The organism is Herpetosiphonaceae bacterium, assembly GCA_036374795.1.
Taxonomy (GTDB): Bacteria; Chloroflexota; Chloroflexia; order Chloroflexales; family Kallotenuaceae; genus LB3-1.
The window spans coordinates 1-57,671 of the sequence record DASUTC010000155.1; the positions used below are offsets into that span (position 1 = coordinate 1).

Below are 57,671 nucleotides of genomic sequence, written 5' to 3' on the forward strand. Positions count from 1 at the left end.
GCGTCCCGTACGTCGCTAAGGGACTGATCGCGACTTGCCGCGAGTGTTGCCGCGTTGAGCCGATCGATCGCAACATCCCAGTCCTCGCCGGGCTGGAGCAGCGCCGGTGCCTTTTCGCCGCGTGCTGCCGCCTGGAGCAACTGAAGCATTCGCTGCTCCCACCACGTGATATGCGCCAGCAGATCCTTGACGGACCAGCCTTCATCGAGGGCGGGCTGAATCATCTGATCGTCGCTGAGCCTGGCTAGCATCGCTTCGAGGCGGGTATGCTCGGATCTGATCCGTGCCAGGAGATCGGCCCTGGCATTCGGCGCGTTCATGGTCTGCTCCTTTACCAACTGGCGAGAGATCGGCGGTTATCAGGCGACAAAGCCGGGATCTTCATAAGGTTGCCCGTACATGGTAGCACAAAGCGTCAGATCCGCCCATCCATTCCTGCCGATAGATTCGCCCGCCTCCACAGCCGACCCGCGACTCCGTCGCTGATCCGAGGAGTGAGATGCATGCTTGAACTGGTTGACTATCGTGAGATTATTCACTATGCTACGTTGAGGCACGAGCACCGAATTACGCGCCGTGACGAATCTTGTATCTATCTGACGATTAGCGTTATACTACACGCTGCTACACAGCGGCGGCGTCTCGCCTGGGAAAAAAGGTTTTGGTAAGGAACAACAACGGATATGCACGCAGTTCTCACGGGGCTGGCACCCGAATGGAGCATGTTGTCAAGCGGTCGGCGCGGCACGCGCGAAGATGTACGTACCGTCGGGGAGGCTAGATGAACAGCACCGCATTGGGCTGGCGCGGCGTCGTCAAAGATTATGTAACGCTCACCAAACCACGGATTATTTCGCTGCTGCTGCTGACGACACTGGTACCGATGCTGATCGCCTATCAGGGCCAGCAATCGACGCTGGCGTTTATCAACCTGATCGTCTGGACGCTGGTTGGCGGCGCGCTCGCGGCGGGCGGCGCCGGCGCGATCAACATGTACATGGATCGCGATGTCGACGCGATTATGTCACGCACGAAGCAGCGGCCCATTCCAAACGACCGGATGCAGGCGAGAAACGCGCTGCTGTTTGGCCTGGCGCTCAACGCGCTGGCGTTTCTCGTGCTCGCCCTGGCCGCGAATCTGCTCGCGGCGATCCTGGCGATATTCGGCACGGTCTACTATGTGCTGATCTACACTCGCTGGCTCAAACGGACCTCGCACCAGAACATCGTCATCGGCGGCGCTGCGGGCGCGATCCCGCCGCTGGTCGGCTGGGCCGCCGTGCGCGGCAGCGTGGACCTGGAGGCGCTGCTGCTCTTTGCGATCATCTTCTACTGGACACCGCCGCACTTCTGGGCGCTGGCGCTGCTGCGCAGGACGGAGTATGCCCGCGCTGGCATCCCGATGCTGCCTGTGGTGCGCGGCGAGGCCGAGACAAAATGGCAGATTCTGCTCTACACGCTGCTGATGATCGCGCTGACGCTCGTGCTCACGCCGCTGGGACTGGCCGGCCCGGTCTACCTTGTCTTCGCAGCGGTGCTCGGCGCGATCTTCCTGCGCGATGCGTACATCCTGTTCCGCGATCCCGGAACAGGCTCGGCCTGGAAGCTCTACAAATATTCGCTGCTGTACCTGGCCTTGCTCTTCGGCGCGATGGTCCTCGATCGCGTCGTGATGCAGTTGCTCTGAGCGGCTCGCGGCAACGAAGCGCCCCTGCCAGCGGCAGGGGCTTTGTTATACGCTCGGCCCGCTCGCTCCAGGTGTGTGATAGACGTCCCAGGGCAGACGGCAGCACACCCCTGCGATCCTGATGATACCGCCGCCGGCATCGCGCCGCCGACTACTGATCGCGGAGCGTCTGCTCGACCGTCTCGCGGTCGCCCTCGGCCTGGCTGGGCTTGCCGCCGGGCGTCTCGGTCTGCTCCTGCTTCGCGCCGGGGTCACGCTCGCCCTCGGCCTGGCTGGGCTTGCCAGCCGGAGCCCTGGTTTCCTCGTGCTTATCACTCTGTGTCATCGACGGTCCTCCTTGCTTGTGCTCCACGCTGCTACCGCAAGGCGCGTGCCGCTATCGGAGGAACAAGGAAACCAGGAAACCAGGGAGCAAGCGCGTTAAGCCCTTGTGCTTTGTCCTGTTGTGCTTTGTTCTGTTGTTCTTTGTTCTTCGTCCTCCCTACCTTCCGCCCATGCCCGTGAGCGTCACACCCTCGATGAAATAGCGCTGGAACAGCAAGAAGATGATCACCACCGGCAGCATCACCACCAGACTCGCCGCCATCAGCCAGTTCCAGGCGGGAGCGCCGCCATACGCAAACTCGAACTGGCGCAGGCCAAGCTGCAAGGTGTACAGCTCCTCGCTCTGGAGATAGAGCAGCGGCCCGACAAAATCTTCCCAGGTAAATTGAAAGGTGAAAATCGCAATCGCCGCCAGCGCGGGCTTTGTCAGCGGCATCACGATATTCCACCAGATACGCATCTCGGAAGCGCCGTCGATGCGCGCGGCCTCGGATAGCTCCATCGGGATACCGCGCATAAATTGCCGCAGCAGGAAGATATAAAACGCATTGCCGGTAAAGGCTGGCACCGTCAGCGGCAGAAACGTATTCACCCAGTAGGTCGAGCCCTGGAGGCCGAACGCGGGCAGCTTCGAGAACAGAATAAACTGCGGGATCATCGTCACGATGCCGGGCAGCATCATCGTCGCCAGCACCAGCGAGAAGAGCGTATCGCGGCCCGGCCAGCGCAGCCGCGCAAACGCATACGCCACCAGCGAGGTCGAGAGCAACGTGCCGAACATCGCCACCGCCGTGATGATGATCGTGTTCAGCGTCCAGCGCCGCCACATGCCAAAGCTAAAGGCATCGCGATAATTTTCCCAGGCGATGCGCTGCGGTATCCAGCGCGTGTCCATCAGATCGCGAATATCTTTCAGCGAGGTTGAGAGCATCCAGAAGAACGGCACCAGGAACAGAATGCTCAGGCTTGCCAGGAGCAGCCAGGCCAGCAATGCGCCGATCGAGAACGATGGCCGCCGCCGCTCGTTGCGCAGCGCCTCGGCGCGTGGGGGTTGTTCAACTGCAACTGCCATAGCGTCCTCCTACTGCCCTTCCGACTCGTAGTAGACCCAGCGGCGGGCCAGCCACAACTGAAGCAGCGTAATCGCCAAAATAATCAGAAAGAGAATCCAGGCCATCGCCGAGGCATAGCCCATCTGGAAGCCGCCCGGCCCCGACTTACCGAAGGCCCGGTTGTAGAGGTACAGCACATAGAACAGCAATGACTGGCTGGGACCGCCCTTGCCCACATCCTCGCTGCCCTGACCGGCGATGATATAGGCTGTCGTAAAGATCTGGAACGCGCCGATGATCCCGGTGACAACCTGAAAGAAGATCGTCGGCGACAGCATCGGCAGCGTGATGTAGCGCGTTTTGGTCCAGCCCGTCGCGCCATCGATCGCCGCCGCCTCGTAGAGCTGAGCGGGAATGCCTTTGAGACTGGCGAGATAGATCAGAATATTGCCGCCGATCCACCACATGCCCATCACGACAATCCCCGGCTTGGTCCAGAGCGGATCATAGAACCACGCGGGGCCGGAGATACCGAACACCGCCAGCGCGCGATTGAACAAGCCGTCAGGTGCCAGAATCCAGCGCCACAGAAAGATCGCCGCGACGCCCGCCAGCACGTTCGGCAGGTAGAAGATCGCGCGAAACGCCCGCGCGCCGGGCAGGTCCAGGTTCAGCAGGAGCGCGATACAGATCGACGCGATGACGACCACCGGGATTTTGACGGCAACCAGCCAGAACGTATTGCGCAGGCTAATGTAGAAGCGCGGATCGTCGAACAGCGCCTGGTAGTTTTCCATGCCTATCCAGACCGGAGCCGTCGTGATATTGTAGCGGGTAAAACTGGTATAGAGCGAGAAGATCATCGGCCCCAGCGTAAACACAATAAATCCGATGATCCAGGGCATCGCAAAGAGCCAGCCGGTGATCGCCTCGCGGGTCGCCGGGCGCAAGATCCACTTGCGGCGCGCTACATCCTGTTGCTGGATTGCCTGAGCCATCGAAGCCTCCTTTCGGATCTTGGGGTCGGGTGAGACGCGACCGCCTCGCGACCGTCGGCCTCACCCTAGACGGCCACGCCTACTTCTTCATCTGTGCTTCGACCGCCTGCTGAGCCTCGTCTAAGGCGGCCTTCGCCTCAAGCTCGCCCGTCCAGATCTTTTCGTAGCGCTGCTCAAGCTGCTCCTTCCAGTTGGGATATTGCGGCAGATAGTTGCCGCCTGAGGTATGATTCATCGCCTCGACAAAGAACTGCCAGCGCGGATCGGACAGCAAGACGGGGTCTTTGGCGGCGGCTTGATTCGCGGGCATCGCGTACGTATCGCGTGCCCAGGACGCCTGCGCCTCAGGGCTGGTTGCGCACTTGATGAACTCCCAGGCCGCGTCTTTGTTCGGAGCGCCGCGCGGGATCGACAGCGCAAAACCGCCGCTGGTCGAGCTGCGCTCTTTGCTGTAGGGCAGGAACGAGACGCCCCAGCTCAGCTCTTCTTGCTTGCCCTCGGCATTGGTTAGACGAGGGCGATAGAAGTCGAGCTGCGAGGTGTAGCCGTTGATATCCGTGACCATCGCCACGCGGCCAGACATGAACTCGTCCTGCGGCGGAGCCGCGAAGCTGCCTCGGAACTTCTGCAGCTCCGACCAGCCGCTGTAGCGGTCGACCCACTTCTTGACCCACTCGACGGTTTCGACGGCCTCCGGCGTGTTAAGCTGCGGCTTGCTGTCGTCGCTGATCCAGTTCACGCCGTTGGTGTAGCCGAAGGTATCGGTGCCCGCCTTGATTAGCGGGTGGAAGGCAATCCGCTCGTACGAGCCGTCTTCTTTCTTCTTGTCCAGCTTGTCGGCGTACTGCTCGACCTCTTCCCAGGTCGTCGGCGGCTTCTCAGGATCGAGGCCGGCCTCTTTGAAGGCGTTCTTGTTCCAGAAGAGCACGCGCACATCCGTCTCGTAGGGAATGCCGTAGGTATTGCCCTCGTAGAGCGTCTGCTTCCACGTGAAGGGCCAGAACGCGCTGCCGTCGATGCCGTCGCGCGCCGCCAACTCCTGCAAGTTCTCGTCGACCTGATCGCGGGCACGCTGCGGAAGCTGCGGACGATCCTCGACGATCACGTCGGGCATGCCTGAGCCTGCCGCAACCGCCGCGATATTAGCGGTCCAGATGTCGCCGAAGGGCTTGAAGGTTTCGCTGACTTTGATGTTCGGAAGCTGCTGATTGCAGATCGCGATTACCCGCCGGATTGCGTTCCGGCGCACCGGAGAGCCCCAGAAGTGCCAGAAGGTGATTTCGCCGGAGACATCTTTGTTGAGCTTCGGGCCGTTGCCTGCCGCGCCCTGTTCGCCGCCTGCGGGTGTCGTCGCCGCGCCCGACGCCGCCGGGCTTCCTTCGCCGCCTGCGGGTGTCGTCGCCGCGCCCGACGCCGCCGGGCTTCCGCCGGGCTGTCCCGTATCCGCGCCGCAGGCGGCCAGCACCAGGCTCAGCAGCGTCAACAGCGCCACAAACTGCCACCAGCGACCATAGGTAGACGCCTTCATCGTCGCATCCTTTCGTAGCTCATCCTACAGGTTTGTTAACAGCGTCGATCAGCGCCTCGCCAGGACTACGTCTGGGTGAGCGCTGCGGTAAAATGGCGGTATGGATCATGCGTCTGTCGGGCGATCCCTCCTCTCCGTACACGAACCACGTCCGAGCGTATCACAGCGATACGCGAGCCAGACAGCCTGCCGCCCGAATGCACCGGCGACGACGCTATGATCTCGCAAACAAGAGGACTTGCGTCGATACATAGTGCGCGGAATAGTTGGCAGATACGAGGTTGACGCCTCGCTACATCGGGGCGAGACGGCAGCCCAAACGTATGTGCTTCTGCCGATACCGCAAACGGCGTGCCAGCGAACATCTGGCATCAGGGGAGTAGTGTTGTCGGCGATCTGCAACATCGTGGGGGGGAACGGTGCAGATGTCGATGTGTCGCCGCAAGGTCCGCTGCTACCAGATTGTTAGCGTGCAACTACGGACAAGCGCTACGGTGATTAAGTGGTACTGAGGCTATCACAAAACCTGTTTAGCCGCAAGCGCACGATGTTGCCAAGAACAAGCGCCGGGCATGGAGCGTAGAAGATCACACACGGATCGATTCAGGAGCGGTACACAGCGCTGTGCTGCTCTGCATGAGGTGGATGATGGGCGTGGAAATTGGGCGCTGGATGATTGCAGCGGGGATCGTGCTGGTGGTGGCAGGGCTGATCGTCGTGGCGGTCGGGCGGCTGCCGGGCGATCTCGTCTATCGGCGCGGTGGCGTCACCGTCTTTATCCCGATCGGCACGATGATCCTGATCAGCCTGGTGCTGACGATCGTCGCGAATGTGATCGTCCGCTTCTGGCGACGGTGAGCCGCATCGGGCCGTACCCAGTCGACGCGCAGCCGCCGACATGGCATCGGCGGCTGCGACGTTCGAGCCGCTCAGGAGGCGACATCGCTCTTCGGCGCTTCGCGTAGCGGGCGGCGTTCGGTCAGATCGAAGTGATCGCCGTTGCTCAAGACATGCAGCCTCACATTGTCGATGCTGATCACGCTGTCGCGATTCTCTTCCGACAGGCTCGAATAGCTCACGTCCATCCCGTCGAGCACATAGATCGCGCCGGAGCCGATCACGCGGAAGCAATCGTTGCTCTCGACGATGATCGCGGTGTCCTCGTCGATGCCGATGCCAAGATTACGCGGATTCTGCGCGACCACGCCCAGCAAGCGACCGATGCGCCCGCGCTCGGCAAAGTGCGAGTCGATCACCACGCCGCTGATAAACGCGAGGCCGGGAGCCATCACCAGCGACGAGAGCCGAGGCGACTCGTCGCTCGGCCCGCCGTTGAGCATCGTCTCTGGCATCGCGGCTGCTCCCGCCGAGGTGCCGACGATCGTGCTGCCCTTGAGATAGATCTCGCGCATGCACCGAAATACCTTCGAGTCGCCGATCTGGCTGGTGATGCGCAGTTGATCGCCGCCGGTAAAGAAGACCACCGGAGCGCCCGCCAGCTTCTCGATGTTGCGCTCGTCGCAGGCGTCGTCGCGGGTGCGAATATCCAGCACATCGACGCGCTTAACGCCCAGCTCCGAGAAGACCGCGCGATACTCATCCGCCAGCTCCTGCGGCTCCTGCGAGGCGACCGTCACCACCACGATGCGGCCCGAAGCACGCCGCGCCCGCCGCGCGACTTCCTTCAATATCTCCTGATCGCCTTCTTTATCCTCATGCCCGCCGATGATGATCAGCGCGCCCTTGGGTTTATTGTGCATCGGTATGCTCCTTGCTTGAAACGTGCTACTCCGTCGCCGGATCATCGGTCTGGCTCGGCGCGGCGGGCTGCCCATCCCGCACCATCTGGCGTCCGAGCGCGAACAGGTGAACCACCTCCAGCGTTTTCCGCCGCATGACCAGCACATCCGCGTCCAGGCCCACGTCCAGGCAGCCCTTGCGCTTGAGGTGCAGCGCGCGGGCGGGGTTGCGTGTCAGCAGCGGCAAGATCTCGCCCAGCGACCAGCCGTGCTCGCGCACTGCGGCCACCACATTGCGATAGAGCTTCTGCGGGCTGCCCTTAGCCGTATGCGCGTCGGAGGAGAGCGTAAGCTGGCTCAGCGGGCCGTCGTGGTCGCGGTAGTAGCCCAGCCACGTGCCGAGGTCGTCATCAACCGTATCCAGATCGACGAACGCGCCGCGCCGCGCCAGGGCAATCGCCTCGTCCATCAGCGCCTCACTGCGGTTGATATGCGTCGGATAAAGGTACTGCGGCGGCGTCTCATGCTGATCGAGCAGCTCCGTCAGCAGCGACAGGCGCTTCTTGCCCGGCCCGATGTGGAAGTGCGTCACGCCCGCCTTACCGCCGATCATCCCGCCCGTAATGCCCTGCGACACCAGCCGCGCCAGCTCAGGCAGCGTCGGCTCCGAGCAGCGCGGATCGGAGATTGCCAGCTCGCCGATGCCCACCACATTCGCGATCATGATGATGTCGTTGGTCACGGTGCCGGTAAGCGTTACGGGCGGCACGGCATAGCCGCCGGTGTACATATAGGCGCTGATGCCCTCGACCGCTAGCTGGTGCGTCTTCGCCAGCAGCGAGCTAAGATGCCGCGTGGTCATGTCGGTGCCCAGGCAGCCGACGACTGTGGTGATGCCGGAGCAGACGATCTCATGCAGCGAGACTTCCGGCATGCGGCTGCCGAAGCCTTCCTCGCCGCCAGCGCCGAGCAGGTGCTCGTGCGGATCGATCAGGCCGGGCGTTACGGCACAGCCGGCGGCGTCGATCACCGTGATCGGCACGTCCAGCGCGCACAGCGCCGCTCGGTCGACCTCGCCGATCTTAAGGATCGTGTCGCCCGCCAGCAGGATCGACTGGACGCCGATCGGCTCAGGCGTATAAACTTCGCCGCCTTGGATCAGGGTCAGCATGAAACAGCCTTTCTTGTGTGTCGCGCTACGCCCCGACTTCCGCACTGATCGGCGCGGAGCAGGCCGCATCCGCCGCCACCGACTCGGCCAGCGATTGGATCAGCGGCAGCGCCGTCTCGACCTCGTCGATGATGAAGACCAGCCGATCGCCGGGCTGGAGCTGCTGCCACGCGACGAGCAGCGCCTCCTGCTGATCCGCCGCGATGGTACACACCGCGTCGGCGGGCAGATGGCTGTGCATCAGCTCAAGCACCTCGCGCTCGGCCCGCCCGCGCCGGTCGCGCAGCTCGTAGAGTACATAGTGATCGGTAAACGGCAGCGTCGCCTCGACCGATGCCAGAATGTCCTCGTCGCGCCGGTCGCCGGGCAGCGCCAGGGCAAGCACGGTTTTGCGCTGGCCCAGCGCTGTCACCGCCGCGCCCAGCGCGCGGATCGCCGCCGGATTATGGCCGTAGTCCATGATCACCTGCACGCCATGCACGTCGCTGATGTTGAAGCGCCCAGGCACCATGCCGCTATCGGTGGTGAAGGTCGAGAGCGCCCGCGCGATCAGCGCCGGATTAAGCCCCGCCGCCCAGGCCGCCGCCGTTGCCGCCAGCGCGTTTTGCACCTGGAAGCAGATCGCGCCGCCTGCCGTGAAGGCTACCCGCTCCAGCTCCATCAGCTCGATCCGCTCAGCGCCGGTCGCCAGCACGATCGTCTGCTGATCGACGAATACCGCGCGTCCGCCCTCGGCCAGATGCGCCGCGACCACATGCTGCTGCGGATTGGCGCTGAAGTAGATCACCTCGGCATCGGTCGCCGCCGCCATCTCGGCTACCAGCGGATCGTCGGCGTTGAGCACGGCAGCGCCATCGTTGCGCACCGCCTCGACCACCACCTGCTTGACTCGCGCAAGCTCTTCGATCGTGTTGATGCCGCCAAGGCCCAGGTGATCCGCGCTTACGTTGGTGACAACGCCTACGCTGCACGCATCGAAGGCCAGGCCCTCACGCAAAATGCCGCCGCGCGCCGTTTCGAGGACCGCAACCTCAACCCGTGGGTGGAGCAGCACGGCTCTGGCGCTCTTCGGCCCTGAGCAATCGCCCTGGATGATGCGCTCTTTGTCGATGAACGTACCCTCCGTGCAGGTCATGCCGACGATCCAGCGCGCCGTCTCGTACATGTGGCTGATCAGCCGCGTGACGGTGGTTTTGCCGTTGGTGCCCGTCACCGCGATGATCGGGATGCGCGACGGGGCGTTGTTGGGGTAGAGCATCTCGACGATCGGACGGCCTACGTCGCGGGGCTGTCCCTGCGCCGGGTGGAGGTGCATGCGCAGGCCGGGAGCGGCGTTGACCTCGACGATCGCACCGTCTTGCTCGGCCAGCGGACGGCCAATATCGCGGCACAGCGCGTCGATCCCGGCTACGTCCAGGCCCATGATCTGCGCGGCCAGCCGCGCCAGGCGCGCGTTGCTCGGATGCACCTCGTCGGTGACATCCGTGGCGGTGCCGCCGGTCGAGAGGTTGCAGTTGGTGCGCAGCTTGACGAGCTGCCCCGGCTCCGGCACCGACGCGCTGGTGAGGCCCTGCTGCGCCAGCACCAGATCGGTCGATGAGTCGAGCGTGATGCACGTGAGCGTGCTGCTATGGCCCGGACGGCGGCGCGGGTCCTGATTGACCTGCTCGACAAGCTGCGCGATCGTGTGGTGCCCATCGCCAACCACCTCGGCGGGATCGCGCCGCGCCGCCGCCACCAGCTCGCCGTTGACCACCAGCAGGCGGTAGTCGTCGCCGACGATCATGCGCTCGACCAGGACCTCGTGGCTATACCGGCGAGCAATCGCATAGGCCGCGCCAACCTCCGCTTCCGTCGTCAGGTGGACGCTCACGCCCTTGCCCTGGTTGCCGCCTGCGGGCTTGACCACCACCGGCAGCCCGATCTCGGCTGCGGCAGCCCAGGCGTCATCCGCCGACGTTACGATACGGCCCTCAGGCACGGGCACGCCCACCGCGCGCAACATCTGATTGGTCAGCGCCTTATCCTGGCACATATCCACGGCGATCGAGCTGGTAACGGATGTTTCCGAGGCTTGAATGCGCTTCTGATAGACGCCGTAGCCAAGCTGCACCAGGCTGCGGGTTGGCGTTACGCGCAGCACCGGAATATCACGCGCCTGCGCCGCCGCGACGATCGCGGCGGTGCTTGGGCCGTAACGATACACATCGGCCAGCGCCAGCAGGCTCTCCAGCTCGGATTCCACATCAAACGGCTCGTCGTGCATCGCGGCCAGCGTCAGGCGCAGCGCAGTTTCAAAGGCTGCGCGGGCGGGCGCTTCTTCCTTGTAGGCGATCACCACCGCGTACACGCCGCGCTCGCCCGTGCAGCGCGCGCGGCCAAACGCGACGTTAAAGCCCATCAGGTTTTGCAATTCCAGCGTGATATGCTCGCAGATATGCGCCAGGTACGTCCCACATCGCAGGCGCTCGACAAAGCCGCCTGGCCGACCCACGCTGCACTCGTGCTTGTGTAGTCCGGGTAGCCAATCGGTGAGGCGCTCGACAAACCCTGCAAACGATGTGCTCGGACGATCTTCATACGGCCCGATGTCTAAGGTGATCTGGAGGACCGGCATGTATGCGTGCAGGTTCGGCCCGCGCAGGGCACGAATGGATCGAATGATAATGCCGTGCGTTTCCATAATCGAAGCCTTTCATGGTCAGCAACGCTGCCGCCCAACTTGCCGTGGCTCATCGACGGCGGCTGTTTAAGCAAAACCTGGGCCAGCATTCGAACGGCATGGGGAGCGGGCTTGTGGCGACACGCATAGCAACCAAAGCGGTCGAGACGCGGAGCATCTCGACCGCTACGAGGAGGGGTAATTGTCCAACTATGCGTCAGGAACTCGGTCGTGTCGTCGAGCGCCCGGTTGATCATCGCACGCGCCGAGGATCTTCACGCGCTGCTGCTTACGGCGAAGCCGAGGGCGACGCGCCTGTATCACCGCCGGTCGTGCCGGTGCCGCCCGTGCCGGTTGTGTCGCCGCTATTCGTGTCGGTGCCGGTACCCGTGTCGGTCGTAGCCTCGCCACAGGCTGTCAGCGCGCCCAGCGCCAGGACGCCACACAGCAGCCACGTGATAAACTTTCGTCGCATAAGATCCTTCCTCTCAGACTTAACTTCGCGCCGCCAATGGATGCAGCGCACAAGGTTCGCCTTAACAGCAAGGAGCGTGCCAGCTCGGACACTTGTTTACCAAGCCCTGCCATCAGCCAGCGCTAGCGCGTGCGCTGCACATCGTCGCCCAGATCGGTCATGCGCGGATCGATCCCGCCTTCCAATCCCGTATTCGAGCCGCCGCTCAAGCCGCTCCCGCGATTCGTCGGCGTGCGCTCGACATCATCGCCCAGATCGGTGGTGCCCGCGTCGATGCCGCCTTCCAGACCGCTGTAGCGCCCCTTGCGCAAGCCGCTCCCGCGATTCGTCGGCGTCCGCTCGACATCGTCGCCCAGGTCAGCCCTGCCCGCCTGGGACCTGCCTTTCAGCCCGCTATGGCGGTCGCGGCTCAGCATGCTCTCGCCGCTCGTCGGCGCGTGCGGCGCGGCTCCGCCTCGCAGCCCACTATGGCGGTCACGGTTCAACATACTCTCGCCGCTCGTCGGCGCGTGCGGCGCGGCTCCGCCTCGCAGCCCGGTGTGACGGTCGCCCCTCAACATGCTTCCGCCGCTCGTCGGCGTGCGCTGCACATCGTTGCCCTGGCCGGTTGCCGGGCTGGGCGTTTCTGAGCACTGCTTGTCGGTCATAGATACCTCCCTCTTGTGATGCGATGACCGGCGTCTCCGATCCTCACACTTGCCACCATCCTGGCGCAGCAGCCTGTATGCCACGGGCAACGACGCCGGGCGGCTCTGGCACTCAAACTACTATTTAGCGCTTTCTAGAGAGCAGAAGCGAAGCAGTGGGCACCATCGGTGCATCGTTTATTGCCTACCAGCGGCCTCTACAACACTCCTGATGACCCTGCACGGATTCAACACGACCGTGAAGCAGGCATCGTCATACATTGCCGTAGGAGCGTGCCATGTCAAATTGGCAACAGGTCGGAGATCTGCAAATAGAGCAGGATCTTCAGTATCAGCAGCGCATGTGGACCGTCGAGCGGATTGGCTGGTTGCTGCTGCTGCTGGGCGGCGGGCCGCTCAGCATGGCAACCGCAGGCGACCAGGGAGCGCCGCTGCAAGCGCAGTACGGTCGGTTTGTACGCCACGGCGGACAGGCCCAGCTAGAGATCCGGCTTCAGCCGGGTGCGGCGCAGGGCACCGAGGCGCGCGTATGGATCGACCGCGCGTATCTGGATGGTATTCGGATCGAACACATCACGCCTGAGCCGGAGAGCATCGAAGCTGCCTCGGATCGGATGATCTACGTTTTCAAGCTGAGCCAGCCGGGCCAGCCCACATCCTTAAATGTTCAATATCATGCCTGAAAAGGTTGGAGCGCGAGCAGCCAAGCCAGGGCTAACGAAAGAACCAGGAATCAAGGGGAGAACAAAGAACAAAGGCTTAAACCCTTGTTCGCTTGCTCCTTTGATCCCTGGTTCCCTTGCTCCCCCTTGGGCCGACCGATCAGCGTCCATGCAGCGCGCGGATCTCGCGGATCTCCGCAATATGCTCAAGCGCGTGGCTCGTCTTGATATCGACCATGCGGCGCACCGTCCACTCCTGCCCGTCCGCCCCATGCACCGCTCGCCCCCAGGCATCTGGCGTGTACTCGATCAGTTGACGGATATGCGCGCGCATCGCCCGAAACAGCTCGATCGTCGGAGCGATGGGTCGGTGCGCGTAGTAATCGGGAGCGACATACGCCTCGTTACTGCCCGGCCAGTTGTGGACAAAAGCGCGGCCCGGCTCGGCCAGCGCCGCTTTAATCGCATGCAAGAAGATGATCTCGCCGTCCGCGATATGCTGCACGGTCTGGCGGATCGTCCATGTTGCGGGCGTGAGCGACAGCTCAAGATCTACCTCGCCGAGGCCCGCAAGCGCGCTGCTCAGATTATCCGGGCCTTGCACAAACATCGCCAGCACTTCCTCATCCGTGTGCTGAGCCGGAGTCAAGAAGGTCAGCAGCACGCCGTCGGGATCGGCGATCGTCAGCAGCCGCTCGCCCCAGGTCGTCTCGACGATCTGCGGCGCGTCCAAGCCGCGCTGCTGCAACGCCCGCCGCCGTGTATCGAGATCGGCCTCGGAAAATCGGATCGTCTCGCCCGCCTTGATGATCCGCTGCTGATCGTCGAGATAGACCCCTACATCACCAGCGCGCGGCCCTGCCAGCAAGAAAGCATCGCCGTCAGGATCGATCACGTGCGCCAGATCGGCATCAGGCGCATGCGTCGCCAGCTTAAATCCAAGCTGCTCGATATAAAATGTAAGACTCGTCGCGAGATCGGCGACAGGCAGCGCTAACGTCGCTCGTTTGGTCATCATCTCAGGCTCCAAGCTCATAGTAGCCGTAGGTCGTCGCCTCGCGAAAGCCGCACGACTGGTACAGCTTCAAGGCGTTGCGATTCTCGGTGACAACGTCGATTGCGATCTGCGGCCAGCGCTCGGCTAGCAGAATATCGAGCGCTTCCAGCAGCATGTGCCGCCCGTAGCCCCGGCCCTGATGCTGCGGCAGCACGCCGAAGGCGGTCACGTCGGCCTCGTCGCAGTACCTGCCGAGCCGCAGACTCCCGATCGGCTGCCCGTCGAGCAGCCCAAGGTAGTACTGCCGATTCGCCAGCGTCAGCCCATGGCTGACCTGCGTGCGCACCTCGTCCTCGGCATCGCCAAAGGCAGCCGCCTGAATGCGGCTCAGCGTCTCGGCGTCTGCGTCGGTAGCCGGTTGCAGCCGTAGGTTGGCGTGGCGCGGCTGTGAGCGGTCGATCGCAGCCGGATCGAGCAGCATCCGATACTCAGCGTAGCGAAAGGCCGCGCCGACGGCTGCCGCAAACGCTTTGCCAGACTCTAGCATCTCATCGCATACCAGCAGCAGAAGCGCCGCGCCGTGTCGGCGGCACTCGCTTCGGGCGGCATCCAGCAGCGCCCTGCCCACTCCTCTGCGCCGGTAGTCGGGATGAACCACGCCGTACAGCTCCGGCTCCGCCGAGCGCTCCACGCGCATCAGGCCGATCAGCGTGCCGTGCTCGTAGGCCAGAAATTGATCGAGCGGCGGCGCTACCCCTGGCATCGGACCAGCCTCCGCCGCTTCAAGGCTCAGCGGAAAATCCGAGCCGTCATACCGACGGCACACGGCCAGCAGGTGCTCTGCCGCGGCGCGCTCGTCTGCGCTCAGCGCGGCCACCCCGATCACGCCATGCATGTTATTTCGCTGCATTCTCTCGTTGCTCCATCAACACCAAAAGCACAGGGCGTCCAGACCCCTATTGTACGGCATTTCGTGGATCGATTCATACAGGCCAGGCGATCGTCATGAGCAGATAATCGGTTGGCATCAATGGCTTCCGCTAATCTTTCGTGGTTTCTAGGACATAATACGCTCACTATTGAGAGCACGTGCTGCTTCTCTTTCGGGCATAGGCAGCAAAGTTACAATACGAGCGGCTGGCTTTTTCCGATCGCCAGTGCGTCGATCGGAAAAGGTTAGAGCTTACCGAGGTGACGACTCGCTGCGCAGGTGGTGGATATTCTGAGCAGCATCCCGCTTCGAGGCTTTACACTCGATCGATTCTTTCGGTGCTGAAGGCGTTGTTTGTCTGCTCCGTGCGGCGGCTGCGCGTGATTAAGAATATCCGAGCGGCGCGATCGCGACCGGACGACACGCAATCCTGTTAAAAACGTGCTGTTGTATTCAGGACCAAACGATCTATAATTCATGACAACACAAACAGCAGCGCGCTTTAGTGGAGAAAGCACTAAAGCGCGCATCAGATCAGAACAGGAGGTGCCTGTTATGACCGTAGATCGAATTCTACCACACACGCATCCCCCGGCAGCCGCCAACCTCCGCAGCCTGTCAGCCAGGAGTGCATGCAGATGCACGATCTGAGGGGTGTCTCGCGCTACCAGTCATCTCAAGCACAAAGGAAGCTCTGCGTATGTGGATTCGTGGCTACCGCGCGCCTATTCGCCATGAGGTAGGCGCGTTTACCTTTGAGCTGCGCTTCGACACCCGCGTAGTCCACGTGACAGCCGATGGTGAGACAATCATCCTTTCATTCGACCTGATACGCGCGCTGCGGGATTTTCTCGACGTACACGGCGTGGCCCGTGCCATCAATCAGGTGCTGCCGCCAACCAATCGACGGGCACATGCCCGCATGCGTGTGCTGCGCGTGCTGACGGAGTGGAGCGATGCCCATGCGGGCCAGCCGCCGACGATGGACGAGCTGCGCGATATGACCGACGTGCAAAATCTGGGCAAGCTGCGCGAGATCCTGAGAACCCTGGATCGTTTCGGCTTTGTCCGTATGTGCGGCTACGACGAGCCGTGCAGCGCGTATGTCACCAGCCTGGGCCGCACCGCGCTACAGGAGTACATCGCCTACCTGGAGACGGAGCGCCAGCGCGACGCAGCGCAGGCGATCTACACGCCCGCTCAGGTTGCCGAGCTGTTGAATCTGAAGCTCAGCGCGGTCTATTACCTGCTGCGCACCGGGGCGCTGCGTGGGTTTAAGCAGCATGGCAAGTGGTATATCATGCGGACGGCGATCGAGGATTTTCGCAAGGCCAGAGATCGCTAGCCGGGGGCCGGAGCAAAGAACCAAGAACAAAGGAGCAAGCGAACAAACCTTGAACTCGAAACCTGAAACTTTGAACTTTGAACTCGGAACTGGAGGAAGCCTACACTGGCTCCATGTTAAACGCACGGCAGCACAATGCAGGCTTCCTGTGTTGGGGGGAGGCGAGTGTTCCGGGGGGAGCCGTAGTATAGCACGACGACCGGCGATCGATCCAATGCCGATCGCTGTTTGCGCTGTCCAAAACTACGCCCTATCGTAGGCATCCTGGGTCAGGCCGAACCGGTACTTTTGGATGTCCGTGCCGCGTCGGCGGCGATCGATCCGCTCAGACGGTGCCAACCGCGAGCATATAGATCGCCGCCTCCTCCGTGCCATCCACGCCAAGCATCGCATTGATCGCGTCGTCCATGAACGCGCCGACCGCGCACGCGCCGAGGCCCATCGACGTTGCCGCGAGATACACGTTCTGCCCCAGATGCCCGGCTTCGATCAGGCCGTAGCGATAGGTCCGATCCTGGTACTTCCAGCGCATCCGCTGGAAAATAACCGTGAAAAAAAGCACCACGCTGGCCTGTCCCAGGAACTCCTGCATCAACCCCTGGCGCACCACCAGCTCGCGCAGATCGACGCTCTGCAACTGCTCCAGGCTATGCGCCTGCACGCCGTAATGATACAGCCCCGCGCTCAGCCCCTCTACCTGATGCACCACGGCATAGATCTCGATCGGGTAGAGCGCGCCCGACGACGGCGTGGCCCGCAGCCGGTGGCCCCAGCGCTCGCTGGTCAGGCCGCCGGTCAAAAACAGCAGCCGCGAGAGCTGATCCAGCGTCATCGGCGCGGCAGCGTAGGAGCGGGTCGAGCGACGGCGACGCATCGCGTCCTCGGTGGCGAGGCCGCCCTCGAAGCTCGGCGGCGGCAGCGCGATCGTCTGAGCGTCGGGATAGGTTTTATACAACGGCGGCTGCTGGCCCCAGTTCGCAACCGTGCCCAGCACATCGATCACGCCCGGCTTGCTCCACTCGTGATAGACCACGCCGAGATCGGAGCCTTGCGCAATCACCGGCGGAGGACGTAGCCCGCGCCCGACGATCCATCCACCGATCGCGCCCAGCGCCAGGCTCAGGAAGCCACGCCGCGAGACAAGCAGCTGGCGTGTCGTCTGGAGCATACGTGCGCGCGTGGGCGCTCCCGCAGGCACAGGCTGCGGCCCGCCGGCGCGCAGCGCATGTCTGCGGTCCCGCCGTGACAGCCGAAACCGCGCATAGCCGATCAGCCGCTCCCAGGTGAGCCACACATGCGCCAGCGCCAGGGCGGTCATGACGTATCCGGCATACGTGTGATACACAAAATCGTTGAGATCCCACAGTTGCGCGACCAGACCCGTGACGATCACGACGACCACCACGATCAGCAGCCCGGCGCTGACCGCATAGTTCAAATCATGGCGCAATCGCTTCATACGCGCCCCCATCGTAATGGATGCCTCGTGCAGAATCGAGGACCCTGTTCGGGAAAGCCCTCCAGGCGATTCTGCACCAGAAGGGGAATGTCTGGGGAACTCCCCCAACTTCCCAGCCATTTGTTTTTGTGCCGTTATCGTGTTGTTCTTTGTGCTGTCGACTCCCGCATGAGCGATGCCATGAGACACCGGCGACACGCCCGGCATCGTCCTTATTCTTAGAATCTTCTTAGACTTTCCTCAGCAGCCTTTTATTCCCGGCCCAACAACTGGCGTTATCCTTAGAGATCAACCTCGCTGCATAGATTGATGATGCGATACTTGCGGTAAACTAGAAGGTGGTAGCGTCACCTGCTCGACGACTCGAACGCTGGGAGATGAGGGCACGGCTGCTGGATCGCCCGCGCCCGCTTCATCTGCCTGTCGGGCAGCGGCTGTGATGGGCTTGAAGGATAGAACTATGACAACCGTTTTGATCGCGGATGACGACCGCAAAATCATCGATATGCTGCGCCGGACATTAGCCTACGAAGGCTATCATGTTGTCACCGCCGCCGATGGCCTCGAAGCGCTGGCCCAGGCGCAGGCGCAGCGCCCCGACGTGGTGATCCTCGACTGGTGGATGCCGGGACTCGATGGCATCGAGGTGGCCCGGCGGATTCGCGAGGCCGACTCCACGCCGATCTTGATGCTGACCGCTCGCGACGCGATCGAAGATCGTGTGCAGGGCCTGGATAGCGGCGCGGACGATTATCTAGTCAAGCCATTCGCGCCCGCTGAGCTGCTGGCGCGGCTTCGCGCGCTGCTGCGTCGCTCGGAGAATGCCAGCAACGAGCGTCCGCTGTCGTACGCCGATCTGCACCTCGATCCGGTGACACGCGAGACGCGGCGCGGCGATCGGCACTTCAACCTCAGCCCCAAAGAGTTCGATCTGCTGGCATATCTGCTGCGCCATCCGCGCCAGGTGCTGCCGCGCGATCGGATCTTGCAAGATGTGTGGGGCTACGACTTCGGCGGCGACGGCAATGTGCTGGAAGTCTATATCGGGTACCTGCGCGCCAAGACCGAGGCGGGCAGCGAGGCACGGCTGATCCAGACCGTGCGGGGCGTCGGGTATGTCTTGCGCGAAGGCGCGTAAACGGTTCGTGATTGTTACTGCCCTGCGGGCAGCGCGCCCCGGCGCGATTGGGTATCGTAGAAAGTCTATGTCTGTGCGTCTCCGGCTTACAGTGCTGTATAGCTCAATCCTGGCGTTCACGTTGATCGCCTTTAGCATCGTCCTGTACGTCACGCTATCGCGGCTGACCCTCGGCGTCGTAGCCGACACGCTGGCCGAGGAAGCGAAACGTCTGCTCGATCGGAAAGTGATCGACGACCAGATTTTCCTCTTCAACGGCCAGGAGTATCGTCTGGGACGGATCGTGCTTCCGGCCAGTGGCTTTGCCGCGCCCCAGACATATGTGCAGACGATCAATGCTGGGGGCATCGTCACCAGCCGTACCGCGAATCTGGTCGACGAGGGCGTCGTGCTCCCGCTAAGCGACGCGGCCTTTGAGGCCGTCTTCAGCGGGGAGAAGACAATTGAGCAGGCCACGGTTAAAGATGGCAAGCTACTTGTATTCACCAGGCCGGTCGTCGTCGAAGGCAACCGCATCGTCGGCGCGGTGCAGGTCGCGCGCTCGCTGGATGAGTACGTACAGTCGCAGGACACGCTGCGGAGAATACTAGTTATCGGCAGTATCGTCGTCACGGTGATCGCCTTTGGCATCGGCTGGATGCTGGCGGGCATCGCGCTGCGGCCCATCGATCGCATCACCCATACGGCGCAGGCGATCGGCACGGAGCGCGATTTTGGGCGGCGCGTGGACTACACCGGCCCATACGACGAGATCGGGCGGCTGGCGACGACCTTCAACGAGATGCTGGGAGCGCTCCAGAGCGCCTATCGCCAGGAAGCGCAGGCGCTCCAGGCGCAGCGGCGATTCGTTGCCGACGCCTCGCACGAGCTGCGCACGCCGCTGACGACGATCCGGGGCAACATCGCGCTCTTACAGCGCGAGCCGCCGATCAGCAGCGAGGACCGCATCGACGTGCTGGCCGACATGGCCGACGAAAGCGAGCGCATGAGTCGGCTGGTCAACGATCTGCTGGTGCTGGCCCGCGCCGACGCCGGTCGTCCGCTGCGCAGCGAGCCGGTGGCGCTCAGACCGCTGATCGAGGACGTGTGCCGCAAAGTCAGAGTAGTTGCGGCGCAGCATACCATCGACTGTACGCAGCTTGACGACGTGAGCGTCCAGGGCGACGAAGACGCGATCAAGCAAGTCCTGCTGATTTTGCTCGACAACGGGCGCAAGTTCACGCCGCCGGGCGGCCAGATCGTCGTCACCACCGAGGAAGCGCCGCAGCAGGTGATCATCCATGTGCGCGATACCGGCCTGGGTATCGATCCGGCAGCGCTCCCGCATATCTTCGAGCGCTTTTATCGCGGCGATAGCTCGCGGACCGGCGGCGGCGCAGGGCTTGGTCTGGCAATCGCTCAATCGCTGGTCAAGGCGCAGCACGGAACAATCGGCGTCACCAGCACGATCGGCGAGGGCAGCACCTTTACGATCAGGCTGCCGAAGGCCAGCCAGGCTGCTCCCATTGAGCGCACGGCAGCCGCAGCCGACGGCTCTTAGTAAATTCTCAGACCGGGCTAAGGAGCTACTAAGCTGCTGCTAAGTAACTCCTTAGCTTGCGGCGTTATCCTTCAGCCAATCCATAAAGTGACAAACCCGGAGGAAACGCATGTTCCCCTATCGATTCGATCAATCATCGGCGTCGACACCGACACCAGCACCCGCTGCGCCAACGCCCACACCGACGCGCAGTAAACGCCGTCTCGGCACGGCGGCCCTGCTGATCGCGGCGCTCTCCGGCGGCGCGGTCGGCGGCGGCGCGGTCGGCGCAGTAGCCGCTACATACTGGATCGCGCCGCAGACCTCGGCTGCACCACAAACCCCACCTGCCGCCAGCCCGGCCCCCAACAACGCATCGGCACCCAGCATGGCGACCGTCGCCAATAGCGCGGTTGCTCCAAACATCGCCGGAAGCGTGTTTAGCAAAGTCAGCCCGGCGGTGGTACGCATCACCGTTTCCGGCGGCATCAGCGCCTACACCGCCGAGGGTAGCGGATCGGGCTTCGTGGTCGATGCGAAGGGCCTGATCCTGACCAACAACCACGTCGTCGAGAATGCGCGCGTGGTCAGCGTCAAGTTTAACAGCGGCGAGACGCGCGAGGCGCAGGTGCTCGGCACCGATCGCGGCAACGACCTGGCGCTGCTCAAGGTCGACCTGCCGGAGAATGTGCCGGTTGCCGCGCTGGGCGACTCGGAGCAGGTGCAGGTCGGCGAGACGGCCATCGCGATCGGCAGCCCCTTTGGACTGGACCAGACCGTGACGCAGGGGATCATCAGCGCGATCCACCGCAACTGGAATCCCGGCAATGGTCGGACGCAGCGCAACCTGCTTCAGACCGACGCGCCGATCAACCCCGGCAACTCCGGCGGCCCGCTGCTCAACGCGCGCGGCGAGGTGATCGGCATCAACACGATGATCGAAAGCCCGGTGCGCGGCTCGGTCGGCGTCGGCTTCGCCGTGCCGATCAACACCGCCAAGCAGCGCCTATCGCAGCTTGAGGCCGGCGCGAACCTTGAGCCGGTCTGGCTGGGCATCAGCGGGCAAGAGCTGGACGAGACGATCGCCAAAGATCAGAGCCTATCGGTCAGCGAGGGCGTGCTGGTCGTGGGCATCGTGCCGGGCAGCCCCGCCGATCAGGCGGGTCTGCGCGGCGGGCAGAGCATCAACGAGCGCATTCCGCGCGGCGGCGATGTGATTACCGCGATCGACGGCAAGGCGGTCACGAATGTCGATGAGATCAGCGCGCGGCTGGCTGACAAGAAGCCCGGCGATACTGTCACGCTGACCGTCGTGCGCGACGGCCAGGAGCAGCAGCTCGATGTGACGCTGCAAGCCTGGCCGCGTCAGGCGGGCTAAAGAACAAAGGAACAACGGGAGAACCAAGCACCAAGACCTAGGAGGCTCGTTCCCCTCTCTTACAGCAGTGGGAGAGGGGGTGGCGCGCAAGCGCCGGGGGTGAGGGCCTCACCTCGAAACTCTGAACGTTGAACTCAAAACTGGAAACTCGAAACTATGACAGCATCGCTTAACCATCATCCCGCGCCGGTTCACGAGCACGCCGCCGTCTCGCCCGCACAGATCGAGCACGTCCTGTTTGAGATCAAGCGCCTGATCGTCGGCCAGGATCATCTGCTTGAACGTCTGCTGGTAGCGCTGCTGGCGCGTGGTCATGTCCTGCTTGAGGGCGTGCCCGGCCTGGCAAAGACCGCCACGATCAAGGCGCTGGCGCAGGTCGTCGGCGGAACGACCGGACGCATCCAGTTCACGCCCGATCTGGTGCCTGCCGATCTGGTCGGCACGCGGATTTACAACGGCAAGACCGGCGAGTTCACCACCGAGCTGGGGCCGGTCTTTGTTAACCTGCTGCTGGCCGACGAGATCAACCGCGCGCCCGCCAAAGTGCAATCGGCGCTGCTTGAGGTCATGCAGGAGCGCCAGGTGACGATCGGCAAGCAGACGTACGCCGTGCCGAATCCGTTTCTGGTGCTGGCAACCCAAAACCCGATTGAGTCCGACGGCACCTATCCGCTGCCGGAGGCGCAGCTCGATCGCTTTATGTTCAAAGTGCTGGTCAATTATCCATCCTACAACGAAGAGATCGTGGTCGTCGAGCGCATGATCGGCCCGCCGATTCAGCTCCGCACGCTGATCACGCCCGATCGGCTGCTGGCGATGCAGCAGGCCGTCGATCAGGTCTACGTCGATCCGCACGTCATCGCCTACGCGACGGCGCTGGTACAGGCGACCCGCAATCCGGCGGCGCATGGCCTGGATCGCTTCGCCTCCGCCGTGCTCTTTGGCGGCAGCCCCCGCGCATCGATCTATGTGATCGCGGGCGCTCGCGCGCTGGCCTTCGTGCGTGGACGGCAGTACGTCCTGCCGCAGGATGTCGTCGAGCTGCTGCCGGATGTGCTGCGCCATCGCCTGGTTTTGAGCTACGAAGGCATCGTCGGCGGCGTCACGGCGGATGCGATCATCGCGGCGGTGCTGGAGCGCTACCCGCCGCCACGGATCGACCTCGGAGATCGGCATGTGGCCTAAGCTGCGCGGCAGGATCGCGCGTGCGCTGCGCAGCGATCAGCCGCCCGCAGCCGCTCACCCGAAACAGCGACAGCCTGAGACTCCGGTCGGGCTGCTGCGGCGCATGCACTGGACGGTGCTCCGCCCGCTGGCGACGCATCTCGGCGGCGACGAGCGCTCGCTGGTGCGTGGCTCCGGCATGGAGCTGGCCGAGGTGCGGGAGTACCAGCCCGGCGACGATGTGCGCCACATCGACTGGAATACTACGGCGCGCACCGATCGCCCGTTCGTGCGCGAGGCGCTGACCGAGCGGGCGCTGGATGTGTGGCTGATCGTCGACGTCAGCGCGTCGCTCAACTGGGGCACCGCGGAGTGCCTGAAGCGCGAGCGCGCCTTGGAGTTTGCCGCCGTGGCGGGCCAGCTCTTCGCGCAGCGCGGGCACCGGCTTGGCGCGCTCCTGTTCGCCGATCGTCCGCTGAGCTTTATGCCGCCGGGAGCCGGTCAGACGCATCTGCTGCGGCTGCTTGACGGTATCCAGCATGAGACGCGACACACGCGATCGGGCGCGACGGACCTGGCCGGGGCGCTGGCGCGCGTCCACGGCGTGATCCGCCGCCGGTCGCTGCTGATCGTCGTCTCGGACTTTCTCGCGCCGACGGGCTGGCAGACGCCGCTGGCGCTGCTGGCACAGCGCCACGAACTGATCGCGGTGCGGCTCCACGATCCGCGTGAGGCCGAGCTACCGGATATTGGATTAGTGACCTTTGAAGATCCCGAAACTGGCAGCCAGCTTGTCGTCAACACCCACGATCGCGGGCTGCGGGAGCGTTTTCAGCAGGCGGCGCTGGAGCAGGCCGCGCGGATTCGCACCGATCTGGCGCGCTGTGGCGCTGAGTACCTGGCGCTGGGAACCGATACAGCGCTGCTGCCGGTGCTGGTTCGCTTCCTGAGCGCCCGCAGGCTCAGACGCACGCTTCATGCGCCTGCCAGCGTGATTGTCCGGCGACTAGGCACAGCTGAGCCGACGAGCTTGTACTAAGAGGCTTGCATGACATTTCAATGGCCTTATCTACTGTTGAGCCTGGCACTGATCCCGATTCTGATAGGGGTGTATATCCTGGCGCAGCGCCGCCGCCGCGCCTACGCCGTGCGCTTTACCAACCTGGCACTGCTGAGCGAAGTCGTCGGTCGCGGCCCCGGCGTGCGGCGGCACATTCCACCGATGCTCTACCTGCTCGGCCTCGCGGCGCTGCTGGTAAGCATTGCCCGTCCGATGGCGGTGGTGGCGGTGCCGCGCGATCAGACGACGGTGATGCTGGTGATGGACGTATCCGGCTCGATGGCCGCCGACGATCTGAAGCCGGATCGGATGACGGCGGCGAAGGAGGCCGCGCAGGCGTTTGTCGCGGCGCTGCCCGCGAGCGTGCAGGTTGGCGTGGTCAGCTTTAGCACGGGCGCGCGGCTCAACGCGCCGCCTACCGAGGATCGCGAGCAGGTGAAGCGCGCGATCGACCGGCTGAGCTATGGCGGCGGCACCGCGATCGGCGATGGCCTGTATCTCGCGCTCGATCAGCTTGCGCAGCGGCCAGCCGACGATGCGGATAAGCCAGCGCCGGGTCTGGTGGTTCTGCTGTCGGACGGGCAGCCGACGCTAGGCATTCCCGTCGAAGAGGCGACCGAGCGCGCCCGGCAGGAGCAGGTCAAAGTCTATACCGTAGGCATCGGGCAGCGGGGCGAGACGCCAGTCGTGCTGGGCGGTATTCCGGTGCGGCTCGACGAGGCCACGCTGCAAAAGATCGCCGCCGCGACCGACGGCGAGTACTTCTACGCGGCGGAGTCGGGCGAGCTGAAAAAGATCTATCAGCAGCTCGGCTCGCAGATGAGCTGGGTCGAGGAGTACACCGAAGTGACGGCGCTGGTGAGTGGCCTCGGCACGCTGTTTGTCGTCGCCGGGGGATTGCTGAGCCTGCGCTGGTTCCAACAGTTCCCGTAGCCACGCGCGCGGAGTAGCCAGCAAAAAAGCGGGGCGCTGAGCGCCCCGCTGGTTGTATCGTGAGCGTTTGCTAGCGACCGCGCTCCTGCGCCGACATCGCCTGCTGCAAAAGCTGCGGGATGCTCTGCTCGACCCGCTGCGATGTCTGCTCCTCCTGCTGCAAGTTCTGCTGGAGCAGCCGCAAGACCTCGTTCTGGCCCATCAGCCGCGCGCCCTCGATCAGACCCCGGTAGCTGGCGACCTCGTAGTGCTCGACCTTGGAGGCTGAGCCTGCGATCACGCAATCGAGAATCGCCGGATTGCCCGACGCCTCTTTCATCGTCTTCTGGCCCTCTGTGACAAGACCCGCCGCCGCGTCGCACTTGACGCGCTTGGGCTTCTCGCCCAGGGCGCTGTACACCTGCTCCAGGTTCTTGATCTGCTGCTCGGTCTGGCCGATATGCTCCTGCAAGAGCGTCTTGACGGTGGAGTTATTGGCCTGCTTCAACATCTCCTGCTGCGCTTCCAGAAAGCGATGCTCGGCGTCGTAGATGTCTCCCAGCTCATGGATGAACTTCTCGTTCAGGTCTTTGATTGCCATGTCTTCCTCCTCCTCAAACCTTGCCTCAAGTGCATCCGTGGAACGGGTTACGCGCTCCACAAGGAGCCAGGTTCGAGCAAGATGTAGGCCAGGGTTGTGCCGTGTGCGCATCCTCCACCTGCTCCAATGGGGACCGAGGCTGGCTAGCTGCTGGTACGTTTTTTGCGAAAGCTTCACCGCAGTAAACATCTTAGGCAAGGAGGACAACCATGCCAATGGCCGAAAAGACCATGATTGTTCATGCTCCGGTATCCGATGTATATCAGTTCTGGACTCAGTTCGATCGCTTTCCTGAGTTTATGAGCAACATCAAGCAGGTGACAAAGACCGGCGAGCGGCTGTCGCACTGGGTGGCAAGCGGGCCGCTGGGCATGAGCGTCGAGTGGGACGCCGAGACGACGATGCTTGAGCCGAACAAGCGCATCGCGTGGAATAGCCGCGACAACGGCGACATCACCACGTCGGGACAGGTCACGTTCACCGAGCTAGGCAACGATCAGACCGAGATCCACGTGGTGCTGAAATACGATCCGCCCGCAGGCGTGGTCGGCGATGCCGTCGCCAAGCTCTTCAGCAACCCGCAGAGCCAGCTTGAGGAAGACCTTGAGCGCTTCAAGACGATGATCAATCAGCAGCGTACCTATCAGGGCCGCGAGCCTGAGTCGAAGCAGCGCGGCGCTGGCTCGAAGTAGTTCGGAACTGGTTAACAAATGCAGGGACGAGCGCGCAGCTCGTCCCTATGTTTATGCGGTATGCGTATAGATTGAACGTGGCCTGCGCCATTACCGAGGAGGTAGCGATCTGACACCGCTGCTCTCTTCCTCGCGGCCCGGTTCATTCCGACCTCGCTCGCGCTCAACCCTGGCGATAGCCCAGTCCTGACCAAAAGCGAGGCTGCCGAGCGTCCACCAAAGGATCTTCATGTCAAGCCAGAAGGACGCTGTTGTGATATAGGCCACTTCAAGGCGCAGCCGCTCATCGATAGAAAGGGATCTTCCCTCATAGATGCGCCAGAATCCGGTTAGACCTGGCTGTACAAGCGGAAATTCGTTGTGCAGTAAAAGCATTGGCTGATGCGACACAACTTCAGGTTCTATCCCTACGAAGCTGATGTCACCCCGCAGCACATTAATCAACTGTGGCAGTTGATCCAGGCCCGTTCTCCGCAAAAACTTGCCGACGCGGGTGATCCGTGGGTCGTCCCTAAGCTTAAAAGCAGGCAGAGGAGATCCCCAAGATGCCGCATCGGTGAGCCTCATCGCAAGATCCGGCATCATCGTGCGGAATGTGTAGATCTTGAACCGTCGTCCACCCTGGCCGATCCCTTCCCGGCGCATGAGGATCGGCCCACCTGGCGCTTCGATCTTCAAGAGCAGTGCGCAGACCGCGAAGATGATCAGGAACAATGGAAACACGAGTGTAGCAATCAACACGTCGAATATTCGTTTAGCTAGGTAATATTCACGTCTCACAGTTCGCCATTGTGCCATGTACACAGATCGATCTACGCGCTTAATGAAACCAAGCGAGTAATCTCTTTTATACAAAGCAAGATGGACGTATATCATGATAGGAATAACAATCGATAATGCTATGACCACAACCATCTGTTGACTAGCTATAACGAGCGATAGAAGAATCGCGATCACCGTAAAAAGGATAACATTCAGGAGCAGCAGAATCCAGGCATAGAGCGATTCTCGCAGAAGTAAGCTTCTATTACCAGACCAGCGATTATTCTTCATCGCGCTTCGTTGCCTTCCTTAAATAAGGCTATATCCAATTGTATCTGCGAATACGTTGAGAGCGATCCATGAACAATAGCGCTCACGATAAACAACATTGCCAATCCGATTCTTGCATAATCAAAACCTGTTGCAACCAGATAGTATCGTTGTACTTCTTCATCGAGCAGCCACCACATCAGGGAAAACAGCAAATAATCAACGATCAGTCCGCTTCCATAAACTACGATAATAAAAAGGTAGATCGAGAGATAATTGAGCGCGCGGTAATATCGTCCACGGATTTGTTGTCTGAGGAGCTGAGCATCGTCTAGCTGAGGTGTAAGGACAACCTGGTTACGTGGTACATTATCGTCCATATGCGAAATCTTCCAGGCACATAGTGTTGTTGAGCAAGGTGAACGAGCATACGGATAGCTCTACCTAGAGTGTACTACGCAGGTCAAGGGATCGAATGCTGATCGATAACAGTTCTTGATTGGACCTTTTGAGATCGACACCGCTTGACGAGGCCCGGCAAGCAATCAGGGTACGTGCGGCACACAAACAGGAGGATCGCGTGGGCGATCCTCCTGCTCTGTTGTTTTGGATTGAGGCCCTCGCCCCCCGGCCCCTTCCCCGAACCTCGACAGGCTCCTACACCCAGAGGGGAGGTGGGACCGTACATCTTTCCCTTGTTCTTTGTTCTTTGTTCCGTTGTTCTGCGTTACAGCGCTACGCGAACTCGGCCAGCGCCGCCGCGAACGCCTCGCGCGACGGACGAAGCTGCTCCTCCGACATCGCGATCAATGCTGTTTCGGGCAGACGCTCAAGATCGAGCAGCGTCGGACGCGACTCGTTGATGTAGAGCAGGCCGGTGATGAACTCCTGCTTCTCGCGAGCCTCCTCCAGCAGCCGGAGCGCCGCCAGCTTATCGGTCGGATCGTGATAGCGCACCTCGCCGTTGGTCGCCTGGGTGCCCTCTTGCTCGCCCTTGCCACCCTTACGCGCCTCGACCTTGCGCAGCAGGATCGTGGGGCCGTCGTGCAGCTTGACCTCCTGCACCGACCCGGGCTCGTAATCGACCTCGATCTCCTCGTAGGCCTGCACGAAATTGATGTCTTGCAAGATCTCTTCGTGCTCCTTGCCGAAGGTGTAGCTCTTGGTCGACTCGGCGTGGTTGTTGAAGGTGACGCACGGGCTGATAATATCGAGCACCGCCGTGCCGTTGTAGCTCATCGCAGCCTTCAGCAGCTCGCGGACCTGCTTGGCGTCGCCCGCGAAGGAGCGCGCGACAAAGCCGCACTCGGCGATGATCGCCTCAAGGCACAGATCGATCGGCATCAGCTCGTTGGTCCCGGCATACTTGAGCTTCTGGCCCAGGTCGGCGGTCGCCGAGAACTGGCCCTTGGTCAGGCCATAGACGCCGTTATTCTCAATGATATAGACCATCGGCACGTTGCGGCGCAGCATATGCTTGTACTGTCCCAGTCCGATCGAGCCCGTATCGCCGTCGCCCGAGACGCCGATCGCCAGCATGTTACGGTTGGCGAGCATCGCGCCCGTGGCGATCGAGGGCATGCGCCCGTGGACCACGTTGATGCCGTGCGAGCGGCTGAGAAAATACGCGGGCGACTTCGACGAGCAGCCGATGCCGCTCAGCTTGATGATCTGGTGCGGCTTGAGCGACAGCTCGAAGGCCGACTGGATGATCTGGCTGGCGATCGAATCATGGCCGCAGCCCGCGCAGAGCGTCGATGGCAGACCACGGTAATCCGGCTTGGAAAGACCGGCTTTATTGACAGTTGCCTTCGGGGCGGGAGGGCCGCCCGGCTTAGCAGCAGTTGTCATCGTGTTTGCTCCATTTCGTTGATCTGATCGGTGACGAGGCGCGGCGTCAGCGGCAGGCCGTCATTATGCGCCATCGAAACCAGCTTGGTCGCGTACTCAGGCGTGTGCAGTTGCAGCAGCTTGTGCATCTGACCATCGCTGTTCAGCTCGATCACATAGACCCGATCGTACTCGGCGACGAACTGCCTGACCTCCTCGCCGAGCGGCAGCGCGCGCAGGCGCATATAGCTCGTCTCCAGGCCCAGCTGGCTGTGCAGCCGGTCGCGCGCCTCGACGATCGCTGGATCGGTGCTGCCGTAGCCGATGATCCCGACCTTCGCGCCCTCGCGGCGATCGACGACCGGCTTGGGCACGATCGTGCGGGCAGTTTCGTGCTTACGGGCAAGACGCGCCATGTTCTTGATCCAATCGTCGGGACGCTCGGTGTAGCCCGCGTTCTCATTGTGGCCGGAGCCGCGCGTGAAGTACGAGGCCATCGGGTTTTCGTTGCCGGGCAGCGTGCGGTAGGGAATGCCGTCGCCGTCGACATCTTTGTAGCGGCCCCAATTCTCCATCTGCTTCAACTGCTCGGCGTCGAGCACCTTGCCGCGATCCAGCGGCGTCGTAGGATACTCGAACGGCCTGGTCATCCAGTTGTTCATACCCAGGTCGAGATCGCTGAGCACCAGCACCGGCTGCTGCAAGCGCTCCGCCAGATCGAAGGCGGTCTGACCGAACTCGAAGCACTCCTGCACGTTGCCGGGCAGCAGACAGATATTGCGCACATCGCCGTGGCCCAGGTAGTAGGCTTTGAGCACATCGCCCTGCGAGACGCGCGTCGGCAGGCCGGTGCTCGGCCCCATGCGCATCACGTCCCAGATCACGCCGGGCACCTCGGCGAAGTAGCCAAAGCCGACGAACTCGGTCATCAGCGAGATGCCGGGGCCGGAGGTCGAGGTCATCGCGCGCGCGCCCATCCAGCCCGCGCCGAGGACCATACCGATCGCGGCGATCTCATCTTCGGCCTGCACGATCGCATAAGTCGGCTGATCGGTCTTGGGATCTTTCCGCAGCTTGGGCGCGTACTCGTTCAGCGCATCGGCCAGGCTGGTCGCAGGCGTGATCGGATACCACGCGGTGACAGTCATGCCGCCGACCAGCGCGCCGATGCCCGCCGCCGTGTTGCCGTCGATCAGGATCAGGCCCTCGGTCTTGTCCATGCGCTCGACGCGAAACGGATCTTGCTTGGGCAGGTTATCTCTGGCCCAATCGGCGGAGGCGACAACCACGTTGTAGTTGAGTTCGACGGCCTTCTGCTTGCCGCCGAGGTAGTAGCTCAGCGCCTCGCGGATCGCCTCGCGCTCGATGCCGAGCAGCTGGGCCAGCGCGCCGACATAGACCATGTTCGCCACGCGATCGACCAGCTTCTTGTCGACGCCCAGGTCGGCGATCATCTTTTTGACCGGCAGCGGATAATAGGTCACGTCGTCGCGGCTGCGCTCGAACTTGGCGTCCTCAGGATACAGGCAGACGCCGCCGACCGGCAGCGCCGCGAGGTCTTGCGCCGCCGTCTGCTGATTGAAGGCAATTAAGACCTCAGTGGTGTCACGCCGCGCGATGTAGCCATCCTTGCTGACGCGGATGGTGTACCACGTGGGCAGGCCGGAGATATTCGATGGGAAGAGGTTTTTACCGTTGACGGGAATGCCCATCTTGAAGAGCGCGCGGATCAGCGTACTATTGGCCGTCTGGCTACCTGAACCGTTGACGGTTGCCGCCACGATAGAAAAATCGTTGACCGGATCGCGATTGGGATCTAGCCCGACGGCACGTGGTGCTGTATCAACAGCAGCAGTGCTCATACTATGCTCCTTTGCGGTTATATCTCGTATCACATGGTTCATGACGCTGGTCAATCATCAGACGGCCTACTAGCCGCCGCCCGGAATCTCCTGCTGTGGATCGACATCCTGGTCTTGTTTATTCGTCTCTTCGTCGACCAGGTTGTACGGCCCGTCCATCGGCGGAGTCACCGGCGTCTGGTCTACATGCCCCGACCGATCATCCTCAACCGCGCCGAAATGGCTGCTCTGGGTCGGGCCGACTCCATCCGCCGAGCGCGGCGCTCCCTCATGGGTCACATTTTCCTGATGTAATTGTTCACGCACATTGGCGGGCTGTGTTTCAGGTGATGGAGGTGTATTCGAGCGATCTTCTTGCATACCAGAGAACTCCCTACCTATGGCTCGGTGTAATCCACGTAGTATACGCCACCAAAGCCAGATCTTCCAATGACGATCCCGTATGGCTATGATACGGCGCTTGCATGGACCTGCGCCATATCAATCCCACTGCGCGATGATCGTATCGATCGGCAAGCGCTCGCGGCGCTGCGGATCGGTCGCAGCATAGCCGAGCATGATCAATGCCTGCGGTATCAGCGCCGGATCGAGGTCGAGCGCCCGCACCACCACGTCCGGGCAGAACAGCGGCGCGCACATCCAGCCGGTGTCGAGGCCGAGCTGGTAAGCCGTCAGCAGCATGTTTTGGACGGCTGCGCCCAGGCTTTGGATAGCCATCGTCGTCTCGGCCTGCTGGCGCGCGGCGTCGGGATAGTGATCGAGATCCTGCAAGTAGAGGCATGGAACGATCACTACCGGCGCTCCCTCCACGCGCGCCTTCGACTTCCGCAGCCGCACCGCGACGATCTCCGGCGGCTGCCGATCCATTTCAAGGTTGTGCTGCCATTCCCGTGCCATCGCTTCGGCCAGATGGGTCTTGCGCTCCGGCTGCGTCAGCACCACGAAGCGCCACGGCATGCGGCCATGCGGCGAGGGTGCCCAGCGCGCCGCGTCGATCACCTGCATGATCATCTCGCGCTGCACCGGACGCGGCTGATACTGCCGTACCGAGCGCCGTCCGCGAATAATATCGTCGAAGGCCAGCGAGGATCGATCAGGTAGAGCTAGTCTATCATCCACGAGTATTCCAATTCAAAGAACAAGGCGAGAACAAAGAACAAGGAGGAGCACCGAGGATCAAGGAACAAAAGGATGAAACATTCACTTGCGTTGTGCCCTTGATCCCTTGATCCCCGTGATTCACGTTACGTCAAGATCGACGGCCACAGGCAGCGCCTCCCAGGTCCAGCCGCTCCTGGGCTGTCCCGGCTGCCACTCGTTATACTTCGGGCCAACCAGCAGGCGAGCCTGGATCGCCTCGTCGCTCGTCTCGTCTACGATCCGCCCCCGGCCAACAAACATACGCTCGCGAATCCGCACCTGAACCGATGGCTGCTGTCGGATGTTTTTGACCCAATCCGCGCGGTCGCGATAGCCTGCCAGCATATAGAGCGTCGTGCCGCCGAGCGCAAACCACATCTCGATCTCGTGCGGCCTGCCGGAGACACGACCGACGGTGGTCAGGTAGCAAAAATCTTCGTCGGCGTAGGGCTGTAGCTCCGTCGCTGGCTCCACTGCGGTCCTCCTGCTAACACCACGAGCGCTCCTGCATTACGCGCATGCTCGCTTCGTACCTCGTGTCCGCTGCACTGGTGTGTCCATGGACCTACCGCCAGTAGCCGGAGCTACCGGGCTGCCTGCCAGCGCAGATTGGGCACCACCTCGCGCCCGTACGCCGCGATGAACTCCTCCTGGTTGCGCCCGACGTTATGGATATACACCTCGGTAAAGCCGAGATCGATAAAATGCTGGATGTGCGCCACGTGCTCTTGCAGATCGGGCGAGATCAGCACGCGGTTCTTGAAGTTCTCGATGCGCACAAACTTTGCCATCGCCTCGAAGTCTTCGGGATTGCGAATGTCGCCCTTGGGAAAGGGCATGCCGCCGTTGGGCCACTCCTTCACTGCGTTCTGCTCGGCCTGTTCCTGCGTAGCAGCCCATGAGACGTGCAACTGGATGATGCGCGGCATCTCCGCCGGATCTTTCCCGGCCTCGCGCGCGCCCTTCTCGAAGCGCTGCATCAGCATGTTGATCTTCTCGTCCGCCGCGCCCACGGTGATAATCCCGTCGCACAGCCGCCCGGTCCGCTCGCTCATGATCGGCCCTGAGGTTGCGACGTAGATCGGCGGCGGCGCGGCAGGCAGCGTGTAGAGCCGCGCGCTTTCGAGCTTGATGTACTTGCCGCTGTACTTGGTGACTTTGCCGGTCAGGAGCTTCTGGATCACCTCGATCGACTCCATCAGCCGGTCAAGGCGCACGGGCGGCTCCGGCCAGTACTCGCCGATAATATGCTCGTTGAGCGCCTCGCCCGCGCCGAGGCCAAGCCAGAAGCGGCCCGGATACATCGCCTCAAGCGTCGCCGCCGCCTGCGCGATGATCGCGGGATGGTAGCGATAGCCCGGCGGTGTCACGCCCGTGCCGAAGCGCTGCCGCGTGCGCTCGCCAAGCGCGCCCATCCAGGCCCAGACGAACCCGCTCTGGCCCTGCTGCGGCGTCCAGGGATGAAAATGATCCGAAGCCATCACTGCAGCAAAGCCCTGCTCTTCCGCCAGCTCGCAGTAGCGCAGCAGATCGCTGGGCGTGAACTGCTCGAACATCGCCGCGTAACCTAGTGTGCCCATAGCAACTCCAAAGGCGAACAAAGAACGAAGAACTGAACAAAAGCACAACAGAACAAAGCCTTAAACCACGGGCTTGCCTGTTCCCCTGTTCTAGCGCTACCGAAACATATCCCGATCAGGAGCCATCACCAATTGCCGTCCCGATCCGTCTCCGCGCGTGTACGGGTAGCCACGCACCACGGCGACCGGACGCTGATCGACTTTGCCCATCGCCAGCTCGGCAGCGGCAGCCAGCTCATCGGCGACCGCCAGCACGCTTGCGCTCATCAGGTAGCCGTACGGATCGCGCTGCCCACGATAATCGGCCAGCGGCTCAAGGCCCGCCACGCCGATCGCGATATTGACCACGCCGTCGCGCCAGGGCCGTCCGAACGAGTCGGTGATGATGACGGGAACGGCAAAGCCAAGCTGCTCCTCAAGTGTCTGCGCCAGGCCGCGCGCCGAGGCGTCGGGATCGACCGGCAGCAGACAGACCAGATCCGCGCCGGGTACGTTCGAGGCATCGACGCCCGCGTTGGCGCAGATAAAGCCGTGGCGCGTCTCTGCGATCAGAATGCCGCGATCCATACGCACGATCCGCGCGGCCTCGCGCAGCACCACCTCGATCTGGCGCGGATCTTTGTCGTAGCGCGCGGCCCACTGCTGCGCAAAGGGCGACGGCTCGACCGTCTGAAGATCGACCAGCCGCCCCTCGGCTTTGCTCACGATTTTATGGGTGACAACCAGGATGTCGCCGGGCACGAGCTGCACCTCCGAGACGCGCAGCCCGCGCTGGATAGCGACGATCAGATCATCGCCGTGCTGAACCTCGCCAATGCCGTCGATACCGATGATCCGCAATTCTGAAGCCACGTTCTAGCCCTACGTGTGTCTAGTGTTGCGGGCAATCCCGGCGAACTGATCCAGCGGCAGCGCCGCCATCGTGTGAAACACGAGCGTGCCGGCCCGCGAGTTCTTGACGATCTGCTCCATGATCGTGCGATTATCGGGAGCCTCGACGACGTAGAGAAAATCGTAATCGCCCATCAGCGCGTAGTCCGCAACAACGTTAATACCATTCTGCTTGAGATCCTCGATGTTCTTCTGCCGACGCTCCGCAATGCCGTGGATGTCTTGCCGTCCCTTTTCGGTCGGCTTCGCCAGGATGACGTACGTTTCCATAGCGTGCCCTCCTTTATGGGCCTCGACGGATCGCCATCGAATGCGCGACCGCCAGCTCCTCGAACATGCGCAGATCATCGGCAGTATCCAGGTCGAGCGCCATGCTCGGCGCGGCATACTCTCGCACCACAAGACCACGGGAGCGCGCCGCCGCTGTATGCCGCTGTAGGCTGTGCGCCCCGAAAGAAAACGGCAGGCTATCCGGCGGTTGCAGCAGCAGCGCGTTGGTGCCAGCGCCATGCCGATCCGACGCGACGACGACCGTTCCGCGCTCTCCCAGCCGCAGCAGCGCGCCGACATCCGCCGTGTCGATCAGCGGCAGATCGGGCAGCACCACCAGCAGCGACGACCAGGCTCGCCGCTCAAGCAGCGTCTGCCGCGCATACTCCAGACCGGCGTTCAGTCCGTGATCGGGTTGCAGCAGCGGCAGCGCCCCTTCGCCCGCCACCCACTCCAGCAGCGCCGGGTCCGGGCTGACGACGCAAAGCTGCTCGACGCCCGCTGCCGCCATGATCGCCCGCTGCGCGCGGAGGAAGAGACGCTGCACCAGCGCCGCGCGCTCCGCGCTCGACAGCTCACCGCTCAGACGGCGCTTCCCGTCGTGCAGCGACCTAAGCGGAACGATCGCGACCGTCGCCATCGTTCCCCGGCACAATGTCCAGATCGACCCATTTGCTCTGCATCGCCTGCCGCATCAGCTCCAACCTATGCTTCATCAACTCGTGCGTGCCCATCGGCCCGCCGTCCCTTGCCAGGCGGCAACATGCGTGCCGCGCAATCTTTCACCGGCTCCATATGCAGAATCAAAGTGCCCGTTAAGGATTCCTGCGATTCTGCACGAGAACGGGGAATCGTTGGGCGACACCCACACCCCGGCCTCTGGGCCTCCAGGGAGTAACCGCCTGAGATCGCTTAAGAAGTAAAATCTACTTAATTATTGTAGCATCCTCTGCCGAAAGCTGAGCGGCAAAGCCCAAGACCTGCTCCGCCAGGCTACGCCGATCGCGCTCGTCGTGCATCACGGTATGTGTCACCAGCACGCGCATACCAAGCGCGGCGATCGGCGCGTGCAGCGCGGCATCCGCCGTATCGATCACCAATCCATCGATCAACCCCTGATACATGCGCGCCACGCCCAGCGCCGACACCTCGTAGCCCAGATCGGCCAGCATGCGGTCGGCGGGGCCGCGCAACGCCTTGCCGCCGACGATCGGACTGACGGCAACCTTGGGAGCACGCGCCGCGCCGAGCGCCTCACGCATCCCGGCGACCGCCAGAATCGGGCCGATGCTGACGATCGGATTCGACGGGCAGAAGACGATCGCCCGCGCCTGCCGCAGCGCGTCGGCGACTGACGCGCTGATCGTCGCCTCCTCGATCCCGGCGAAGACCACGCCCTTAACGGTGTCCGCGTGGTGGCGACGCACGAAATAATCCTGAAACGGCAGCACGCCGTCGGGCGTCGCCACCTGCGTCGCCACGAGCTGATCGCACATCGGCAGCAGCGCCGCGCGAATACCGAGCGCCGTCGCCAGCGTATGCGTCACCTCGGTCAGCGTTTGCCCGGCCCGAAGACGCTCCGTGCGCGCGATATGCGTTGCGAAATCACGATCGCCGAGGCGAAACCACATATCGTAGCCATACCGTCCGAGCATCTCTAGCGTCTGCCAGGTATCGCCGACCACGCCCCAGCCGGTTTCGGGATTGGCGATGCCCGCCAGCGTGTACATCACCGTATCGGCGTCGGGGCTGATCCGCAGGCCGAATAGCTCAAAATCATCCGCCGTATTCACGACGATCGTCAGCTCATCTGGCGGTAGCGCCTGGTAGAGGCCGTGAGCGAGCTTTGCGCCGCCGACGCCGCCCGCAAGTGCAACAATCATTCGTCGCACCCGTAGGTGACAACACGATCGATCGTCATCCGAAGCGTGACCCGCTGCTGGCTCTGGAACTTTGTCACCCAGGCATCCGCAACCTCCTGGGGGAAATAGCGTGTCGCCAGGATCGCCGCGTCGGCCTGGGCAACTGCCTGATCGTCGATCATGATTGCCGTCCCGGTGATCGTCAGATAGCGATAGCCATCTTCGATACACACCGAGATGCGCGAGTCGCGCTCTACATTCTTGAATTTAACGCGACCTTCGGCGGTATTCATCATGATCTCATCGCCTTGCACGTCATACCAGACTACCGACTGATGCGGCGTACCGTCAAGATTGATCGTGGCGAGCACGGCAAAACGGGGGGCTTCCAAAAACGAACGAATCTGTTCCGACAGCATAAGTAGATTGTACTCCTTCGTCTCGACAGGAACGTAGCTTCGGCTGGAACACTCATAGTAACACAAACGGCACGCGCCGTGGGAGGATTGATCTATCAGCGACCGTATATTGGTTACGTCGATAGCGTTCCTTTCGTCCACAGACTATGGTACGATATACGCCACAAGAAGCAATCAGCCTGTACTACAATCTTTGGAGCACTCTCTCTACCTTCCATCCTAAGCTCATCGTGGAACACCCTCGCCCGTCTATCGATACGAGAGCCGAATCAGTGATGAGGCTGCTGCTGCTATCTTCCTAGCAGCGCGGACCGAGCAAGCCTATGGTATATGTGCGCTTGAATCAGATCCAACGACTAGCACTTGGCATTACGCTGATCTATGTGGTGTTTGCCAGTATCTGGATCATTCTGACCGATCCGCTGATTGAGCGGCTCGCGCTCGATCCACGCACTGCGTCTATCTTACACATACTCCAGGGCGGGATCTTCGTTTTCGTCACCAGCGTGTTGCTCTTCGTCCTGACCTACCGCGAGATGCTGGGGCTTCAGCGGGTCCAGCAGCGCTATCACGCGCTGTTCGAGGGCTCGCAGGATGCGTTGTTCGTGCTCGATGCGCAGGGCCGCAACCTGGATGCGAACGGCGCGGCGCTCAAGCTCACCGGCTACACGCTCGACGAGCTACGGCATCTGAACGCCATCGATCTGGTGCCTGCGCGTGAGCGCGAGCGCTTTGCCGCCTGCCTGCGCGCGTTCGATGCGAGCACAGACAGCCAGTATGTCGCCGCGCACCGGCTGCAGACCAGAGCGGGCACGATCGTGCCGATCGAAGTTTCGGTCAGCCCGATCCAGTTCGCCAGACAACAGGCGCTGCTGTGCATTGCCCGCGATACCAGACGGCGGCACGAGGCAGAGGCGGCGGTGCGGAAAAGCGAGGAGCGCTTTCGGCTGCTGATCGACGCAGCGCCCGTAGCCATGACCCTGAGCCGCGACAACACGACGATCTACACCAACGAGGCCTATCGCAGCCTCTTTGGCTACGCCGATCGGTCTTTCGTGTACGGCACATCGTTTCTCAATCGGGTCGCGCCGTGCGAGCGCGAGCGCATCGCGCGGCTCATCGATCAGCGACAAGCGGGCAGCGGCCTGCTCCCATCCTACGAAACGCTTGCGCAGCGCAGCGATGGCTCCACGTTTCCCATCCACGTCGATGTCACGCGCATCGAGCTACCCGACGGCCCCGCTGAGCTGGCGTTCGTCACCGATATTACCGAGCGCAAGCGCGCCGAAGAGGTGATCATCAAGTCGCGGGATTTCCACCTCTCGCTCTTCGAGGAGTTTCCGGCGCTGATCTGGCGGGCCGATCCGAGCGGCGAGTGCAATTACTTCAATAAGACCTGGCTCGCGTTCAGAGGGCGGACGCTCGAACAAGAGCTGGCGGGGTGGCGTAGCGCGATCCCAGCCGAGGATCTGGCGCGCTGCCGTGAGATCTTTGTCAGGGCCTTCCGCGAGCGCAGCCCGTTCGAGACAGAGTACCGGCTTCAGCGCCACGATGGCGAGTATCGCTGGATTCTGGACTACGGCAGGCCCTTCTGCGATCTCGACGGCACGTTTGCGGGCTACATCGGCGCGTGCTACGACATCACCGATCGCAAACAGGCGGCGGAGGCGCTGCGCGAGGCCGAGGAGCGGCTGCGCACCATCGTCGCCAGCGCGCCGATCACGCTCTTCGCGATCGATCGTAACGGCGTGTTCACCTTCGTCGAGGGCAAGGGCCGGAACATTCTCGCCCCACCAGGCAGCGATCTCGTCGGTCAGTCGGTCGGTGATGTGTACGCCGACTATCCCGAAGTGTACGAGCGCGTGCGGCGCGCGCTCGGCGGCGAGTCCTTCACCGCGACGAGTCAGATCGGCAGATATACCTTTGAAACCCACTGGACGCCGATGCATGGCGCGGGGGGCCAGGTTGCAGGCGTGATCGGCGTGGCGGTCGATGTCACCGAGCGGCAGCAGGCCCAGGTGGCGCTGCAAGAGTCCGAGGCGAACCTGCGGGCGATCTTTGACAATGCTTACCAAACTGTCATGTTGCTGGACCGCGATCTGCGCGTTAAATCGTATAATCGTTTTGCTCAGATGGCCGTGACGGCGATCTACGGCAAGCAGATCGAGATCGGTCGCCCGATGCTGGAGTATATCCCGCCGGAGGATACCGACCTCTTTATCGATCTTTTCAACAAAACGCTGGCGGGCACAACCCAGATGATCGAGCGTCCGACGAGCGGCAGCAACGGCACGGAATGGTGGGAGCTCTACTATAATCCGCTCCGAACGGCGAGCGGTGAGATCTCCGGCGTGGCCTTTACCGCGCGTAATATTACCGAGCGCAAGCGCGCCGAAGAAGAACTCCGCCGCACCGAAGAGCAGCTTCGTACCGTGATCGCCAGCGCGCCGATCATTTTACTGGCATTCGATCGGCAGGGCATGGTCACGGTTTCGGAGGGCAAGGCGCTTGAAACGCTGGGGCTGACATCCGGCGAGCTTGTCGGTCGCTCGATCTTCGAGGTCTACCACGACCATCCGCATATGGTCGCGCACGCGCACCGTGCGCTGGCTGGCGAGGCGTACACGGCTGTGGTACAAATCGAGGGGCTGACCTTTGAGATGCGCCTGGCGCCCGTTCGGGACGAAGATGGCGCTGTCTCCGGCGTGATCATCGTCGCGACCGACATCACCGATCGGCAGCAGGCCGAGATGCTGCTGCGCGAAACCGAGGCGCGCGAGCAGGCGATTCTGAACGGCACGAGCGACTACGTGTATCTGAAAGACCGCGAAGGCCGCTTTTTGCTGGTCAATCCGGCGACAGCGCGCCTGATCGGACGTCCAGCCGATGAGCTGATCGGCCAGTACTCGCTGGATGTGTTCATACCCGAAGCCGCAGACGAATTGTATCGCACGGATCAGGTGGTGCTGAGCACGGGACAGATGTATCAAACCGAGATCAACTGGACCAAAGATGGGCAGACCAGGACCCTGCTGCTCCAGAAATCGCCACATCGCGATGCGAAAGGCCAGATCCAGGGGATCATCGGCATTGGACGCGATATTACCGATCGGAAGCGGATGGAGCGAGCGCTGCAAGATGCCCGCGACGTGTATCTTACGCTGGTCGAGGAAGCGCCGATGCTGGTCTGGCGCACCGACCGCCACGGCGCTTGCGATTTCGTCAATAAGCAGTGGCTTGAGTTTACCGGCGCGACGCCCGATCAGGTGCGTGGCAATGGCTGGCTCGGATTTGTTTCCACCCGCGACCGCGAGGTGGTTGGAGAGGCATATACCGCCGCATGGCAGGAGCGTGACATCTTCGAGGCGGAGTTTCGCGCCCGTCGCTATGATGGCGTCGAGCGCTGGATGGTGACGCGCGGCACGCCATTCTTCGACGATCATGGCGCGTTCGCGGGGTATATCGGAACCTGCACCGACATTAACGAGCGCAAGCGGCAGGAGCAGATCAAGGACGATTTCCTGGCGCTCGCCTCGCATGAGCTGAGAACGCCGCTCTCCACGCTGATCGGCTACATTCACCTCGTAAAGCGCTGGTCGACGAAGCAGCAGATCGATGCGCGGATCGAGCGGGCGCTGGCGGCCATGAGCAGCGAGAGCGAGCAGCTTGAACGGCTGATCAACGATCTGCTCGACGTCAGCCGCATTCAGACCGGTCGGCTGCACATACGCTGCTACCCGCTGGATATGAGCGCGGTAGTGCGGCGCATCATCGACGGCCTCCAGATGGTCTATCCTGAGCACATCTTTACGCTGGATCTGCCCGGCGACGCGCCGATCATCGTCACAGCCGATATGCAACGGATCGAGCAAGTGATCACTAATCTGTGTACCAATGCGGCCAAGTACTCGCCGACGGGTACGCAGATCGAGATTCGCCTTCAGGCGACCGATCAGGCCGTCGAGCTTCGTGTGGGCGACCAGGGCCTTGGGATTCCCGCAGCCGACCTACCGTATATTTTCGATCGCTTTTATCAGGTGCAGCGGCCCGTCCGTGAGTCGCGGCCTGGGCTAGGACTGGGCTTATTCATTACGCACGAGATCGTGCGTCAGCACAACGGTACCATTACCGTCGAGTCCGTTGAAAATCACGGTAGCACGTTTACAGTTCGGCTCCCAATCGAGCATAAACCATCCGAGGAGTTCAGCGCAGATGCAGACCCTACCGTTCACCCCTCAGCCTGAGGTAGCCAACGATGGTTGGCGGGCCGATTGCCTTTCGACCACCCCTCAGTATAACTATCATCAGTCTCCAGGCGAGCCGTCCCCGATCGACCACGATCATCTCGGCGGGGCGAGCCCGTCGCGTCCGATCTTGATCGTTGAAGATGATCGCGGGCTCAGCACGATGTTGACGCTGGCATTGGAAGACGCGCGCTACACGGTGGAGGTGTCGGAAAATGGCGCGGAAGCCCTGGTGCGGCTCAAAACACTGCGTCCACGGCTGATCCTGCTCGATCTGCGCATGCCGATCATGGATGGCCCGACGTTTCTGCGCCAGCTTTTCAGCGAGCGGCACCCGGTCGCGCCGCTGCCGCCGATCATCATTATGACGGCCTACGGCGACATCGATCCCGAAGTCAGCAGGCTTGGCCTGCCGTCGATCATCAAGCCGATGAAGATCGACGCGCTGCTCCAGATGATCGAGCAGTACGCGGAAGCGGAGTAGGACCGGCAAGCAAGGAATAAGAGAGCAAGCGAACAAGGGAGTCAAGCCCTTGTTCGTTTGTTCTTTTGTACAGTTCTCGGTTTTCCCTTTGTGCTGTGTCGCTTTGTGCTTTCGTCTACGACACGCTCGACGATTGCGCCGCTGGTGTTGGGCGCGCGCGCATAGGCTCGATCGAGCAGCATCAGGCCGACGGCTACCGCGCAGCCGACGCCGCCGAAGACCAGCCAGGGCAGTGCCGGTGCCTCCCAGGCGCGCGCCGTGTCGTAGAGCCAGCCGCCCATGTAGTTGCCCAGACCACCGCCGAACGCCAGCGCCAGCGCGTTGAAGCCAAAGTACGAGCCCAGCACAGCCCGATCGGCCATGTCCGCCGTCACGGTCTGCTGCGTCGGCTGTACCAGCATCGCGCCGAGCGAGAAGAGCGCCACGCAGCCGAGCAGCATCCCCAGGCTCCAGGCTGCCGCCACCAGGCCCAGGCCCAGCGCCATCAACCCGGTGCCCACCACAACGATCGGCAGCGGGCGAAGCTGACGCTCTGCCAGCCGCAGCAGCGGATATTGCAGCACAACGGTCAGGCCCGCGTTGAGCGCATAGACCAGGGCAACGCCGTTGATCGGCAGTGAGCCGAAGGGCGTGGCGATCTGCGGCGCGTCCCAGCGCTGCGCCGCGAGCGGCAGCGAGATCGAGAGCTGTACCCACATGAACCAGAATCCAGCCAGCAGCCCGGTAAACACGACGAACGGGCGGTCGTGAGCGGCGCGACTGATGCCGTGGAGCATCGGCTGCTCCGGCGCCACCAGCAGCGGCGGCAGCCAGATCGTCGTCACCAGCGCCGCCAGGGCAAAACAAAATCCTGAGGCGAAGCAGACCAGACTGAAATCGAAGCGCAGCAGCAGCGAGCCGACGAGCGGGCCGATCGTCATGCCCAGCCCGCCGCCGATGCCGTTCAAGCTATAGAAGCGCGCGCGCTCCTCCGGCTCCGTCAGCACGGCAATCGCCGCGCGACCGGGCGCGTCGAAGAGCGCGCCGCCGAACGCTGCCAGGATACACAGCGCCAGCAGGCTGATAAAGGAACTGGCCCAGGCCAGCCCGGCAAAGGCGACGGAGCGGATCGCCAGGCCCCAGCAGAGCAGGCCCTTCGGCCCCCAGCGATCGGCCAGCGCGCCGCCAACTAAGGTCAGACTTTGCTGGGTCAGTTGGCGCGCCGCCAGCACCGTGCCCACGGCAGCCGCCGCAAAGCCAAGATCGTTGACGTAGTGGACCGAGATCAGCGGCACCAGCATGAAAAAGCCGCCGAACATTAAAAAGTTGCCTGCCAGCAGGACGATCAGGCCACGTCGCCGGGCTGGTCGAGACAGCCGCCAGTTCGGATCTTTGTATAATTGCATAGCCTGAGTGTACCGATCTCCGCAGCATCTCACAACCGACCAATGTCCAGATTGCGCGGCGGCGATCCGTCATGCAGCCGGGCGATCATGTCCGGTCTTCGCGGCGATCGAGCAGACGACGGATCGAGACGTGGCTTGTGTGATACAGTACAGCCATGACCCGACGCGCCGATCGGCGGCGCTTAACGGTAGATCAAGGAGCATGCGCACAATGACCAATGTGTATAACTTCAATGCAGGTCCGGCGATCTTGCCGCGCCCGGTGCTTGAGCACGCGCAGCAAGAGCTGCTCGACTATCAGGGGCGCGGCATGTCGATCCTGGAGATGAGCCACCGCGCCCAGGAGTACGAGGCGATCAACTCCGAGGCCGAGACGCGCTTCAAGGGGCTGCTTGGCCTCGACGACGACTATCGCGTCCTGTTTCTGCAAGGCGGCGCGAGCCTGCAATTCGCGATGGTGCCGCTCAACTTCCTGCCACCGGGCGCGGTTGCCGATTACCTGCTCACCGGCACCTGGGCCGAAAAAGCCAGCGAGGAGGCCGCCAAGATCGGCAAGGTGCATGTCGCTGCCAGCACCCGCGAGCAGCGCTACGCGCGCGTGCCGCGACCGGAGGAGCTTCAGCTCAGCGCCGATCCGGCCTACGTGCATATCACCTCCAACAATACGATCTACGGCACCCAGTGGCACGCCTGGCCCGATGTCGGCGATCGTCCGCTGGTTGCCGACATGAGCAGCGACATCCTCTCGCGACCGCTGGACGCCCGCAGGTTTGCGCTGATCTACGCGGGCGCGCAGAAAAACCTCGGCCCGGCGGGCGTGACCGTGGTGCTGATCCGCGAGCGCTGGCTGGAAACCGCCGCCAAAACCGCGCCGACAATGCTGCGCTACGCGACGCACGCCAAGAATAACTCGCTGTACAACACGCCGCCGGTCTTCGCCGTGTACATGCTGAACCTCGTCCTGGGCTGGATCGAGGCCAGCGGCGGGCTGACGGCGATGGAGCAGCGCAACCGGCAGAAGGCGCAGGTGCTCTACGACACGATCGACCGGAGCGGCGGCTTTTATCGGGGGCATGCAACGCCCGATAGCCGCTCGCTGATGAACGTCACCTTCCGGCTGCCGAGCGAAGCGCTGGAGGCCCGGTTCGTCGCGGAGGCGCAGGCCGCGCACATGGTTGGCCTGGCCGGTCATCGCTCGGTCGGCGGTATTCGCGCCTCGATCTACAACGCGATGGACCAGACGGGCTGCGAGGTGCTGGCTGAGTTCATGGCCGATTTTGCCCGGCGCAACGGCTAGTATCCCGCAGTAGGCGTTCCGGCTGGTCCGTACACGCTCCACATGGCGCGCGGACCAGCCGCCAATCACAGCGCCCGACGTTGATCCTCCGCGCAGGCGCGCCTCGCTCCCCGCCAGTTGCTCCAGACGGCTGTGGTATCATAGGCTACAGTTTGCGGGCTGTGCTGTGACGAAGCAGCCTGCTATTTATGATGCTGTAGACTCGCAGCAGGCACAATTCCTGCTAAAGGAGAAGCGACTCGCGCTCCACTGGCAATGTCGCCACTTTGAGCTATACAGCAGCCTCGCGCAGAATCGCGGCGCGTGTTTGGGAAACGCCGATTCTGCGTCAGCAGGGGAATGTTCGGAGAACACGCACCCCGGCCAGTCCGCAGGGCAGCAGCTTGCCGAGGACGGGCCTATCAGGCTGTGAAGCTATGGAGCGACGATTAGAGAGGATAGAGACAGACCTTTATGGCAATAGATACGAGTGTGGTGCAGCTTTGGGAAGCGCTCCAGCCCGATCTCGAACGACTACGACAGATCCCAACGGCCACCTATCGGCTACAGTTTAACAAAACATTCACCTTCAAAGATGCCATGGCGCAGATTCCGTATCTGAAGGCGCTCGGCATCAGCCATATCTACGCATCGCCCTATTTTCGCGCTCGTGCGGAAAGCATGCATGGCTACGATATTTGCGATCATAACACGCTCAACCCGGCGATCGGCTCGGAGGAAGATTACCAGGAGTTTGTGGACACGCTCCACGCGCACGGCATGGGCCAGATCCTCGATACCGTGCCGAATCACATGGGCATCGGCGAGGCGACCAACGAGTACTGGATGGATGTGCTTGAGAACGGGCCGTCATCGCCGTACGCTACCTTTTTCGATATTGATTGGCAGCCGCTGAAGCAGGAGATGTGGAATCAGGTGCTCCTGCCGATCCTGGGCGCGCAGTACGGCCAGGTCTTGGAAAACCAGGAACTACGGCTGTCGTACAGCAGCGGCGCGTTTTTTCTGCACTACTGGGAGACGCAACTGCCGCTCGCGCCGCGCACCTACACGCCGATCCTCCAGCTTGTGTATGACACCGTGGCGGAGCAGGAAACCGAAGAGTTTTCGGTGCTTGAGCTGCAAAGCATCATGACCGCGCTGAGCCACCTGCCGCCGCGCACCGAGACGGACGCCGAGCGTATCGCGGAGCGCCAGCGCGAAAAAGAGGTCGTCAAGCGCCGCCTCAACGCGCTCACGGAGTCCGATCCGGTCGTCGCCGAGGCGATCACCAGCGCGGTTGCGATCTACAACGGCGTGCGGGGCGATCCGCGCTCCTTCGATCGGCTGGATGAGCTGGTGCGGGCACAGGCGTACCGCCTGGCCTACTGGCGCGTCGCAGCCGAGGAGATCAACTATCGCCGCTTCTTCGACATCAACGATCTGGCGGCGATCCGCATGGAGCAGCCGGAGGTCTTCACGGCCACCCATCGCATGATTCTGCGCCTGCTGGCCGAGGGCAGTGTCAACGGGCTGCGCATCGACCATCCCGACGGCCTGTGGGACCCCGCGCGCTACTTTCGCAACCTTCAGCGGCATACGCTGCTGGCTGTGGCCCGCCAGCACTTCGACGGCGACGACGAGGCCTGGGCCGAGGTCGAGCCGCTGCTGAGCGAGCAGTACATGGCCGCGTGCAACGACGATCCGCATAGCCTGGCCGCCCGACCGCTATATGTTGTGGTCGAGAAGATCCTGGGCCACGGCGAAACCCTGCCGGACGCATGGCCGGTCGACGGCACGAGCGGCTACGAGTTTCTGAATCTGGTCAATGGCCTGTTCGTTGACGGCGCGAATGCCAGAGCGTTCGATACGCTCTACAGCGGCTTTATTCAGGATCGGCTCAAGTTCAACGATCTGGTCTTGGCGAAGAAGCGGCAGGTCATGCTGATCGCGCTGGTCAGCGAGATCAACGTGCTGGCGCATCAACTGAGCCGCATCGCCGAGCGCAACCGCTACATGCGCGACTTTACGCTCAACGCGCTCAGGTTCGCGCTCCGCGAGGTGATCGCCTGCTTCCCGATCTACCGCACCTACATTGCCGACGGCGTTGTGCCGCCGGGCGAGGTGCCCTACATCGAGACGGCGATTGCCTGCGCCAAAAAGCGCAATCCCGTCACCGATCCGTCGATCTTCGATTTTATCCGCGACGTGCTGCTGCTGCGCTATCCCGGCACCGCCGACGAAGAAGATCGCCGTATGCAGCAGGACTGGGTGCAAAAGTTCCAGCAGGTGACAGGGCCGGTGATGGCGAAGGGCCTCGAAGACACGACGTTCTATATCTACAACCGGCTGATCGCGCTCAACGAGGTCGGCGGCGAGCCCCAATACTTCGGCACGAGCGTCGCCGCGTTCCACCGCGCCAACGCCGAGCGGCTCAAGCGCTGGCGGCACACCATGCTGACGACATCGACCCATGATACGAAGCGCTCGGAGGATGTGCGCGCCCGGATCGATGTGCTGAGCGAGCTGCCCAAAGAGTGGAAGGCGGCGATCGGTCGCTGGAGCCGCTTCAACCGGCGCTACAAAACCAAAGTCGGCGGCAAGTCCGCGCCCGATCGCAACGAGGAGTATCTGCTCTACCAGACGCTGCTGGGCGCGTGGCCGCACGCTGGCGGGAGCGCCGAGATCGATCAGGCGACGCACGCGGCGTTCATCGAGCGCATCCAGACGTATATGCAGAAGGCGATGAACGAGGCCAAGGTCAACACCACGTGGGTCAATCCCAACCAGGAGTGGAGCAGCGCCGTCGGCACGTTCATCGCGCGTATGCTGGAGAACCGCTCCGACAATCCGTTTCTGGCCGATTTCCACGCCTTCGCCGTCAGGATCGCCCACTACGGCGCGTTCAACGCGCTGTCGCAGACGTTGCTCAAGCTTACGTCGCCGGGCCTGCCCGACATCTACCAGGGCAACGAGATCTGGGACCTGAGCCTGGTCGATCCCGACAATCGCCGCCCGGTCGATTACGCACAGCGCGCGGCGATGCTCGCGGCGCTGGACCAGCGGCTCGACGATGCGCGGACGGACGTGCCCGCCTTTGTGCGCGATCTGGTCGAGCATAAAGTGGACGGCTGCATCAAGCTCTACGTGATCCAGCGCACCCTGCGCTTCCGCCGCGCACATCCCGAACTGTTTGCCGAGGGCAGCTATCTGCCGTTGGAGGCGCGCGGCACCCACGCCGAGCAGATCGTCGCCTTTGCCCGCCGCAAGGATGAGGCCGAGCTGCTGGTGGTCGTGCCGCGTCTGGTAACGCGGCTGAGCGGCGAAGCGAGCGCGCCGATCGGCGGCGTGTGGGAGGGCGATCTGCTGGTGCTGCCCGATGCAACACCCGGCGCGACCTACACGCACCTTTTGACGAACCAGCGAATCACCGCGATCGAACAGGATGGCATATGCGGATTGCCGCTGGCGGCGATCTTCACCAATGTTCCAGTCGCACTACTGACGAAGGACGCAGCACATGAGTAACGTCTGGCCCGGCAAGCCTTATCCCCTCGGCGCAACGTGGGATGGTGAAGGCGTCAACTTTGCCATCTTCTCCGAGCACGCCCAGGCGGTTGAGCTTTGTTTGTTCGATACCGACCATCCGGCTAAAGAAACCATGCGCATCAAGATGCCTGAGCAGACCGATTACGTCTGGCACTGCTACCTGCCGGGCATTCAGCCGGGACAGCTCTACGGCTATCGCGTGCATGGGCCGTACGCGCCGGAGCGGGGGCACCGCTTCAACCCCCACAAGCTGCTGGTCGATCCCTACGCCAAAGCGCTGAGCAGCACGGTCAAGTGGAGCGATGCGATGTCGGGCTATGCGATCGGCAACAAGCTCCAAGATCTGGTCATGAACAAGGCCGACAGCGCGCCGGGCACGCCCAAGGCGGTGGTCGTCGATGCGGCCTTCGACTGGGGCGACGACACGCATCCGAACACGCCGCTGCACCAGTCGGTGATCTACGAGATCCATGTCAAGGGCTTTACCCAGCGGCATCCGGGCGTGCCGGAGCCGCTGCGCGGCACCTACGCCGGTCTTGCCAGCCCTGCCGTGATCGCCTATCTCCAAGAGCTGGGCGTGACGGCGGTCGAGCTGCTGCCGGTGCATCAGTTCGTCGACGATCGTCATCTGGTCGAGCGCGGGCTGCGCAACTACTGGGGCTATAACACGATCGGCTATTTCGCGCCCGACGTGCGCTACTCATCCTCCGGCACGCTGGGCCAGCAGGTGCGCGAGTTCAAGGCGATGGTCAAGACGCTCCACGCGCACGGCATCGAGGTCATTCTGGACGTGGTCTATAACCACACCGCCGAGGGCAACCATCTGGGGCCGACGCTCTCGTTCCGGGGCATCGATAACGCCTCGTACTATCGGCTGGTGCCGGACGCGCCCCGGTTTTACATGGACTACACCGGCTGCGGCAATACGCTCAACGCGCAGCATCCGCGCGTGCTGCAACTGATCATGGATAGCCTGCGCTACTGGGTGCTGGAGATGCATGTCGACGGCTTCCGCTTCGATCTGGCCTCGGCGCTGGCCCGCGAGCTGCACGAGGTCGATCGGCTCGGCTCGTTCTTCGACATCATCCACCAGGACCCGGTGCTCTCGCAGGTCAAGCTGATCGCCGAGCCGTGGGATGTGGGCGAGGGCGGCTATCAGGTGGGCAACTTCCCGGTGCTGTGGGCCGAGTGGAACGGCAAGTATCGCGATTCCGTGCGCTCCTTCTGGCGCGGCGATGCCGTCGGCGTGGGCGAGCTCGCCTTCCGCCTGACGGGATCGAGCGATCTCTACCAGCACAACGGACGGCGGCCCTACGCCAGCATCAACTTTATCACGGCCCACGACGGCTTCCCGCTCAGCGATCTCGTCAGCTACAACGAGAAGCACAACGAGGCCAACGGCGAGGACAACCGCGACGGCGAGAATCATAACATCAGTTGGAACTGCGGCGTCGAAGGCCCGACCGACGACCCCGACATCGCTGCGCTGCGCGAGAAGCAGAAGCGTAATTTCCTGGCGACGCTGCTGCTGTCGCAGGGCGTGCCGATGATCTTGGGCGGCGACGAGCGCGGACGCAGCCAGCACGGCAACAACAACGCCTACTGCCAGGATAACGAGATCTCCTGGCTCGACTGGGAGCTGAGCGAGCGCGATCAGCTTCTGCTGGAATACACCAGGCGGCTGATCCAGATTCGCTGCGCCCATCCGGTGCTGCATCGGCGCAAGTTCTTCCAGGGCCGCGAGATCCACGGCACCGGCGTGCGCGACATCTGCTGGTACCAGCCCGACGGCAGCACGATGACCGAGGAGCAGTGGCTCAACGGCTCCGTCCGCGCGCTTGGCATGCTGCTCAACGGCATGGCGATGGAAGAAACCGACGAGCGCGGCGAGGAGATCCGCGACGATGTGATGCTGCTGCTGATCAACGGCCACGACGAGGAGCAGTGCTTCAAGCTTCCGGGCGACGAGCACGCGCCGCGCTGGGAGGTGCTGCTCGACACCAACACGCCGCACGTCGAAGCCGATCGCAGCGCGGCTCCCGGCGAGATCTTTGAGCTGCATCCGCGCACGCTGGTGCTGCTGCGGCAGCCCAAGGAGCAGTTGTAGCGGGGGAAAGAACAAAGGAACAAAGGCATAGGTTGGCTCTTCTCTTGTTCTCTTGTTTCCTTGTTCCTTAAAGTTTTGGAGCATCCAATTTGAGACATGAAACGTGGAGCTTAGATATAGGCGCCCAGGTGACGCGCCAGGGCGTACGCTTCCAGGTCTGGGCACCCGACGCGCAGCAGGTTGCCGTGATGCTCTTCGAGCAGGGCAGCCCGGCGGGACGCCACGCCCTCAGCCGCGACCCCGAAGCAGACGGCTGCTGGAGCGGCGAGATCAAAGGCATCGGCGCGGGCGCGCGCTATGCCTTCAGCGTCGACGGCGGCGAGCCACGGCCCGACCCGGCCTCGCGCTGGCAGCCGGAGGGCGTTCACGCGCCGTCCGTGGTGGTCGATCCGGCGACGTACGCCTGGAACGATGCCGACTGGCACGGCCTGCCGCTCGACGAGCTGATCATCTACGAGGTGCATGTCGGCACGGCCACGCCTGAGGGCAGCTTCGAGGCGCTGATCGAAAAGCTGCCCTACTTCCGCAGCCTGGGCGTCACCGCGCTGGAGATCATGCCGGTCCATGATTTTCCCGGCTGCCGCAACTGGGGCTACGACGGCGTGAATCTTTACGCTCCGGCCAACTGCTACGGCGGGCCTGAGAGCTTCAAGCGGCTGGTCGATGCCGCGCACCGCCACGGCCTCGCGATCATCCTCGACGTGGTCTATAACCACTTCGGGCCGGACGGCAACTACCTGCGCGTGTTCAGCCCGCACTACTTCACCGACCGCCACTGCACGCCCTGGGGCGACGCGCTCAATCTTGACGGGCCGGGCAGCGCGGCGGTGCGCAGCTTCCTGATCAACAACGCGCTCTACTGGGCACACGAGTACCACGTCGATGGCCTGCGCCTGGACGCGACGCATGCGCTGATCGACGATAGCCCGCAGCATTTCTTGCAGCAGCTCAGCGCCGCCGTATGCGCCACGCTGCCGGTCGAGCGGCATTTCGTGCTCACAGCGGAGGACGAGCGCAACGATCCACGGCTGGCGCGCTCGATCACACAGGGGGGCTATGGCCTGGATGGGCTGTGGGCCGACGATTTTCATCATCAGGTGCGGGTCGCGCTGACCGGCGCGCGGCACGGCTACTACGCCGCATACAGCGGCAGCGTGCCCGATCTGGTCAAAACGATCGCTGACGGCTGGTTCTACCAGGGCCAGCCATCGGTCACGTCGGGCCATGCGCGGGGCGCGTCGCCGCTTGAGCTGCGCCTGCCGCAGTTCGTGTACTGCATCCAGAACCACGACCAGATCGGCAACCGTCCGGTCGGCGATCGGCTCAATCACACCGTCGATCCGGCGACCTACCGCGCGGTTTCGGCGCTGCTGCTGCTGGTGCCGCAAACGCCGCTGCTCTTTCAGGGCCAGGAGTGGGCCGCGTCGTCGCCCTTCCAGTTCTTCACCGACCACCACGCCGAGCTGGGAGGGCTGGTGACAGAGGGCCGCCGCAACGAGTTTGCCTACTTTCTGACCGACACCGGCGTCGTGGTGCCCGATCCGCAGGCCGCGCAGACCTTTGAGCGCTCGAAGCTGCGCTGGGCGGAGATCGAGCAGCCTCAGCACGCCGCTGTGCTGGCGCTGTACCGCGATCTGCTGAGGCTGCGCCGCAGCCATCCCGCGCTGCGCCGCCGCGACCGTGAGGCGCTCCGGGCTGCGGCGCTGGGCGATCAAGCGCTGCTGCTGCGCCGCGACGGAAGCGAGCCGCAGCACATGCTGCTGGCGATCGTCAATCTCGGCGCTGCATTGAGCTGCCCGATCGAGCCACACGAGGCCGACGAGCCAACGGCATGGCGCGTGCTATTGGACACCAATAGCGCGGGCTACGGCGGCAGCGCTCCCGCCCGGCTCTCCGGCGATAGCGCGTCGGGGCAAACGTTGCAGATGAGCGCGCCCGGCGTCGTGGTGCTGCACGTCGGCTAAGCCAGGACCTTAACCAGGCCAGAGCACGGACAGGCGTCCGTGCTCTGATGGATCAGAGCTTACGACAGAGCATAACAGGTTGCCCTCAGACTACCGCACGACGCACGGGCAACATCGACGATGTTCCTTGAAGTTGCAACAGGTTGATCGATGAGTGAAACACAACGTATCACCGGATTGGGCTGGGAAGAGCTGGATGCGCTGCTCAGCGGGCGGCACGCCGCGCCATTCGACGTGCTGGGGCCGCACCCGGTCGACGGCGGCGCTGCGTTCGTGCTGCGGGTGCTGCGCCCGCGCGTTCAGAGCATCACGGCGCTGGGCGAGGATGGAGCGCGCTACCCGCTGCACCGCGTCGTCGGCAGCGATCTGTTCGAGACAATCCTGCCAGCCGACGCACTCCCGGCCTACCGGCTTGAGTTGACGGAGGCGGATGTCACCTACCAGATCGACGATCCGTATCGCTTCCCGCTCCAGCTCTCGGAGTTCGATCTGCATCTGATCAACGAGGGCACGCACTACAACACCTATCTCAAGCTGGGCGCACACCTGACGACGATCGACGGTGTGCGCGGCGTGGAGTTCGCGGTCTGGGCACCCAACGCGCAGCGCGTCAGCGTGATCGGCGACTGGAACTGGTGGGATGGGCGGGTCCACCCGATGCAGCCGCGCGCGAGCGGCGTCTGGGAGATCTTCCTGCCCGGCCTGGCCGAGTGTGCGACATACAAGTACGAGATCCGCACGCATGGCGGCCAGCTCTTTGAAAAAGCCGATCCGTACGGCTTCTGGTCTGAATTCCGGCCCAGGACCGCATCGATCGCCTGGGACATCGACAAGCACGTCTGGAACGATGCCGACTGGCTGCGGCAGCGCGAGCGGCGGCAGGCGCTCGCCGCGCCGATCTCGATCTATGAGTGCCACCTGGGATCGTGGCGGCGCGTGTCGGAGCAGGGCAATCGCTACCTGTCCTATCACGAGCTGGCCGAGCAGCTCGTCCCTTATGTCAAGCAGATGGGCTATACCCACATCGAGCTGCTGCCGGTGAGCGAGCATCCCTTCGACGGCTCGTGGGGCTACCAGACCACAGGCTACTACGCGCCGACCAGCCGCCACGGCACGCCCGACGACTTCCAGGCATTCGTCGATCGCTGCCACCAGGAGGGCATCGGCGTGATCCTCGACTGGGTTCCGGCGCACTTCCCCAAGGACGCGCATGGCCTGATCTACTTCGACGGCACGCATCTTTACGAGCACGCCGATCCGCGACAGGGCGAGCATCCCGACTGGGGCACGCTGATCTTCAACTACGGTCGCAACGAGGTGCGCAACTTTTTGCTGAGCAACGCGCTCTTCTGGCTCGACAAGTACCATATCGACGGCTTTCGCGTGGATGCCGTCTCGTCGATGCTCTACCTGGACTACGGGCGCAATCCGGGCGAGTGGGTGCCGAACCAGTACGGCGGGCGCGAAAACCTTGAGGCGATCGAGTTTCTCAAGCAGTTCAACCTGCTGCTCCACGCCGCGTATCCGGGCGTGCTGACGATCGCCGAGGAGTCGACCGCCTGGCCGCAGGTTTCGCGGCCCGTGTACACCGGCGGCCTGGGCTTTAGCCTCAAGTGGAACATGGGCTGGATGCACGACATCCTCAATTTTATGACGACCGACCCGATCTATCGCGGCTATCACTACAATCAGGTGACATTCTCGCTGATGTACGCCTTCTCGGAGAACTTTATCCTCTCACTCTCGCACGACGAGGTGGTGCATCTCAAAAAATCGCTGCTCGGCAAGATGCCCGGCGACGACTGGCAGAAGTTCGCCAACGTGCGCGCGCTCTTCGGCTACATGCTGGCGCATCCCGGCAAGCAGTTGCAGTTCATGGGCATGGAGTTCGGGCAGTGGGGCGAGTGGAACCACGACACCGGCCTTGAGTGGAATCTCCTCGACGGGCTATCGCACCGGGGCTTGCAGCGTCTCGTCGCCGATCTGCATGCGCTTTACCGCCAGGAGCGCGCGCTCCACGCGATCGACTTCGATTGGTCCGGCTTCGAGTGGCTTCAGGTCAGCGATCCCGTCAACTGCGTGATCGCGTTTCTGCGGCGCGGCCCGCAGCCGGAGGACGAGATCGTCGCGGTCTGCAACTGGACGCCCGTGATTCACGAGGATTACTGGGTGCGCGCGCCGCAGGCCGGATCGTATCGCGAGATCCTCAACACCGACGCGGCGATCTACTGGGGCAGTAACGTCGGCAATCCCGGCGAGATCGCCACGCATCAGGGCGAGGACGGCAACCCCTATCTACGCCTGCGATTGCCGCCGCTGTCCGTGGTGCTGTTGAAACGGTAGAGGCCACGCGCGGGGCTGAGGCCGCGATTCATGCGGGGTATGTTGGTGAACCCTTACACATCGCCGGGATCGAACCGTAGGGGCACGGCGGTGCCTGGCCCTTGGGCGTAAGCCATACGCCCCTACGGATGGGTCCTACATCACGATTCAACCCTGATCATGTACGCCCCGATCGGCTCCAGCCAGATATACTGGTACGGCGCGAGCGTCAGCAGCGCCTCGGCGATGATCTCGGCTCCGCTGATCAGATCGGTGAAGCGCGTGCCGGGGCCGTGCGTCCGCAGCGTATTGCCGTCGATCGCCTGGGGATGCTCCGAAAAGTTCGCCACGATCAGCAGCCGCTGGCCGCCGTGGTAGCGCACATAGCCGAAGAGATGGGGATTGCCCGTGGCGATCACCTCCATCTCGCCGTTGTAGAGCGCGGGCTGAGCCTTGCGCAGCGTGATCAGGCGAGTCAGGCCGCCGAAGACGCGCCCAGGAGCGGTCGTCGGATCGTAGCGCTTCCCGATCGCGGCTCGATTGATGCGCGGGCGGTGGACCCAGCGGCTATCGTCGGCTTTGGCCGGCTCGGCGGCGTAGGTGTAGTCGTTGAGGGTGGCTAGCTCATCGCCCAGGTAGATCAGCGGGATGCCGCCAATGCTCAAGATGATGCTGTGCAGCAGCAAGATCCGCTGAATCGCGATGTCGACCAGCGCGCGGTCGCCCGTCTGAAGCGCCTGCTCCAGCCCCGCCAGCGAGGCCAGCGTGCCTGAAACGCGCGCGTCGCCGGTATCGGGATTCTCCTGAAACGGCACGCCCCGCGCGAACGAGCCTGCAAACCGCCCGATATAAAAGGCGTTCAAGAACTGGCGATGGCCGAACGGATCGATCCAGACATAGTGCGCGTCGGCGTCGTCGAAGGTCCAGCCGATGTCGTCGTGGGAGCGCAGATAGTTGACCCAGGCGCAGCCCGGCGGCAGGCGGAAGCGCGTGTGCAGCGAGTGCGCCAGCAGCTTGACCTCGCGCGTGGCGAGCGACTCCCACAGCAGCGCCATCAGCAGCGGATTGTACGAGATCTGGCACTCCTGCGGGCTGATATACCGGATTACCTCGTCGGGATGGACGATCGCCTCGGACTTGAAGAGCATCGCCGGAGCCGCGATGCGCGCCACGGCGTTGAACGCCTGGATCAGCAGGTGCGCTTCGGGCAGATTCTCGCAGCCCGTGCCGAGCCGCTTCCAGATAAACGCGACCGCATCGAGGCGCAGGATCTCAACGCCCGCGTTGGCGATAAACAGCATCTCCTCGGCCATCGCCCGAAAGACCGCCGGGTTGGCGTAGTTCAAATCCCACTGAAAGCTGTTGAACGTCGTCCAGACCCAGCGCTGCATGTCCTCGCGCCAGGTAAAGCTGCCGCGCCGCACGGTTGGAAAGATCTCGCGCAGCGTCCGCTCGTAGGCGTCGGGCATCGTGCGATCGGGGAACAGAAAGTAAAACTCCTGATAGTCCGGGTCGCCCGCCTGCGCCCGCCGTGCCCACACATGCTCGTCCGAGGTATGGTTGAAGACAAAATCCAGCACCAGGCTGATGCCCTCGGCCTGAAGCGCCTGCGCCAGCGCGCGGAGATCGTCGAGGCTGCCGAGGCGAGGATTGACCGCGCGGTAGTTGCTCACGGCATAGCCGCCGTCGCTGTTGCCCTCAGGCGCGTCGAAGAGCGGCATCAGATGCAGATAGGTCAGGCCAAGCTCTTTGAAGTAGGGCAGCGAGTCGCGCAGCCCGGCCAGCGTTTCGGCGAAGAGATCGACGTAGAGCACGCCGCCGACCATCGTCTGCGACTGGAACCAATCGGGAATGGCCTCGCGATCCGCGTCGAGCTGCTTGAGCCAGGAGGCGCGCTCGTGCCAGTTGCGGGCGGCGGCGTGCAGCAGTTGCTCCAGATGATAGAAAAAGTCGTACTGCTGCCCGTAGAGCCGGATCAGCAGCCCAAAGAGGCGCTCCCACTCGCGCAGCAGCCGCGTCTCGAAGGCCCGCCAATCCTGTTCCGATCCGCCGGCTGCGGCAAACGCTGCTCGCACGCGCGGCAGCAGACGCTCAAGCGCCTGAGCCGCCTGGCGACGAGTCCGCTCCGTCTCATGCATGGTGAACCTCTGGCAATCTCAACATCAGGCACTCTTGGCTCAATCTCCGCCAGGTATCGGTGATCATGCAGCATCGTGCTGCGCGAGAAACTGCTCTACGGCGGCGCGCACCGGCGGATCGGCTCCGGCGCGCGTGCAGGTCAGCGCCGACACGGCGGTCGCATAGCGCAGGCAGGCCACCAGCTCAGCCTGCGGCAGCGCTTCGAGCGCCGACCGCGAAACGACGCCGCGCTCGGCCAGGCTTGCCAGCAGGCCGCTGCTGAACGAGTCGCCAGCGCCCACGGTATCGACGACGCGCACATCGAAGGCGGGCAGCGTCGTGGTGCGCGCCGCGCCGCCCTCGGAGCGCAGCGCAAGCACACCCGCTCCGCCGCGCGTCACGACGACCAGCGCCGCGCCGCGCGCCAGCAGAGCGGCGGCGGCCTGCTCGATGGGCTGATTGGGCGCGAACCAGGCCAGATCCGCCGCGCTAATCTTGATGATGTCGGCCAGCGCCAGCGCCCGATCGAGCGTCGCGCGATACGCCTGCTCATCGTGGATCAGCCCCGGTCGCAGGTTGGGATCGCACGAGAGCAGCGCACGCCCCTTGAGCTGCTCGGCGGTCGTCAGCACGGCTGCGGGCGTCGTGCCGCGCAGCAGGCTGATCGAGCCGTAGTGCAGGATGCGCGTGTCGCTAAAGAGCGCCTCAGGCAGCTCGTCGGCGGTCATCAGCGTATCGGCGGTTCCCGTCGTGTAAAAATTATACTCAGGCTCGGAGTCGGTCATCGTCACGAAGGCAAGCGTGCTCTGCGCCGACGACTCCAGCAGAAAGCGCGGATCGACGCCCTGCTGCTCGACGAATCCGCGCAGGAAGCGCCCGAACATATCCGACGACAGCTTGCTGGCAAACGCGGCTGGCTGTCCCAGGCGCGCGATCCCGACCGCGACATTCATCGGCGCGCCGCCCGGATGCATCCGAAACCCGACGGTCCGGTCATCCGCCTCGATCGGCAGAAAGTCGATCAAGATTTCACCCATACTGGTGATTAGGTGCTGCATGTGCTCGTCTCCATGCTACGCTCCTAGTATCCCCGATCATCCACGAACCGTCGAATCCAAGGGAGAGACAAGCGCCAAGAATCGCGGGACCCCCTCCGCCTGGTATGCGGTATAGGCGAGGGGAAGAAGCGCGTGAGCAT

At 63.0% G+C, this 57,671-nt stretch carries 48 protein-coding genes; 18 read left to right on the forward strand and 30 right to left on the reverse strand.

The features are described 5' to 3' along the window. Positions 1-320, reverse strand: a 320-nt coding sequence (locus VFZ66_10535; protein HEX6289618.1) for a DinB family protein, incomplete at its 3' end; no start/stop codon positions are given. Between the two features lie 461 nt (positions 321-781). Between VFZ66_10535 and VFZ66_10540 the strand changes: the two genes are divergently transcribed. Further along, complete coding sequence (locus VFZ66_10540; protein ID HEX6289619.1) at positions 782-1,687, forward strand: heme o synthase; 906 nt, start codon at positions 782-784, stop codon at positions 1,685-1,687. A 151-nt stretch (positions 1,688-1,838) separates the two neighbouring features. Here the strand turns inward: VFZ66_10540 and VFZ66_10545 are convergent, their stop codons facing one another. From VFZ66_10545 to VFZ66_10560, 4 genes are all read right to left on the reverse strand, one after another. Next, the gene (locus VFZ66_10545) at positions 1,839-2,012 is read right to left on the reverse strand and encodes a hypothetical protein (protein ID HEX6289620.1); all 174 of its coding nucleotides are present in this window, start codon (positions 2,010-2,012) and stop codon (positions 1,839-1,841) included. Positions 2,013-2,168: 156 nt separating this feature from the next. Beyond that, the gene (locus VFZ66_10550; protein ID HEX6289621.1) at positions 2,169-3,083 is read right to left on the reverse strand and encodes a carbohydrate ABC transporter permease; all 915 of its coding nucleotides are present in this window, start codon (positions 3,081-3,083) and stop codon (positions 2,169-2,171) included. A 9-nt stretch (positions 3,084-3,092) separates the two neighbouring features. Next, positions 3,093-4,061, reverse strand: a complete 969-nt coding sequence (locus tag VFZ66_10555) for a sugar ABC transporter permease (protein ID HEX6289622.1) — start codon at positions 4,059-4,061, stop codon at positions 3,093-3,095. A gap of 79 nt (positions 4,062-4,140) precedes the next feature. Beyond that, positions 4,141-5,589, reverse strand: a complete 1,449-nt coding sequence (locus VFZ66_10560) for an ABC transporter substrate-binding protein (GenBank protein HEX6289623.1) — start codon at positions 5,587-5,589, stop codon at positions 4,141-4,143. Positions 5,590-6,237: 648 nt separating this feature from the next. Between VFZ66_10560 and VFZ66_10565 the strand changes: the two genes are divergently transcribed. Then, complete coding sequence (locus tag VFZ66_10565; protein HEX6289624.1) at positions 6,238-6,447, forward strand: DUF2905 domain-containing protein; 210 nt, start codon at positions 6,238-6,240, stop codon at positions 6,445-6,447. 71 nt (positions 6,448-6,518) lie between these two features. Here VFZ66_10565 and VFZ66_10570 read toward each other — a convergent pair whose 3' ends face one another. The 5 genes from VFZ66_10570 to VFZ66_10590 form a co-directional block, all read right to left on the reverse strand. Beyond that, positions 6,519-7,349, reverse strand: a complete 831-nt coding sequence (locus tag VFZ66_10570) for a cyanophycinase (GenBank protein ID HEX6289625.1) — start codon at positions 7,347-7,349, stop codon at positions 6,519-6,521. A 25-nt stretch (positions 7,350-7,374) separates the two neighbouring features. Continuing rightward, positions 7,375-8,499, reverse strand: coding sequence for a hypothetical protein (locus tag VFZ66_10575; GenBank protein ID HEX6289626.1), 1,125 nt, complete (start codon positions 8,497-8,499; stop codon positions 7,375-7,377). Positions 8,500-8,524: 25 nt separating this feature from the next. Then, complete coding sequence (cphA, locus tag VFZ66_10580; protein ID HEX6289627.1) at positions 8,525-11,182, reverse strand: cyanophycin synthetase; 2,658 nt, start codon at positions 11,180-11,182, stop codon at positions 8,525-8,527. A gap of 268 nt (positions 11,183-11,450) precedes the next feature. After that, a complete protein-coding gene (locus VFZ66_10585; protein HEX6289628.1) occupies positions 11,451-11,636 on the reverse strand; it encodes a hypothetical protein in 186 nt (61 codons plus the stop codon). A 122-nt stretch (positions 11,637-11,758) separates the two neighbouring features. Continuing rightward, the gene (locus VFZ66_10590) at positions 11,759-12,283 is read right to left on the reverse strand and encodes a hypothetical protein (GenBank protein ID HEX6289629.1); all 525 of its coding nucleotides are present in this window, start codon (positions 12,281-12,283) and stop codon (positions 11,759-11,761) included. A gap of 278 nt (positions 12,284-12,561) precedes the next feature. Between VFZ66_10590 and VFZ66_10595 the strand changes: the two genes are divergently transcribed. Next, the gene (locus VFZ66_10595) at positions 12,562-12,966 is read left to right on the forward strand and encodes a hypothetical protein (GenBank protein ID HEX6289630.1); all 405 of its coding nucleotides are present in this window, start codon (positions 12,562-12,564) and stop codon (positions 12,964-12,966) included. Between the two features lie 139 nt (positions 12,967-13,105). Here the strand turns inward: VFZ66_10595 and VFZ66_10600 are convergent, their stop codons facing one another. Together VFZ66_10600 and VFZ66_10605 are read right to left on the reverse strand one after the other, a co-directional pair. Then, positions 13,106-13,963: a DinB family protein gene (locus VFZ66_10600; GenBank protein HEX6289631.1), complete on the reverse strand. Its 858-nt coding sequence runs from the start codon at positions 13,961-13,963 to the stop codon at positions 13,106-13,108. Between the two features lies 1 nt (position 13,964). Then, on the reverse strand, positions 13,965-14,852 hold the full coding sequence (locus VFZ66_10605; protein ID HEX6289632.1) for a GNAT family N-acetyltransferase: 888 nt from the start codon (positions 14,850-14,852) through the stop codon (positions 13,965-13,967). 721 nt (positions 14,853-15,573) lie between these two features. On the opposite strand from VFZ66_10605, the gene VFZ66_10610 reads away from it, so the two are divergent. Continuing rightward, positions 15,574-16,218 carry a helix-turn-helix domain-containing protein gene (locus VFZ66_10610; GenBank protein ID HEX6289633.1) on the forward strand — a complete coding sequence of 215 codons (645 nt, stop codon included), beginning with the start codon at positions 15,574-15,576 and terminating at the stop codon, positions 16,216-16,218. A 325-nt stretch (positions 16,219-16,543) separates the two neighbouring features. Here VFZ66_10610 and VFZ66_10615 read toward each other — a convergent pair whose 3' ends face one another. Next, positions 16,544-17,677 carry a SagB/ThcOx family dehydrogenase gene (locus tag VFZ66_10615; GenBank protein ID HEX6289634.1) on the reverse strand — a complete coding sequence of 378 codons (1,134 nt, stop codon included), beginning with the start codon at positions 17,675-17,677 and terminating at the stop codon, positions 16,544-16,546. Between the two features lie 460 nt (positions 17,678-18,137). Here VFZ66_10615 and VFZ66_10620 point away from each other — a divergent pair, with 460 nt between their 5' ends. The 6 genes from VFZ66_10620 (at position 18,138) to VFZ66_10645 (ending at position 24,869) form a co-directional block, all read left to right on the forward strand. Beyond that, a complete protein-coding gene (locus VFZ66_10620) occupies positions 18,138-18,815 on the forward strand; it encodes a response regulator transcription factor (GenBank protein ID HEX6289635.1) in 678 nt (225 codons plus the stop codon). A 67-nt stretch (positions 18,816-18,882) separates the two neighbouring features. Beyond that, complete coding sequence (locus tag VFZ66_10625) at positions 18,883-20,355, forward strand: HAMP domain-containing sensor histidine kinase (protein HEX6289636.1); 1,473 nt, start codon at positions 18,883-18,885, stop codon at positions 20,353-20,355. Between the two features lie 109 nt (positions 20,356-20,464). Continuing rightward, entirely contained in the window at positions 20,465-21,712 is a 1,248-nt protein-coding gene (locus VFZ66_10630; GenBank protein ID HEX6289637.1) for a trypsin-like peptidase domain-containing protein, read from the forward strand. 156 nt (positions 21,713-21,868) lie between these two features. Continuing rightward, positions 21,869-22,897: an AAA family ATPase gene (locus VFZ66_10635; GenBank protein ID HEX6289638.1), complete on the forward strand. Its 1,029-nt coding sequence runs from the start codon at positions 21,869-21,871 to the stop codon at positions 22,895-22,897. Continuing rightward, positions 22,887-23,915, forward strand: coding sequence for a DUF58 domain-containing protein (locus tag VFZ66_10640; protein HEX6289639.1), 1,029 nt, complete (start codon positions 22,887-22,889; stop codon positions 23,913-23,915). Before VFZ66_10635 ends, VFZ66_10640 begins: the two co-directional genes overlap by 11 nt. A gap of 9 nt (positions 23,916-23,924) precedes the next feature. Next, complete coding sequence (locus tag VFZ66_10645; GenBank protein HEX6289640.1) at positions 23,925-24,869, forward strand: VWA domain-containing protein; 945 nt, start codon at positions 23,925-23,927, stop codon at positions 24,867-24,869. A gap of 70 nt (positions 24,870-24,939) precedes the next feature. Here the strand turns inward: VFZ66_10645 and VFZ66_10650 are convergent, their stop codons facing one another. After that, a complete protein-coding gene (locus VFZ66_10650) occupies positions 24,940-25,449 on the reverse strand; it encodes a DUF892 family protein (protein HEX6289641.1) in 510 nt (169 codons plus the stop codon). A 209-nt stretch (positions 25,450-25,658) separates the two neighbouring features. Here VFZ66_10650 and VFZ66_10655 point away from each other — a divergent pair, with 209 nt between their 5' ends. Next, positions 25,659-26,141: an SRPBCC family protein gene (locus tag VFZ66_10655; protein ID HEX6289642.1), complete on the forward strand. Its 483-nt coding sequence runs from the start codon at positions 25,659-25,661 to the stop codon at positions 26,139-26,141. Between the two features lie 90 nt (positions 26,142-26,231). Here VFZ66_10655 and VFZ66_10660 read toward each other — a convergent pair whose 3' ends face one another. From VFZ66_10660 to VFZ66_10720, 13 genes are all read right to left on the reverse strand, one after another. After that, positions 26,232-27,194, reverse strand: a complete 963-nt coding sequence (locus tag VFZ66_10660) for a sugar transferase (GenBank protein HEX6289643.1) — start codon at positions 27,192-27,194, stop codon at positions 26,232-26,234. Further along, positions 27,191-27,553, reverse strand: a complete 363-nt coding sequence (locus tag VFZ66_10665) for a hypothetical protein (protein HEX6289644.1) — start codon at positions 27,551-27,553, stop codon at positions 27,191-27,193. The genes VFZ66_10660 and VFZ66_10665 overlap by 4 nt, the downstream gene beginning before the upstream one ends. 355 nt (positions 27,554-27,908) lie before the next feature. Next, positions 27,909-29,024, reverse strand: coding sequence for a 2-oxoacid:ferredoxin oxidoreductase subunit beta (locus VFZ66_10670; GenBank protein ID HEX6289645.1), 1,116 nt, complete (start codon positions 29,022-29,024; stop codon positions 27,909-27,911). Beyond that, positions 29,021-30,865, reverse strand: a complete 1,845-nt coding sequence (locus tag VFZ66_10675; GenBank protein HEX6289646.1) for a 2-oxoacid:acceptor oxidoreductase subunit alpha — start codon at positions 30,863-30,865, stop codon at positions 29,021-29,023. Before VFZ66_10675 ends, VFZ66_10670 begins: the two co-directional genes overlap by 4 nt. 69 nt (positions 30,866-30,934) lie before the next feature. Then, positions 30,935-31,225 (reverse strand): hypothetical protein, encoded by a 291-nt coding sequence (locus VFZ66_10680; protein HEX6289647.1) that lies wholly within the window; start codon positions 31,223-31,225, stop codon positions 30,935-30,937. A 120-nt stretch (positions 31,226-31,345) separates the two neighbouring features. Beyond that, positions 31,346-31,984 (reverse strand): nitroreductase family protein, encoded by a 639-nt coding sequence (locus VFZ66_10685; GenBank protein ID HEX6289648.1) that lies wholly within the window; start codon positions 31,982-31,984, stop codon positions 31,346-31,348. Positions 31,985-32,104: 120 nt separating this feature from the next. Next, positions 32,105-32,479, reverse strand: coding sequence for a nitroreductase/quinone reductase family protein (locus VFZ66_10690; GenBank protein ID HEX6289649.1), 375 nt, complete (start codon positions 32,477-32,479; stop codon positions 32,105-32,107). A gap of 110 nt (positions 32,480-32,589) precedes the next feature. Further along, the gene (locus VFZ66_10695; GenBank protein HEX6289650.1) at positions 32,590-33,585 is read right to left on the reverse strand and encodes a TIGR03557 family F420-dependent LLM class oxidoreductase; all 996 of its coding nucleotides are present in this window, start codon (positions 33,583-33,585) and stop codon (positions 32,590-32,592) included. 96 nt (positions 33,586-33,681) lie between these two features. Then, a complete protein-coding gene (gene cofE / locus VFZ66_10700; GenBank protein ID HEX6289651.1) occupies positions 33,682-34,437 on the reverse strand; it encodes a coenzyme F420-0:L-glutamate ligase in 756 nt (251 codons plus the stop codon). Positions 34,438-34,446: 9 nt separating this feature from the next. Then, positions 34,447-34,746: a GYD domain-containing protein gene (locus tag VFZ66_10705; GenBank protein HEX6289652.1), complete on the reverse strand. Its 300-nt coding sequence runs from the start codon at positions 34,744-34,746 to the stop codon at positions 34,447-34,449. 13 nt (positions 34,747-34,759) lie between these two features. After that, positions 34,760-35,386 carry a 2-phospho-L-lactate guanylyltransferase gene (gene cofC / locus VFZ66_10710; GenBank protein ID HEX6289653.1) on the reverse strand — a complete coding sequence of 209 codons (627 nt, stop codon included), beginning with the start codon at positions 35,384-35,386 and terminating at the stop codon, positions 34,760-34,762. 286 nt (positions 35,387-35,672) lie between these two features. Then, positions 35,673-36,629, reverse strand: coding sequence for a 2-phospho-L-lactate transferase (gene cofD / locus VFZ66_10715; GenBank protein ID HEX6289654.1), 957 nt, complete (start codon positions 36,627-36,629; stop codon positions 35,673-35,675). Then, a complete protein-coding gene (locus VFZ66_10720) occupies positions 36,626-37,027 on the reverse strand; it encodes a PPOX class F420-dependent oxidoreductase (GenBank protein ID HEX6289655.1) in 402 nt (133 codons plus the stop codon). Before VFZ66_10720 ends, cofD begins: the two co-directional genes overlap by 4 nt. A gap of 323 nt (positions 37,028-37,350) precedes the next feature. On the opposite strand from VFZ66_10720, the gene VFZ66_10725 reads away from it, so the two are divergent. Together VFZ66_10725 and VFZ66_10730 are read left to right on the forward strand one after the other, a co-directional pair. Then, positions 37,351-41,271 (forward strand): PAS domain S-box protein, encoded by a 3,921-nt coding sequence (locus VFZ66_10725; protein ID HEX6289656.1) that lies wholly within the window; start codon positions 37,351-37,353, stop codon positions 41,269-41,271. Then, on the forward strand, positions 41,240-41,755 hold the full coding sequence (locus tag VFZ66_10730; protein ID HEX6289657.1) for a response regulator: 516 nt from the start codon (positions 41,240-41,242) through the stop codon (positions 41,753-41,755). The genes VFZ66_10725 and VFZ66_10730 overlap by 32 nt, the downstream gene beginning before the upstream one ends. Positions 41,756-41,796: 41 nt before the next feature. Here VFZ66_10730 and VFZ66_10735 read toward each other — a convergent pair whose 3' ends face one another. Further along, positions 41,797-43,140 carry an MFS transporter gene (locus VFZ66_10735; GenBank protein HEX6289658.1) on the reverse strand — a complete coding sequence of 448 codons (1,344 nt, stop codon included), beginning with the start codon at positions 43,138-43,140 and terminating at the stop codon, positions 41,797-41,799. Positions 43,141-43,342: 202 nt separating this feature from the next. Here VFZ66_10735 and serC point away from each other — a divergent pair, with 202 nt between their 5' ends. The 5 genes from serC to glgB all read left to right on the forward strand — a co-directional run bounded on the left by serC (position 43,343) and on the right by glgB (position 54,376). Continuing rightward, on the forward strand, positions 43,343-44,437 hold the full coding sequence (gene serC, locus VFZ66_10740; GenBank protein HEX6289659.1) for a 3-phosphoserine/phosphohydroxythreonine transaminase: 1,095 nt from the start codon (positions 43,343-43,345) through the stop codon (positions 44,435-44,437). A gap of 453 nt (positions 44,438-44,890) precedes the next feature. Next, positions 44,891-47,941 (forward strand): malto-oligosyltrehalose synthase, encoded by a 3,051-nt coding sequence (gene treY, locus VFZ66_10745; GenBank protein HEX6289660.1) that lies wholly within the window; start codon positions 44,891-44,893, stop codon positions 47,939-47,941. After that, a complete protein-coding gene (glgX, locus tag VFZ66_10750) occupies positions 47,934-50,069 on the forward strand; it encodes a glycogen debranching protein GlgX (GenBank protein ID HEX6289661.1) in 2,136 nt (711 codons plus the stop codon). The genes treY and glgX overlap by 8 nt, the downstream gene beginning before the upstream one ends. 89 nt (positions 50,070-50,158) lie before the next feature. Beyond that, positions 50,159-52,033: a malto-oligosyltrehalose trehalohydrolase gene (gene treZ, locus VFZ66_10755; GenBank protein ID HEX6289662.1), complete on the forward strand. Its 1,875-nt coding sequence runs from the start codon at positions 50,159-50,161 to the stop codon at positions 52,031-52,033. A 150-nt stretch (positions 52,034-52,183) separates the two neighbouring features. Next, the gene (gene glgB, locus VFZ66_10760; GenBank protein ID HEX6289663.1) at positions 52,184-54,376 is read left to right on the forward strand and encodes a 1,4-alpha-glucan branching protein GlgB; all 2,193 of its coding nucleotides are present in this window, start codon (positions 52,184-52,186) and stop codon (positions 54,374-54,376) included. A 140-nt stretch (positions 54,377-54,516) separates the two neighbouring features. Here the strand turns inward: glgB and VFZ66_10765 are convergent, their stop codons facing one another. Then, on the reverse strand, positions 54,517-56,493 hold the full coding sequence (locus tag VFZ66_10765; GenBank protein HEX6289664.1) for an alpha-amylase family glycosyl hydrolase: 1,977 nt from the start codon (positions 56,491-56,493) through the stop codon (positions 54,517-54,519). Between the two features lie 63 nt (positions 56,494-56,556). Continuing rightward, positions 56,557-57,531, reverse strand: a complete 975-nt coding sequence (locus VFZ66_10770; protein ID HEX6289665.1) for a carbohydrate kinase — start codon at positions 57,529-57,531, stop codon at positions 56,557-56,559. Positions 57,532-57,671 lie beyond the last annotated feature (140 nt).

What these genes read in the sequence shown, in the direction of transcription:
- VFZ66_10540 (HEX6289619.1), top strand. Translation starts at nt 782, where the DNA reads ATGAACAGCACCGCATTGGGCTGGCGCGGCGTCGTCAAAGATTATGTA.
- VFZ66_10545 (HEX6289620.1), bottom strand. Translation starts at nt 2,012, where the DNA reads ATGACACAGAGTGATAAGCACGAGGAAACCAGGGCTCCGGCTGGCAAG.
- VFZ66_10550 (HEX6289621.1), bottom strand. Translation starts at nt 3,083, where the DNA reads ATGGCAGTTGCAGTTGAACAACCCCCACGCGCCGAGGCGCTGCGCAAC.
- VFZ66_10555 (HEX6289622.1), bottom strand. Translation starts at nt 4,061, where the DNA reads ATGGCTCAGGCAATCCAGCAACAGGATGTAGCGCGCCGCAAGTGGATC.
- VFZ66_10560 (HEX6289623.1), bottom strand. Translation starts at nt 5,589, where the DNA reads ATGAAGGCGTCTACCTATGGTCGCTGGTGGCAGTTTGTGGCGCTGTTG.
- VFZ66_10565 (HEX6289624.1), top strand. Translation starts at nt 6,238, where the DNA reads ATGGGCGTGGAAATTGGGCGCTGGATGATTGCAGCGGGGATCGTGCTG.
- VFZ66_10570 (HEX6289625.1), bottom strand. Translation starts at nt 7,349, where the DNA reads ATGCACAATAAACCCAAGGGCGCGCTGATCATCATCGGCGGGCATGAG.
- VFZ66_10575 (HEX6289626.1), bottom strand. Translation starts at nt 8,499, where the DNA reads ATGCTGACCCTGATCCAAGGCGGCGAAGTTTATACGCCTGAGCCGATC.
- cphA (HEX6289627.1), bottom strand. Translation starts at nt 11,182, where the DNA reads ATGGAAACGCACGGCATTATCATTCGATCCATTCGTGCCCTGCGCGGG.
- VFZ66_10585 (HEX6289628.1), bottom strand. Translation starts at nt 11,636, where the DNA reads ATGCGACGAAAGTTTATCACGTGGCTGCTGTGTGGCGTCCTGGCGCTG.
- VFZ66_10590 (HEX6289629.1), bottom strand. Translation starts at nt 12,283, where the DNA reads ATGACCGACAAGCAGTGCTCAGAAACGCCCAGCCCGGCAACCGGCCAG.
- VFZ66_10595 (HEX6289630.1), top strand. Translation starts at nt 12,562, where the DNA reads ATGTCAAATTGGCAACAGGTCGGAGATCTGCAAATAGAGCAGGATCTT.
- VFZ66_10600 (HEX6289631.1), bottom strand. Translation starts at nt 13,963, where the DNA reads ATGATGACCAAACGAGCGACGTTAGCGCTGCCTGTCGCCGATCTCGCG.
- VFZ66_10605 (HEX6289632.1), bottom strand. Translation starts at nt 14,852, where the DNA reads ATGCAGCGAAATAACATGCATGGCGTGATCGGGGTGGCCGCGCTGAGC.
- VFZ66_10610 (HEX6289633.1), top strand. Translation starts at nt 15,574, where the DNA reads ATGTGGATTCGTGGCTACCGCGCGCCTATTCGCCATGAGGTAGGCGCG.
- VFZ66_10615 (HEX6289634.1), bottom strand. Translation starts at nt 17,677, where the DNA reads ATGAAGCGATTGCGCCATGATTTGAACTATGCGGTCAGCGCCGGGCTG.
- VFZ66_10620 (HEX6289635.1), top strand. Translation starts at nt 18,138, where the DNA reads ATGACAACCGTTTTGATCGCGGATGACGACCGCAAAATCATCGATATG.
- VFZ66_10625 (HEX6289636.1), top strand. Translation starts at nt 18,883, where the DNA reads ATGTCTGTGCGTCTCCGGCTTACAGTGCTGTATAGCTCAATCCTGGCG.
- VFZ66_10630 (HEX6289637.1), top strand. Translation starts at nt 20,465, where the DNA reads ATGTTCCCCTATCGATTCGATCAATCATCGGCGTCGACACCGACACCA.
- VFZ66_10635 (HEX6289638.1), top strand. Translation starts at nt 21,869, where the DNA reads ATGACAGCATCGCTTAACCATCATCCCGCGCCGGTTCACGAGCACGCC.
- VFZ66_10640 (HEX6289639.1), top strand. Translation starts at nt 22,887, where the DNA reads ATGTGGCCTAAGCTGCGCGGCAGGATCGCGCGTGCGCTGCGCAGCGAT.
- VFZ66_10645 (HEX6289640.1), top strand. Translation starts at nt 23,925, where the DNA reads ATGACATTTCAATGGCCTTATCTACTGTTGAGCCTGGCACTGATCCCG.
- VFZ66_10650 (HEX6289641.1), bottom strand. Translation starts at nt 25,449, where the DNA reads ATGGCAATCAAAGACCTGAACGAGAAGTTCATCCATGAGCTGGGAGAC.
- VFZ66_10655 (HEX6289642.1), top strand. Translation starts at nt 25,659, where the DNA reads ATGCCAATGGCCGAAAAGACCATGATTGTTCATGCTCCGGTATCCGAT.
- VFZ66_10660 (HEX6289643.1), bottom strand. Translation starts at nt 27,194, where the DNA reads ATGAAGAATAATCGCTGGTCTGGTAATAGAAGCTTACTTCTGCGAGAA.
- VFZ66_10665 (HEX6289644.1), bottom strand. Translation starts at nt 27,553, where the DNA reads ATGGACGATAATGTACCACGTAACCAGGTTGTCCTTACACCTCAGCTA.
- VFZ66_10670 (HEX6289645.1), bottom strand. Translation starts at nt 29,024, where the DNA reads ATGACAACTGCTGCTAAGCCGGGCGGCCCTCCCGCCCCGAAGGCAACT.
- VFZ66_10675 (HEX6289646.1), bottom strand. Translation starts at nt 30,865, where the DNA reads ATGAGCACTGCTGCTGTTGATACAGCACCACGTGCCGTCGGGCTAGAT.
- VFZ66_10680 (HEX6289647.1), bottom strand. Translation starts at nt 31,225, where the DNA reads ATGCAAGAAGATCGCTCGAATACACCTCCATCACCTGAAACACAGCCC.
- VFZ66_10695 (HEX6289650.1), bottom strand. Translation starts at nt 33,585, where the DNA reads ATGGGCACACTAGGTTACGCGGCGATGTTCGAGCAGTTCACGCCCAGC.
- VFZ66_10705 (HEX6289652.1), bottom strand. Translation starts at nt 34,746, where the DNA reads ATGGAAACGTACGTCATCCTGGCGAAGCCGACCGAAAAGGGACGGCAA.
- cofC (HEX6289653.1), bottom strand. Translation starts at nt 35,386, where the DNA reads ATGGCGACGGTCGCGATCGTTCCGCTTAGGTCGCTGCACGACGGGAAG.
- cofD (HEX6289654.1), bottom strand. Translation starts at nt 36,629, where the DNA reads ATGATTGTTGCACTTGCGGGCGGCGTCGGCGGCGCAAAGCTCGCTCAC.
- VFZ66_10720 (HEX6289655.1), bottom strand. Translation starts at nt 37,027, where the DNA reads ATGCTGTCGGAACAGATTCGTTCGTTTTTGGAAGCCCCCCGTTTTGCC.
- VFZ66_10725 (HEX6289656.1), top strand. Translation starts at nt 37,351, where the DNA reads ATGGTATATGTGCGCTTGAATCAGATCCAACGACTAGCACTTGGCATT.
- VFZ66_10730 (HEX6289657.1), top strand. Translation starts at nt 41,240, where the DNA reads ATGCAGACCCTACCGTTCACCCCTCAGCCTGAGGTAGCCAACGATGGT.
- VFZ66_10735 (HEX6289658.1), bottom strand. Translation starts at nt 43,140, where the DNA reads ATGCAATTATACAAAGATCCGAACTGGCGGCTGTCTCGACCAGCCCGG.
- serC (HEX6289659.1), top strand. Translation starts at nt 43,343, where the DNA reads ATGCGCACAATGACCAATGTGTATAACTTCAATGCAGGTCCGGCGATC.
- treY (HEX6289660.1), top strand. Translation starts at nt 44,891, where the DNA reads ATGGCAATAGATACGAGTGTGGTGCAGCTTTGGGAAGCGCTCCAGCCC.
- glgX (HEX6289661.1), top strand. Translation starts at nt 47,934, where the DNA reads ATGAGTAACGTCTGGCCCGGCAAGCCTTATCCCCTCGGCGCAACGTGG.
- glgB (HEX6289663.1), top strand. Translation starts at nt 52,184, where the DNA reads ATGAGTGAAACACAACGTATCACCGGATTGGGCTGGGAAGAGCTGGAT.
- VFZ66_10765 (HEX6289664.1), bottom strand. Translation starts at nt 56,493, where the DNA reads ATGCATGAGACGGAGCGGACTCGTCGCCAGGCGGCTCAGGCGCTTGAG.
- VFZ66_10770 (HEX6289665.1), bottom strand. Translation starts at nt 57,531, where the DNA reads ATGCAGCACCTAATCACCAGTATGGGTGAAATCTTGATCGACTTTCTG.